The 57671-nt window shown below is 40.8% G+C and carries 55 protein-coding genes, 1 pseudogene and 1 other annotated feature (1 of these 57 running past the window's edge); of the genes and pseudogenes, 50 read left to right on the top strand and 6 right to left on the bottom strand.

Annotation, left to right across the window (positions count from 1 at the left end; translation table 11 throughout):
- The 5 genes and pseudogenes from HMPREF1149_RS10055 to alaS all read left to right on the top strand — a co-directional run.
- A protein-coding gene (locus tag HMPREF1149_RS10055; RefSeq protein ID WP_000737954.1) for an ABC transporter substrate-binding protein crosses the window boundary here: on the top strand, nt 1-850 show its 3' portion. 221 nt of this gene lie to the left of the window's left edge; only the last 850 of its 1071 coding nucleotides appear in the window; the start codon falls outside the window, past its left edge; it ends in the stop codon at nt 848-850.
- Nucleotides 851-1008: 158 nt separating this feature from the next.
- On the top strand, nt 1009-1833 hold the full coding sequence (locus tag HMPREF1149_RS10050) for a GIY-YIG nuclease family protein (RefSeq protein ID WP_000351922.1): 825 nt from the start codon (nt 1009-1011) through the stop codon (nt 1831-1833).
- A 746-nt stretch (nt 1834-2579) separates the two neighbouring features.
- Nucleotides 2580-3044: pseudogene (locus HMPREF1149_RS11590) on the top strand (PASTA domain-containing protein); the annotation flags it as partial.
- Between the two features lie 272 nt (nt 3045-3316).
- A complete protein-coding gene (locus HMPREF1149_RS10040) occupies nt 3317-3802 on the top strand; it encodes an LURP-one-related/scramblase family protein (protein WP_000847084.1) in 486 nt (161 codons plus the stop codon).
- Nucleotides 3803-3823: 21 nt separating this feature from the next.
- Entirely contained in the window at nt 3824-6442 is a 2619-nt protein-coding gene (gene alaS / locus HMPREF1149_RS10035) for an alanine--tRNA ligase (protein ID WP_000811716.1), read from the top strand.
- 87 nt (nt 6443-6529) lie between these two features.
- Here the strand turns inward: alaS and HMPREF1149_RS10030 are convergent, their stop codons facing one another.
- Nucleotides 6530-7978 (bottom strand): alpha-amylase, encoded by a 1449-nt coding sequence (locus tag HMPREF1149_RS10030; protein ID WP_001181026.1) that lies wholly within the window; start codon nt 7976-7978, stop codon nt 6530-6532.
- Between the two features lie 272 nt (nt 7979-8250).
- Here HMPREF1149_RS10030 and HMPREF1149_RS10025 point away from each other — a divergent pair, with 272 nt between their 5' ends.
- The 16 genes from HMPREF1149_RS10025 to HMPREF1149_RS09950 all read left to right on the top strand — a co-directional run bounded on the left by HMPREF1149_RS10025 (nt 8251) and on the right by HMPREF1149_RS09950 (nt 26387).
- Nucleotides 8251-9414, top strand: a complete 1164-nt coding sequence (locus HMPREF1149_RS10025; RefSeq protein WP_001079977.1) for a class I SAM-dependent rRNA methyltransferase — start codon at nt 8251-8253, stop codon at nt 9412-9414.
- The gene (gene aroD, locus HMPREF1149_RS10020; protein WP_000780373.1) at nt 9411-10088 is read left to right on the top strand and encodes a type I 3-dehydroquinate dehydratase; all 678 of its coding nucleotides are present in this window, start codon (nt 9411-9413) and stop codon (nt 10086-10088) included. The genes HMPREF1149_RS10025 and aroD overlap by 4 nt, the downstream gene beginning before the upstream one ends.
- Nucleotides 10078-10932 carry a shikimate dehydrogenase gene (locus HMPREF1149_RS10015; RefSeq protein ID WP_000762467.1) on the top strand — a complete coding sequence of 285 codons (855 nt, stop codon included), beginning with the start codon at nt 10078-10080 and terminating at the stop codon, nt 10930-10932. The genes aroD and HMPREF1149_RS10015 overlap by 11 nt, the downstream gene beginning before the upstream one ends.
- 18 nt (nt 10933-10950) lie before the next feature.
- Nucleotides 10951-12018: a 3-dehydroquinate synthase gene (aroB, locus tag HMPREF1149_RS10010; RefSeq protein WP_000702144.1), complete on the top strand. Its 1068-nt coding sequence runs from the start codon at nt 10951-10953 to the stop codon at nt 12016-12018.
- A 9-nt stretch (nt 12019-12027) separates the two neighbouring features.
- Nucleotides 12028-13194, top strand: coding sequence for a chorismate synthase (gene aroC / locus HMPREF1149_RS10005; protein WP_001269884.1), 1167 nt, complete (start codon nt 12028-12030; stop codon nt 13192-13194).
- A 9-nt stretch (nt 13195-13203) separates the two neighbouring features.
- Complete coding sequence (locus HMPREF1149_RS10000; protein ID WP_001140473.1) at nt 13204-14307, top strand: prephenate dehydrogenase; 1104 nt, start codon at nt 13204-13206, stop codon at nt 14305-14307.
- A 10-nt stretch (nt 14308-14317) separates the two neighbouring features.
- Nucleotides 14318-14656, top strand: a complete 339-nt coding sequence (locus HMPREF1149_RS09995) for a YlbF/YmcA family competence regulator (protein WP_000065996.1) — start codon at nt 14318-14320, stop codon at nt 14654-14656.
- Nucleotides 14657-14746: 90 nt separating this feature from the next.
- Nucleotides 14747-16030, top strand: coding sequence for a 3-phosphoshikimate 1-carboxyvinyltransferase (gene aroA / locus HMPREF1149_RS09990; RefSeq protein WP_000769905.1), 1284 nt, complete (start codon nt 14747-14749; stop codon nt 16028-16030).
- Complete coding sequence (locus HMPREF1149_RS09985; protein ID WP_001151392.1) at nt 16023-16499, top strand: shikimate kinase; 477 nt, start codon at nt 16023-16025, stop codon at nt 16497-16499. Before aroA ends, HMPREF1149_RS09985 begins: the two co-directional genes overlap by 8 nt.
- Nucleotides 16496-17344, top strand: a complete 849-nt coding sequence (pheA, locus tag HMPREF1149_RS09980) for a prephenate dehydratase (RefSeq protein WP_000686434.1) — start codon at nt 16496-16498, stop codon at nt 17342-17344. Before HMPREF1149_RS09985 ends, pheA begins: the two co-directional genes overlap by 4 nt.
- Nucleotides 17341-18636, top strand: a complete 1296-nt coding sequence (locus tag HMPREF1149_RS09975) for an LCP family protein (protein ID WP_000032328.1) — start codon at nt 17341-17343, stop codon at nt 18634-18636. Before pheA ends, HMPREF1149_RS09975 begins: the two co-directional genes overlap by 4 nt.
- Before the next feature lie 145 nt (nt 18637-18781).
- Entirely contained in the window at nt 18782-19618 is an 837-nt protein-coding gene (locus HMPREF1149_RS09970) for a LicD family protein (RefSeq protein ID WP_001281441.1), read from the top strand.
- Nucleotides 19615-20583: a glycosyltransferase family 2 protein gene (locus HMPREF1149_RS09965; RefSeq protein ID WP_000971795.1), complete on the top strand. Its 969-nt coding sequence runs from the start codon at nt 19615-19617 to the stop codon at nt 20581-20583. The genes HMPREF1149_RS09970 and HMPREF1149_RS09965 overlap by 4 nt, the downstream gene beginning before the upstream one ends.
- 21 nt (nt 20584-20604) lie before the next feature.
- Complete coding sequence (locus tag HMPREF1149_RS09960; protein WP_001011683.1) at nt 20605-22764, top strand: LicD family protein; 2160 nt, start codon at nt 20605-20607, stop codon at nt 22762-22764.
- A 57-nt stretch (nt 22765-22821) separates the two neighbouring features.
- Nucleotides 22822-23634: a LicD family protein gene (locus HMPREF1149_RS09955; protein WP_009067901.1), complete on the top strand. Its 813-nt coding sequence runs from the start codon at nt 22822-22824 to the stop codon at nt 23632-23634.
- A 44-nt stretch (nt 23635-23678) separates the two neighbouring features.
- Nucleotides 23679-26387, top strand: coding sequence for an MBL fold metallo-hydrolase (locus HMPREF1149_RS09950; RefSeq protein ID WP_000792504.1), 2709 nt, complete (start codon nt 23679-23681; stop codon nt 26385-26387).
- A gap of 45 nt (nt 26388-26432) precedes the next feature.
- Here HMPREF1149_RS09950 and HMPREF1149_RS09945 read toward each other — a convergent pair whose 3' ends face one another.
- On the bottom strand, nt 26433-27911 hold the full coding sequence (locus HMPREF1149_RS09945) for an oligosaccharide flippase family protein (protein WP_000789706.1): 1479 nt from the start codon (nt 27909-27911) through the stop codon (nt 26433-26435).
- Nucleotides 27912-28033: 122 nt separating this feature from the next.
- Here HMPREF1149_RS09945 and mecA point away from each other — a divergent pair, with 122 nt between their 5' ends.
- From mecA to HMPREF1149_RS09875, 14 genes are all read left to right on the top strand, one after another.
- Nucleotides 28034-28774: an adaptor protein MecA gene (gene mecA / locus HMPREF1149_RS09940; protein ID WP_000782700.1), complete on the top strand. Its 741-nt coding sequence runs from the start codon at nt 28034-28036 to the stop codon at nt 28772-28774.
- A 148-nt stretch (nt 28775-28922) separates the two neighbouring features.
- Complete coding sequence (locus tag HMPREF1149_RS09935) at nt 28923-30209, top strand: homoserine dehydrogenase (RefSeq protein ID WP_000216364.1); 1287 nt, start codon at nt 28923-28925, stop codon at nt 30207-30209.
- 1 nt (nt 30210) lies between these two features.
- Nucleotides 30211-31080 (top strand): homoserine kinase, encoded by an 870-nt coding sequence (gene thrB, locus HMPREF1149_RS09930; protein WP_000692403.1) that lies wholly within the window; start codon nt 30211-30213, stop codon nt 31078-31080.
- 258 nt (nt 31081-31338) lie between these two features.
- A complete protein-coding gene (gene msrB, locus HMPREF1149_RS09920; RefSeq protein ID WP_000818184.1) occupies nt 31339-32277 on the top strand; it encodes a peptide-methionine (R)-S-oxide reductase MsrB in 939 nt (312 codons plus the stop codon).
- A 57-nt stretch (nt 32278-32334) separates the two neighbouring features.
- A complete protein-coding gene (locus HMPREF1149_RS09915) occupies nt 32335-34059 on the top strand; it encodes an ABC transporter ATP-binding protein (protein WP_000681724.1) in 1725 nt (574 codons plus the stop codon).
- Nucleotide 34060: 1 nt separating this feature from the next.
- Nucleotides 34061-35809 (top strand): ABC transporter ATP-binding protein, encoded by a 1749-nt coding sequence (locus HMPREF1149_RS09910; protein WP_000828810.1) that lies wholly within the window; start codon nt 34061-34063, stop codon nt 35807-35809.
- Between the two features lie 114 nt (nt 35810-35923).
- Nucleotides 35924-37183 (top strand): TRZ/ATZ family protein, encoded by a 1260-nt coding sequence (locus HMPREF1149_RS09905; protein ID WP_000870418.1) that lies wholly within the window; start codon nt 35924-35926, stop codon nt 37181-37183.
- A gap of 74 nt (nt 37184-37257) precedes the next feature.
- Nucleotides 37258-37393, top strand: a sequence feature (ribosomal protein L10 leader region).
- A gap of 37 nt (nt 37394-37430) precedes the next feature.
- Nucleotides 37431-37931 carry a 50S ribosomal protein L10 gene (gene rplJ, locus HMPREF1149_RS09900; RefSeq protein ID WP_001287266.1) on the top strand — a complete coding sequence of 167 codons (501 nt, stop codon included), beginning with the start codon at nt 37431-37433 and terminating at the stop codon, nt 37929-37931.
- Nucleotides 37932-38005: 74 nt separating this feature from the next.
- Nucleotides 38006-38374 carry a 50S ribosomal protein L7/L12 gene (rplL, locus tag HMPREF1149_RS09895; RefSeq protein ID WP_001196962.1) on the top strand — a complete coding sequence of 123 codons (369 nt, stop codon included), beginning with the start codon at nt 38006-38008 and terminating at the stop codon, nt 38372-38374.
- Nucleotides 38375-38403: 29 nt separating this feature from the next.
- Nucleotides 38404-38574, top strand: coding sequence for a hypothetical protein (locus HMPREF1149_RS11585; protein WP_231288433.1), 171 nt, complete (start codon nt 38404-38406; stop codon nt 38572-38574).
- Nucleotides 38575-38785: 211 nt separating this feature from the next.
- A complete protein-coding gene (locus HMPREF1149_RS09890) occupies nt 38786-39688 on the top strand; it encodes a DUF2268 domain-containing protein (RefSeq protein ID WP_001166698.1) in 903 nt (300 codons plus the stop codon).
- Between the two features lie 62 nt (nt 39689-39750).
- Nucleotides 39751-40119 carry an EXLDI protein gene (locus HMPREF1149_RS09885; RefSeq protein WP_002879214.1) on the top strand — a complete coding sequence of 123 codons (369 nt, stop codon included), beginning with the start codon at nt 39751-39753 and terminating at the stop codon, nt 40117-40119.
- 213 nt (nt 40120-40332) lie between these two features.
- Entirely contained in the window at nt 40333-41337 is a 1005-nt protein-coding gene (locus HMPREF1149_RS09880; protein WP_000261422.1) for an NADP-dependent oxidoreductase, read from the top strand.
- A gap of 16 nt (nt 41338-41353) precedes the next feature.
- Nucleotides 41354-41998: a TetR/AcrR family transcriptional regulator gene (locus HMPREF1149_RS09875; RefSeq protein ID WP_000444591.1), complete on the top strand. Its 645-nt coding sequence runs from the start codon at nt 41354-41356 to the stop codon at nt 41996-41998.
- Nucleotides 41999-42094: 96 nt separating this feature from the next.
- On the opposite strand, the gene gdhA is transcribed toward HMPREF1149_RS09875, so the two are convergent.
- Nucleotides 42095-43441 (bottom strand): NADP-specific glutamate dehydrogenase, encoded by a 1347-nt coding sequence (gdhA, locus tag HMPREF1149_RS09870; RefSeq protein WP_000199573.1) that lies wholly within the window; start codon nt 43439-43441, stop codon nt 42095-42097.
- Between the two features lie 231 nt (nt 43442-43672).
- Between gdhA and HMPREF1149_RS09865 the strand changes: the two genes are divergently transcribed.
- From HMPREF1149_RS09865 to HMPREF1149_RS09835, 7 genes are all read left to right on the top strand, one after another.
- Nucleotides 43673-44608 (top strand): dihydroorotate oxidase, encoded by a 936-nt coding sequence (locus HMPREF1149_RS09865; protein WP_000255150.1) that lies wholly within the window; start codon nt 43673-43675, stop codon nt 44606-44608.
- A 32-nt stretch (nt 44609-44640) separates the two neighbouring features.
- Nucleotides 44641-45675 (top strand): DNA polymerase III subunit delta, encoded by a 1035-nt coding sequence (holA, locus tag HMPREF1149_RS09860; protein WP_000879617.1) that lies wholly within the window; start codon nt 44641-44643, stop codon nt 45673-45675.
- 72 nt (nt 45676-45747) lie between these two features.
- Entirely contained in the window at nt 45748-46353 is a 606-nt protein-coding gene (gene sodA / locus HMPREF1149_RS09855; protein WP_000974731.1) for a superoxide dismutase SodA, read from the top strand.
- A 153-nt stretch (nt 46354-46506) separates the two neighbouring features.
- On the top strand, nt 46507-47037 hold the full coding sequence (locus HMPREF1149_RS09850; RefSeq protein WP_001224339.1) for a YutD family protein: 531 nt from the start codon (nt 46507-46509) through the stop codon (nt 47035-47037).
- Nucleotides 47038-47057: 20 nt separating this feature from the next.
- Nucleotides 47058-48143, top strand: a complete 1086-nt coding sequence (gene rlmN, locus HMPREF1149_RS09845) for a 23S rRNA (adenine(2503)-C(2))-methyltransferase RlmN (RefSeq protein WP_000804764.1) — start codon at nt 47058-47060, stop codon at nt 48141-48143.
- Nucleotide 48144: 1 nt separating this feature from the next.
- Nucleotides 48145-48624: a VanZ family protein gene (locus HMPREF1149_RS09840; RefSeq protein WP_009067916.1), complete on the top strand. Its 480-nt coding sequence runs from the start codon at nt 48145-48147 to the stop codon at nt 48622-48624.
- Between the two features lies 1 nt (nt 48625).
- Entirely contained in the window at nt 48626-50167 is a 1542-nt protein-coding gene (locus HMPREF1149_RS09835; protein WP_000025357.1) for an ABC-F family ATP-binding cassette domain-containing protein, read from the top strand.
- A 55-nt stretch (nt 50168-50222) separates the two neighbouring features.
- Here HMPREF1149_RS09835 and HMPREF1149_RS09830 read toward each other — a convergent pair whose 3' ends face one another.
- Nucleotides 50223-51026 (bottom strand): peptidylprolyl isomerase, encoded by an 804-nt coding sequence (locus HMPREF1149_RS09830; RefSeq protein WP_000731908.1) that lies wholly within the window; start codon nt 51024-51026, stop codon nt 50223-50225.
- A 216-nt stretch (nt 51027-51242) separates the two neighbouring features.
- Here HMPREF1149_RS09830 and rpsP point away from each other — a divergent pair, with 216 nt between their 5' ends.
- The 6 genes from rpsP to HMPREF1149_RS09800 all read left to right on the top strand — a co-directional run bounded on the left by rpsP (nt 51243) and on the right by HMPREF1149_RS09800 (nt 53802).
- Nucleotides 51243-51515, top strand: a complete 273-nt coding sequence (rpsP, locus tag HMPREF1149_RS09825; RefSeq protein WP_000268760.1) for a 30S ribosomal protein S16 — start codon at nt 51243-51245, stop codon at nt 51513-51515.
- Between the two features lie 19 nt (nt 51516-51534).
- Nucleotides 51535-51774: an RNA-binding protein KphA gene (gene kphA, locus HMPREF1149_RS09820; protein ID WP_000379617.1), complete on the top strand. Its 240-nt coding sequence runs from the start codon at nt 51535-51537 to the stop codon at nt 51772-51774.
- 42 nt (nt 51775-51816) lie between these two features.
- Nucleotides 51817-52149 (top strand): MazG nucleotide pyrophosphohydrolase domain-containing protein, encoded by a 333-nt coding sequence (locus HMPREF1149_RS09815; protein WP_000654123.1) that lies wholly within the window; start codon nt 51817-51819, stop codon nt 52147-52149.
- Nucleotides 52150-52224: 75 nt separating this feature from the next.
- Nucleotides 52225-52743, top strand: coding sequence for a ribosome maturation factor RimM (gene rimM, locus HMPREF1149_RS09810; protein WP_001105877.1), 519 nt, complete (start codon nt 52225-52227; stop codon nt 52741-52743).
- On the top strand, nt 52733-53452 hold the full coding sequence (gene trmD, locus HMPREF1149_RS09805) for a tRNA (guanosine(37)-N1)-methyltransferase TrmD (RefSeq protein ID WP_000686937.1): 720 nt from the start codon (nt 52733-52735) through the stop codon (nt 53450-53452). The genes rimM and trmD overlap by 11 nt, the downstream gene beginning before the upstream one ends.
- Before the next feature lie 11 nt (nt 53453-53463).
- Complete coding sequence (locus tag HMPREF1149_RS09800) at nt 53464-53802, top strand: ATP cone domain-containing protein (RefSeq protein WP_001196045.1); 339 nt, start codon at nt 53464-53466, stop codon at nt 53800-53802.
- 27 nt (nt 53803-53829) lie between these two features.
- Here HMPREF1149_RS09800 and HMPREF1149_RS09795 read toward each other — a convergent pair whose 3' ends face one another.
- On the bottom strand, nt 53830-54150 hold the full coding sequence (locus HMPREF1149_RS09795; RefSeq protein WP_001248071.1) for a hypothetical protein: 321 nt from the start codon (nt 54148-54150) through the stop codon (nt 53830-53832).
- Between the two features lie 97 nt (nt 54151-54247).
- Here HMPREF1149_RS09795 and HMPREF1149_RS09790 point away from each other — a divergent pair, with 97 nt between their 5' ends.
- Entirely contained in the window at nt 54248-54466 is a 219-nt protein-coding gene (locus HMPREF1149_RS09790) for a YdbC family protein (RefSeq protein WP_000807432.1), read from the top strand.
- A gap of 33 nt (nt 54467-54499) precedes the next feature.
- On the opposite strand, the gene HMPREF1149_RS09785 is transcribed toward HMPREF1149_RS09790, so the two are convergent.
- The gene (locus HMPREF1149_RS09785) at nt 54500-55057 is read right to left on the bottom strand and encodes a TetR/AcrR family transcriptional regulator (RefSeq protein WP_001284749.1); all 558 of its coding nucleotides are present in this window, start codon (nt 55055-55057) and stop codon (nt 54500-54502) included.
- Nucleotides 55058-55617: 560 nt separating this feature from the next.
- Here HMPREF1149_RS09785 and HMPREF1149_RS09780 point away from each other — a divergent pair.
- On the top strand, nt 55618-57671 hold a 2054-nt coding region (locus HMPREF1149_RS09780; RefSeq protein WP_000669490.1), incomplete at its 3' end, for a Spy0128 family protein.

Here is a 57671-nt window from a genome sequence, read left to right as displayed (position 1 = left end):
TACCAAAATCAAGCAGGGTGGAACAACCTACGACATTGCTATCCCGAGTGAGTACATGATCAACAAGATGAAGGACGAAGACCTCTTGGTACCACTCGATTATTCAAAAATTGAAGGGATTGAAAATATCGGACCTGAGTTCCTCAACCAGTCTTTTGATCCGGGCAATAAATTCTCCATTCCTTATTTTTGGGGAACCTTGGGAATTGTCTACAATGAAACCATGGTAGATGAGGCGCCTGTGCATTGGGATGACCTCTGGAAGCCAGAATACAAGGATTCCATCATGCTCTTTGATGGAGCGCGTGAGGTGCTGGGACTCGGGCTTAACTCACTTGGTTACAGTCTCAACTCCAAGGATCCTCAGCAGTTGGAAGAGACAGTAGATAAACTCTACAAACTGACTCCAAATATCAAGGCCATTGTGGCAGACGAGATGAAAGGTTACATGATCCAGAACAATGCTGCTATCGGCGTGACCTTCTCTGGGGAAGCCAGCCAGATGTTGGAGAAAAATCCTAATCTCAAGTATGTCGTTCCGACAGAGGCCAGCAATCTTTGGTTTGACAATATGGTCATTCCCAAAACCGTGAAAAACCAAGATGCAGCCTATGCCTTTATCAACTTTATGTTAAAACCCGAAAATGCTCTTAAAAATGCAGAATATGTCGGCTATGCAACACCAAATAACACGGCTAAGGAACTGCTCCCAGAGGAGACCAAAGAAGACAAGTCCTTCTATCCAGACGCTGATACTATGAAACACCTGGAAGTTTATGAGAAATTTGACCATAAATGGACAGGAAAATACAGCGACCTCTTCCTCCAGTTTAAAATGTATCGGAAGTAGGAGATAAACGTAAGAAACGAATCAGTTAGAGCTGGTTCGTTTTTTATGATGAAATTAATAAATCAAACTTATAAAAGTTTGACCATAACTACACCTTTTTGTATAATAATATATGAGAAATGTAAAGTTAAGCAAATATTATGGGAGGAGAGTTTGTCATGGATATAAAGTTAAACGATATTTTGAATATAAGTGAGCAAAATCAGAGAAAATTCAAGGTGAAATTTAATAATTGGACGGGTGAAAATCCAATTCAGACCTATTTGAGAGACGAAGAAATAATTAATAACTACAACTTATTTTGGAGAACAAATAAGCGATATTTCAATGTTGGAGATATTGTCATAAATTTCATTAAGATTGATAATAACAAATGGTTATTAACTACTATAAAAGAAGTGAGTAAGGAACTTTTTGTTACTGGAGGACAAAATTATGAAGGAATTGAACTAAAGGAATATTCAGCCCTTTTTGGTCGTCTAATTATTAGGTACAGAAAAGAATCTAGAGGTTCAGTTCTAAAGTATACAACTTGTAAGGAAAAACTTGTGATAGAGCAATTGTTATCAGATTCATTTGGAGGAGAAGAATTTCCGGGATATGATAATATTTCTTTGTCTTACAAAGAATTAGAATTGATTTTACGTTTGAGAAAGAAAGATTGGATAACTGCTTTAGAAAATCAAAAAGCTGTTTATCTTATTACGGATAAGCAGAATGGTAAATTATATGTAGGCTCAGCAACTTCAAACTACGGCATGCTTTTACAACGTTGGCAATCCTATGTGGATAATGGACATGGTGGCAATAAAGAACTTAGGATTTTAGTTGAAAAACAAGGGTTGAATTACGTTAAAGAAAATTTTCAATACTCTGTATTGGAAAACTATAACGGAAAAATAGATGATAAGTTTGTGTTAAAACGTGAATCCTGGTGGAAAGAAGTTTTAAAATCTAGGGAACATGGTTATAATGCAAATTAGGAGGGAATATGAATAATCTGAATGATTGGGAAAAAGCTCGTCGAGAAGAAGAATTGAATCAAGAGCTAAAAAGACAGAATAACTTGTTGGAACAGCAGAGATGGGAACAGCAATTTTCTAACCAAAAACAACAGGCAGCACTAGATGAACAAAATCGTCTTGCTCGAGAACAACAAGAAACATTAAAAGAGAGAAATGAGTTAGAACGTCAGAGACAATGGGATGAGGAATCTCGACATCAAAGAGAGTTAGAATTACGTATAGAGCAACAATATAAAGATAATATATTTGATTTAAAAAAACTTTGGGCCAAAGCTGAAACTGAAGATGAGAGAGGGAGAATTCAGATACTCTTAGCAGAAGCAGAAGCTGACTGGAATGAGTATTTGTTGGAGAAAGAGAGAGAAGCAGAAAGAAAACGATTAGCTACAGAGCGATTTCAATTAGAACAACAGGAAGAAAGAGAACAGAATGAATTATTAGAGCGTCGTAGAAAGAAAATAAGTAGAATAAAGTGGTTTTTCGGAATAGCTATAAGCTTACTTTTTTTATTGATAATTGGAACTTTTTTCATAGGAATGACCAAGTCTAAATCATCTCATAACAGTACTAAGCAATCAACTCAATCATCTAATTCAGAAACCTCCACAAGTTCTACAAAGCAAGCTTCTCTTGGTGGTAATAAATCTACAGATAAGCAAACATCAACAACAACATCTCCCACTTCTAGGCCACAAGCTACAAAAGTATATATTGGAAACTACATTGGTCAAAAATTCTCGGATGTTATAGCTGAATTGAAGAGTAAAAATATTCCTGAGAATCATATAAAAGTTGAGGAAGAAGAAAGTGATGAGTATTCTCCCGGTACAATTTTACGTCAGAGTTTGTCAGAGGGAACTTTATATGATTTGAATGATTCATCAGGTATTATTTTGACTGTTGCAAAAAAACGAACTAGTGTTGCCATGCCAAATTATGTAGGTTAGAGTTTAGAATTTACCAAAAATAATTTAACCAACATTGTTGGTATAAAAGAAGCTAATATTGAAATAGTGGAAGTAGCCAGTGCTCCTGAGGGTACTGCTGAAGGAACAGTAGTTGATCAAAGACCTAAGGCAGGGGAAAAGGTTCATTTGGAAAATACAAGAATTAAAATTTCAATATATAAACCCAAAAATACTCAAACATCACAAAGTAGATCTAGATAAATTAAGAGGTTAATGCAGAAGTTTATGATTCGTTGTCAACAACCTTGACGAACTCCTCCAAAAACGATATAATAAGAAAGTTGAGAATTGATTTTCTGTCGTCTTAGTCCAGAGAAATGGCGGTGCTGCGAGCCATCTAAGCTAGGAAGTCATGCTACTCAATCAGACAATTGCATAAGAATAAGAGAATGACAAGTTCATTGAATGAAGGTGGTACCGCGGTTTTTCGCCCTTCGTGATATGAGCTTGTCTTTTGATTTTTGGAGGTGTTTATGAAGACATTTCTCGTGAAACAAAAGTTTCGTCTTGGGGGCGAACGCTTTGATATCAAGGATGACAGAGGAGTAGTGAACTATCAGGTGGAAGGCTCTTTCTTCCAAATTCCTAAGACCTTTACCATCTATGACGCCTATGGTGAGCAAGTCAGTGAAATCAGTAAAGAATTTTTCACCTTGCTTCCTCGCTTTACTATCCAGTTACGAAACGGTTCCAATTTCGTCATTCGTAAGAAGTTGACCTTCTTTCGAGATAAGTATGAGTTTGACAATCTGGGGCTTCGTATCGAGGGCAATATCTGGGATTTGAATTTCAAATTGTTGGATGACCGCGACCAAGTGATTGCCGAGATTCGGAAAGAGATTTTCCATTTAACCTCGACTTACACCGTAACCGTCTATGAAGACTCTTATGCAGACCTGGTCATTTCCCTCTGTGTCGCGATTGACTATGTGGAGATGCTGGAAAGCCAATCAAATTAAACAAGTAAATAAGGAGATATTATGAAACAACTATCTAGTGCTCAAGTTCGCCAAATGTGGCTAGATTTCTGGGCAAGTAAAGGACACTCTGTAGAACCATCAGTCAGCTTGGTTCCAGTAAATGACCCAACACTTTTGTGGATCAACTCAGGGGTTGCTACCCTTAAGAAATACTTTGACGGAACCATTATCCCTGAAAACCCACGTATTACCAATGCGCAGAAAGCTATCCGTACTAACGATATTGAAAACGTAGGGAAGACTGCGCGTCACCATACTATGTTTGAAATGTTGGGGAACTTCTCTATTGGAGATTACTTCCGTGACGAAGCTATCACTTGGGCTTATGAGCTTTTGACAAGTCCTGAATGGTTTGATTTCCCAGCTGAAAAACTCTACATGACCTACTATCCAGAAGATAAAGATTCTTACAACCGCTGGATTGAAGTAGGAGTGGACCCAAGCCACTTGATCCCAATCGAAGACAACTTCTGGGAAATCGGTGCTGGACCTTCTGGGCCAGATACTGAAATCTTCTTTGACCGTGGAGAAGCCTTTGACCCAGAAAACATCGGTATTCGTCTGCTTGCAGAGGATATCGAAAATGACCGTTATATCGAAATCTGGAACATCGTTTTGTCACAATTTAACGCTGATCCAACTGTTCCTCGTAGTGAGTACAAGGAATTGCCGCACAAGAACATTGATACGGGCGCTGGTTTGGAGCGTTTGGTGGCAGTTATCCAAGGGGCTAAGACAAACTTTGAAACGGACCTCTTCATGCCGATTATCCGTGAAGTTGAGAAATTGTCAGGTAAGGTCTACGACCAAGATGGCGATAACATGAGCTTTAAGGTCATTGCTGACCATATTCGTTCTCTTTCATTTGCCATCGGTGATGGTGCCCTTCCAGGAAATGAAGGTCGTGGTTATGTTCTTCGTCGTTTGCTCCGTCGTGCTTCTATGCACGGTCAAAAATTGGGTATCAACGAGCCTTTCCTTTACAAACTCGTTCCAACTGTTGGAAAAATCATGGAAAGCTACTACCCAGAAGTGCTTGAAAAACGTGACTTTATCGAGAAAATCGTGAAGAGCGAAGAAGAGTCATTTGCCCGTACCCTTCATTCAGGTCAACACTTTGCAGAAACCATTGTAGCTGACTTGAAAGCTAAAGGACAAAGCGTTATCGCTGGGCAAGATGTCTTCAAACTCTATGATACATATGGATTCCCAGTTGAATTGACAGAAGAAATCGCTGAAGAAGCTGGTATGACAGTCGACCGTGAAGGTTTTGAAGCAGCTATGAAAGAGCAGCAAGAACGTGCGCGTGCGTCAGCTGTCAAAGGCGGCTCAATGGGAATGCAAAATGAAACCCTTCAAAACATTACAGTGGAAAGTGTCTTCAACTACAATGCCAGTCAATTGCCTTCTAAGTTGGTGGCTATCGTGGCTGACAATGCAGAAGTAGAAGCTGTTTCAGAAGGAACTGCCTCTCTTATCTTTGCAGAAACTCCATTCTACGCTGAAATGGGTGGACAAGTAGCTGATCACGGTCAAATATTGGACGAGTCAGGTAAGGTTGTGGCTACTGTAACAGATGTTCAAAAAGCACCAAACGGACAAGCTCTTCATACTGTTGAAGTTCTTGCACCACTTACTTTGAACCAAGAATACACATTGGCTATCGATACCAATCGTCGTCACCGTGTCATGAAAAACCATACAGCAACTCACTTGCTCCATGCAGCCCTTCACAATATCCTTGGAAACCATGCGACACAAGCAGGATCCCTTAACGAAGTCGAATTTCTTCGCTTTGACTTCACACACTTCCAAGCAGTAACTCCTGAAGAATTGCGCGCCATTGAACAACAGGTCAATGAGAAAATCTGGGAAGCAATTGCAGTAGAAACTGTTGAGACAGATATTGACACTGCTAAAGAAATGGGAGCTATGGCTCTCTTTGGTGAGAAATACGGTAAAGAAGTCCGTGTTGTAACTATCGGTGATTACTCTGTTGAGCTTTGTGGTGGTACCCACGTTGGCAACACTTCTGAGATTGGTCTCTTCAAGATTGTCAAAGAAGAAGGAATCGGATCAGGAACTCGCCGTATCTTGGCAGTGACTGGTAAGGAAGCCTTTGAAGCCTATCGTGAACAAGAAGACGCTCTGAAAGCTGTCGCAGCAACCTTGAAAGCTCCTCAACTCAAGGAAGTACCTCACAAGGTGGAAGGGCTTCAAGAGCAACTCCGTCAACTCCAAAAAGAAAATGCAGAATTGAAGGAAAAAGCTGCAGCTGCAGCTGCAGGTGATGTCTTCAAGGATGTGAAGGAAGTCAACGATCACCGTTACATTGCTAGCCAAGTATCTGTATCAGATGCAGGTGCCCTTCGTACCTTTGCGGATAACTGGAAACAAAAAGACTACTCTGATGTGCTTGTCCTAGTCGCCGCTATCGGTGACAAAGTCAATGTTCTTGTAGCTAGCAAGACAAAAGATGTGCATGCAGGAAACCTGATCAAAGAATTGGCTCCAATTGTCGATGGACGTGGTGGTGGTAAACCAGACATGGCCATGGCAGGAGGAAGCAACCAAGCGAAAATCCAAGAACTCTTGGATGCAGTAGCTGGTAAATTATAAGACAATAAAGATCTATCCATTTGGGTAGGTCTTTTTGTGCATACAAAAAAGCCAAATCCGGTTGGATTTGACTTGTAACTGATAGGTTTATTTTGCTGCCCAGACACTGACTGAACCCGCTGCTACTAGAAATTCTCCATAACCGTCAGCATTGATTGTAACTTGATCGTGGTGGTTTCCAAGTAAATCTACGAAAGTTTGGTCAGCCCATTCTTGCCCGACAAACATAGACTTGCTATTTTCTTGGTCATTGGAGATAAGGACAGCAATTGGAGATTGATGTTCAGCACCTGAACGAACCCAACCGATACAGTTGGCATCGTCAAAGTAGTCTGTTTGCTTTCCATAGGCTCTGTCTTTTCGGATGGCTAGGAGACGATCAAGAACTTCTCTGAAATCTTGTTGAGCAAATTGCCCTGAGATACCGTAATAGTCTCCGTAAAAGACACATGGAAGCCCATCTTGGCGTAATAGAATAAGGGCATAGGCTGCTGGTTTGAACCATTCTTCAACAGTAGACTCAAGGGCTTGACCTCGTTGGGTATCGTGGTTGTCGACAAAGGTCACAGCCTTATCGGGTTTTAGTTCAACCAAGCTATCTGTGAAAATGCCACGAAGGTCGTAGCTTGCTCCAGCCTGACTAGCTTCAAAGAGATTCTGGTGGAGACGAACATCGACAAGGTCAAAACGTTCTTCTGTTTTTTCAAGGTAGTCTAGATTGGCTTCTTTATCTGGGTTCCAAAATTCCCCAAAAACATAGAAATCTTGACCGTATTTTTCCTTCATATCACGGATGAAATTGCGCATAAAGAAAGAGTCAATGTGTTTGACGGCATCCAAGCGGAAACCAGCAATACCAGTCGTTTCCATGAACCAGTCAGCCCAGTCATAGATATTTTTGATCACTTCAGGATGCTTAAAGTCTAGGTCGGCATACATGAGGTAGTCGTAGTTGCCGTTTTCATTATCGACCAATTCCTCGTTTGCCCAGCCCTTGTTGTCCCCCTGGATCAGGTAAATGCCAGATTTACGGCGTTTGGCATCATAGTCTGTACCTGTGAAGTGGTACCAGTGCCAGTGGAAGTCATTGTAGGTATTTTGACGACCATCGAAAGTAAAGTGAGTCCAACCATTGATGGTGAAGGGCTCGCTTAGTTGAACGGTACGGTCCTCAGGGTCCACTTCAATAACCTGAAAGGATTCCATGTGATCGGCTGCAGCCTTGTGATTGAGCACCACATCAGCCATAGGTCGAATTCCCTGAGCCTTTAGAGCTTGAATGGCTTGAAGATAGTCTTCTTTAAACCCATACTTGGTACGGACAGTCCCTTTTTGATGAAATTCACCTAGGTCAAAAAGATCGTAAACACCATAGCCGACATCTTTTTCGTTGGTTGCCTTGAAGGCAGGTGGCATCCAGACATGGCTGATACCAAGGTTTGCTAGGTGCTCTGCGTCTTTTGTCAGTCGAGCCCAGTGTTGGCCGTCGTGGGGCAGATACCACTCAAAGTATTGCATAAGTGTCTGATTTTGCATTGTTTTTCCTCTTGCTTATCAATGATGAGTTATATTCTACCATAAAGTTTAGAACTAGGCAAACGTTTGCGCAATTTTCTATACTCATTTATGTTTTTGTCTATTTTTAGCGAATAGAATCTCTCCTTCCATTATAAGGGAAAAGATGTTTTGGTGAAAAAGTAAATGGAATAAACTTATTTTAACAAAAATGGCATTTAGTAAACTAAAGTAAAAATGGATAAGCGGTTTCTTTTTTGAGAATTGTCATAAAATTTGCTATAATAGTAGTTATGAATAGAATTAGGGTCAGCAGACATGTTGAAAAAAAGCTAGCTAAGGGTCTAGTTCTTTTGGAAGCAAGTGATTTAAGAGATATTGGTCTAACGGATCAGGCAGTAGAAGTTCTTAGTCAAGACGGGAAATTTTTAGGGAGCGCCTATCTTTCCCAGCAAAACAAAGGCATTGGTTGGATGGTCAGTAAGGAAAAGGTTAGCTTTAACCAAATCTTTTTTGAAGCTCTGTTTCGTAAGGCCAAGGAAGTTAGAAAGCCTTATTATCAGGATGACTTGACTACTGCCTTTCGCCTTTTTAACCAAGAGGGGGATGGCTTTGGCGGTCTGACTGTTGATCTCTACGGAGATTATGCTGTCTTTTCGTGCTACAACTCCTTTGTTTACCAGATTCGAAAGTTGATAGTAAAGGCTTTTAAGGAAGTTTTTCCTGAGGTCTTGGGTGCTTATGAGAAGATTCGTTTTAAAGGTCTAGACTACGAGTCTGCCCATGTTTATGGTGAGGAAGCGCCAGACTATTTTACTGTTCTTGAGAATGGCGTGCTCTATCAAGTCTTTATGAATGATGGCTTGATGACAGGGATTTTTCTAGACCAGCATGAAGTTCGTGGGAGTCTGGTTGACGGTCTAGCCATGGGCAAATCCTTGCTCAATATGTTTTCCTATACGGCTGCCTTTTCAGTTGCTGCAGCTATGGGAGGCGCGAGTGAGACAACTTCTGTCGACTTGGCCAAACGGTCGAGAGAGCTATCAGAAGCTCATTTTCAAGCAAATGGATTCAGCACGGACAATCACCGTTTTATCGTTATGGATGTCTTTGAATATTTCAAGTATGCCAAGCGAAAGGGTTTGACCTATGATGTGATTGTTCTTGATCCGCCGAGCTTTGCCCGCAATAAAAAACAAACATTTTCTGTGGCGAAGGACTATCACAAGTTGATTTCCCAGAGTCTAGAGATTTTAAATCCGGGAGGCGTTATCATTGCCAGTACTAATGCTGCCAATGTTTCCCGCCAGAAATTTACAGAACAAATTGATAAAGGTTTTGCAGGAAAAAGGTATCAGGTCTTGAACCAATATGGTCTTCCAGCAGACTTTGCCTATAATAAAAAAGATGAAAGCAGTAATTACCTCAAGGTGATTAGTATGAAGGTTAGTAAATGAAATTAGTCGTCTCAGTAATGCCAAGAAGTTTAGAAGAAGCGCAAGAACTGGATGCCACTAGGTATGAAGATGCCGATATCATTGAGTGGCGTGCGGACTTTCTTGCAAAGGACGCTATTTTACAGGTAGCACCTGCTATCTTTGAAAAATTTGCAGGACGCGAACTGGTCTTTACCCTTCGGACTCGCGCTGAGGGAGGAGAAATTGAACTTTCCTCAGAAGAGTATGTTCAAATTATAAAGGAAGTGGCGCAACTCTATCAACCAGACTATATTGATTTTGAGTATTTCAGCTACAAGGACGTTTTTGAGGAAATGTTGGATTTTCCAAATCTCGTATTGAGCTATCATAATTTCCGTGAAACACCTGAAAACATGATGGAAATCCTGTCTGAGTTGACCAGTCTCTCTCCGAAAGTGGTCAAGGTATCAGTTATGGCCCATACGGAGCAGGATGTTTTAGACCTGATGAACTACACACGAGGATTTAAGACACTCAATCCTGAGCAAGAGTACGTGACCATTTCCATGGGGAAAATGGGCAAGGTATCACGCATTACTTCAGATGTGACGGGTTCAAGTTGGTCATTTGCTAGTCTGGATGAAGCGAGTGCCCCAGGTCAGATTTCATTGGCTAACATGAAAAAAATCAGGGAGATTTTGGATGAAGCTTGATGGCTATACACGTTTAGCTGCAGTTGTTGCCAATCCCATCAAACACTCTATTTCACCCTTTATCCATAATAGGGCCTTTGAGGCGACAGCTACCAATTGTGTCTATGTGGCTTGGGAGATTGAAGCGAGTGATCTGGCAGAAACAGTCGCCAATATTCGCCGTTACCAGATGTTTGGGATCAACCTGTCTATGCCTTACAAGGAGCAAGTGATTCCTTATCTGGATGAGTTGAGTGATGAGGCTTGTTTGATTGGGGCGGTCAATACAGTTGTTAATCAAGACGGAACGTTAATTGGATATAATACAGATGGCAAGGGATTTTTTAAGAGCTTGCCTTCTTTTACAATCTCGGATAAGAAAATGACCATTCTGGGCGCAGGTGGTGCGGCCAAATCCATTTTGGTTCAAGCTATTTTGGATGGCGTCAGTCAGATTTCAGTCTTTGTTCGTTCAGTTTCCATGGCAAAAACAAGACCTTATCTAAACAAGTTGCAGGAGCAAACAGGATTTAAAGTGGACTTGTATGCTTTAGAAGATCTTTCTGAACTGCAAGAAAGAATTGCCAACTCGGATCTGCTAGTCAATGCGACTAGTGTTGGGATGGATGGCCAGTCGTCGCCAGTTCCAGAAAGCATCAATTTGCCAGAAACTCTCTTGGTGGCAGATATCATTTACCAACCTTTTGAGACGCCATTTTTGAAATGGGCTAGAAGTCAGGGCAATCCAGCCGTCAATGGTCTAGGAATGTTGCTCTATCAAGCTGCTGAAGCTTTTCAACTATGGACAGGTAAGGCAATGCCGACAGATGAGATTTGGCAGTCCTTAACAGAAAAATATAAATAGTGAAAAGGAGACCCTACTATGAAAATCAGAATCGATATTCCGCATCATCCTTATGATATTCAAATTGAAAAAGGTTGTCTAGCTCAGGCTGGTCAGTGGTTGCGAGAACTCTGGCAACCTCAAAAAGTGGTTATCGTAACCGACAACCATGTAGCTTCTCTCTATGCAGAGAAGGTTAAACTCAGCCTAGAAGATGCTGGTTTTCAGGTAGCAGTATTTGACTTTTTAGAAGGCGAAGAACGAAAAAATTTAACAACTGTTCAGAAGGTCTATGAATTTTTAGTCAAGCAAGGTCTGACTCGTAGCGATGGAATCGTGGCTCTAGGTGGTGGTGTCGTTGGGGACCTGGCTGGTTTCGTAGCCTCTACCTATATGCGGGGGATTCACTTTGTTCAGATTCCGACTAGTTTGACTGCTCAGGTTGATTCTTCTATCGGCGGAAAGACGGGTGTCAATACTCCTTTTGCTAAGAATATGGTGGGGACCTTTGCCCAACCGGATGGGGTTCTGATTGACCCGCTTGTCCTTGAAACTCTTGGGAGAAGAGAGCTGATTGAAGGAATGGGGGAGGTCATCAAGTATGGCTTGATTGAGGATCCAGAACTGTGGGCTCTTTTGACGGAGCTAGATGGTTCTGTAGAGAGTATTCTGGAACATGCAGAGACTTTGATTGAACATTCTTGTCAGGTTAAGCGCAAGATGGTGGTTGAGGATGAGTTGGACAATGGTGTTCGCCTTTACCTCAATTTTGGGCACACTATTGGCCATGCTATTGAAGCGACTGCCGGTTATGGCAAAGTCATGCATGGTGAGGCTGTGGCCATGGGAATGGTGCAGATTGCCAAGATTGCTGAGGGAAAAGGCCTCATGTCAGAAGGAATAACCCAGTCCATTACAGAGATGTGTCAGAAATTTGGACTACCTGTTGACTATGAAAACTGGGATGTTGACAAGCTTTATCAAGCTTTGACTCATGACAAGAAAGCGCGTGGCAATACCTTGAAATTGGTCTTGGTACCAGAGCTTGGTTCAGCGACCATTCACCCAGTTTCTCTGGAAGAGATGAAAGACTACTTGGTAAAATAAGGAGAACGTATGAGATATTTAACTGCAGGAGAATCACACGGTCCTCGTTTGACGGCTATCATTGAAGGAATTCCCGCTGGACTTCCTTTGACAGCTGAGGATATTAATGGAGACCTTAAACGCCGTCAGGGTGGCTACGGTCGTGGTGGCCGTATGAAGATTGAGAGTGACCAGGTTGTCTTTACTTCGGGCGTTCGTCACGGGAAGACGACAGGGGCTCCGATTACCATGGATGTCATCAATAAGGACCACCAAAAATGGCTGGATATCATGTCTGCAGAAGACATCGAAGACCGCCTCAAAAGCAAGCGGAAAATCACTCATCCTCGTCCAGGTCATGCCGACTTGGTAGGGGGCATCAAGTACCGTTTTGATGATTTGCGAAATTCCTTGGAGAGGTCATCTGCCCGTGAAACCACCATGCGAGTAGCTGTTGGGGCAGTAGCCAAACGACTTTTGGCTGAGCTAAATATGGAGATTGCCAACCATGTCGTGGTCTTTGGTGGCAAGGAAATCGATGTGCCTGAAAATCTGACCGTGGCTGAGATTAAGCAACGAGCTGCCCAGTCTGAAGTTTCTATTGTCAACCAAGAAAGAGAACAGGAAATCAAGGATTACATTGACCAAATCAAGCGTGACGGTGATACTATCGGTGGAGTTGTGGAGACAGTTGTCGGAGGCGTACCAGTCGGCCTTGGTTCCTATGTTCAATGGGACAGAAAATTGGATGCGCGATTGGCCCAAGCAGTTGTTTCTATCAATGCCTTTAAAGGAGTAGAATTTGGTCTTGGTTTTGAAGCTGGTTACCGTAAAGGCAGCCAGGTTATGGATGAAATTCTCTGGTCTAAAGAAGACGGCTATACTCGTCGTACCAATAATCTGGGTGGTTTCGAAGGTGGTATGACCAATGGGCAACCGATTGTTGTTCGTGGTGTTATGAAACCCATTCCTACTCTTTACAAACCATTGATAAGTGTGGATATCGAAACCCACGAACCTTACAAGGCAACTGTTGAGAGAAGTGATCCGACTGCTCTTCCAGCAGCAGGTGTGGTTATGGAAGCCGTTGTGGCTACGGTTCTGGCTCAAGAAATCCTTGAAAAATTCTCATCAGATAATCTTGAGGAACTAAAAGAAGCGGTAGCCAAACACCGAGACTATACAAAGAACTATTAAGGAGTCCTTATGGCAAAAACCATTTATATCGCAGGTCTCGGTTTGATTGGTGCTTCGATGGCACTCGGTATCAAGCGTGATCATCCTGATTATGAAATTCTAGGTTATAATCGCAGTCAAGCTTCGAGAGATATTGCCTTGAAAGAAGGTATGATTGACCGTGCGACGGATGATTTTGCCAGTTTTGCTCCTTTGGCAGATATCATTATCCTCAGTTTGCCAATCAAACAAACCATTGCTTTCATCAAGGAGTTGGCCGACTTGGACTTGAAAGAAGGAGTGATTATCTCGGATGCCGGCTCAACCAAGTCAGCCATCGTGGATGCGGCGGAGCAGTATTTAGCTGGCAAGCCTGTCCGCTTTGTCGGGGCCCATCCCATGGCTGGTAGCCACAAGACAGGGGCTGCCTCTGCGGATGTTAATCTCTTCGAAAATGCCTACTATATCTTCACACCTTCAAGCCTGACAAGTCCTGACACACTTGAGGAAATGAAGAATCTGCTTTCAGGCCTTCATGCTCGTTTTATCGAGATTGATGCCCTGGAGCATGATAGAGTCACTTCTCAGATTAGCCATTTTCCTCATATTCTGGCTTCCAGCCTTATGGAGCAGACGGCAGTTTATGCTCAAGAACATGAGATGGCAAGACGCTTTGCAGCGGGTGGTTTTCGAGATATGACTCGCATTGCGGAAAGCGAGCCAGGTATGTGGACTTCCATTCTCTTGTCCAATCGTGAGACTATTCTAGAGCGAATTGCGGATTTCAAGGAGCGTTTGGAAGCGATTGGTCAGTCTATCAGCAAGGGAGATGAAGAGCAAATCTGGAACTTTTTCAATCAGGCGCGTGAGCAACGTCAGGCTATGGAAATCCATAAGCGTGGTGGTGTGGATAGCTCTTACGACCTCTATGTCGACGTTCCTGATGAAGAAGATGTCATCTTGCGGATTTTGGAATTGCTACGAGGAACTTCCTTGGTCAACATTCACATCAACGAAGAAAACCGTGAGGATATTCACGGGATTCTACAAATTTCATTTAAAAATGCTCAGGATATGGAACGAGCTGAGCGCTTAATTACAGAAAATACGGACTACACAGTCGTCATCAAATAAGGAGAAAACCATGTCAAATATTTACGATACTGCAAATGAACTCAGTCGCGGGTTACGCGAATTACCAGAATACAAGGCTGTTAAAGCAGCAAAAGATGCCATCCAAGCTGATGAACAAGCTAGCAAGATTTTTGCAGACTATATCGCCTTCCAGCAAGAAATCCAAGTCATGGCGCAAACGGGACAAATGCCAGACGCCTCTTTCCAAGAAAAGATGCAGTCTTTCAGCAAGCAAATCCAAGAGAATGCTCTTTTGTCAGATTTCTTTGCCAAACAGCAACAATTGTCTATTTACCTTTCAGACATTGAAAAAATTGTCTTTGAACCCGTTTCAGAATTATTGAAATAGTATTTTATCTGTATAAAAGCCAGAAATTTCAGGAATTTCTGGCTTTTTTGTGATAAAATAAGAAAAAGTATTGCAAGTATGAGGTCAACTATGAAACTAAAAACAAACATTCGCCACTTACAGGGTAGTATCCGGGTTCCAGGTGACAAGTCTATCAGCCACCGTTCGATTATTTTTGGAAGTTTGGCTGAGGGCGAGACTAAGGTTTATGATATTCTGCGTGGAGAGGATGTGCTCTCAACCATGCAGGTTTTTCGTGACCTTGGTGTTGAAATTGAGGACAGAGATGGGGTTATTACGATTCAAGGTGTTGGAATGGATGGCTTAAAAGCTCCGCAAAACGCCTTGGATATGGGGAATTCTGGCACCTCGATTCGCCTGATCTCAGGTGTTCTTGCTGGTGCAGACTTCGAAGTAGAAATGTTTGGAGATGATAGTCTTTCTAAACGCCCTATGGATCGCGTGACGATTCCATTGAAAAAAATGGGCGTTAGCATTTCAGGGCAAACTGAGCGAGATCTGCCTCCCCTTCATTTAAAAGGGACGAAAAACCTAAGACCTATTCAGTATGAATTGCCAATCGCCTCTGCCCAAGTTAAGTCAGCTTTGATGTTTGCAGCCTTGCAGGCTCAGGGGGAGTCCGTTATTCTCGAGAAAGAATGTACTCGTAACCACACCGAAGATATGCTACAGCAATTTGGTGGCCATTTAAGTGTGGATGGCAAGAAAATCACAGTTCAAGGACCACAAAAACTGACCGGACAAAAGGTAGTTGTTCCAGGAGATATTTCCAGTGCAGCCTTTTGGTTGGTCGCAGGTTTGATTGTTCCAAACTCTCGTGTGGTGCTGCAGGATGTGGGCATCAATGAAACGCGTACAGGTATTATTGATGTCATTCGTGCCATGGGTGGAAGATTGGAAATAACTGATATTGACCCAGTTGCTAAATCAGCAACCCTGATTGTCGAGTCTTCAGACCTGAAGGGAACAGAGATTGGTGGATCCTTGATTCCACGCTTGATTGATGAATTACCCATTATTGCTCTTCTCGCGACACAAGCGCAAGGTGTAACAGTCATTAAGGATGCTGAGGAACTCAAGGTCAAGGAAACAGACCGCATTCAGGTGGTGGCAGATGCCTTAAATAGCATGGGGGCGGCTATCACTCCTACAGCAGACGGGATGATTATCAAAGGGAAATCAAGACTTCATGGCGCTAGAGTCAATACGTTTGGTGACCATCGAATTGGAATGATGACAGCCATCGCAGCCCTCTTAGTTGCTGATGGAGAAGTGGAACTTGACCGTGCTGAAGCCATCAATACCAGCTATCCTAGCTTCTTTGATGATTTGGAGAGCTTGATTCATGGCTAAGGTATTACTCGGATTTATGGGGGCAGGCAAGTCGACAATCGCTAGAGGCTTGGACTCAGACTACATCGATATGGATACCTTAATTGAGGAACGTTTGGGCATGTCCATTGCGGATTTCTTCGCTGAAAAGGGAGAAGTGGCCTTTCGTCAAGTAGAGTCAGAAGTGCTAGCTGACTTACTAAAAACTGATCGTGTTGTATCAACTGGCGGAGGAGTTGTCATTTCTCAGAGAAATCGTGACTTGCTTAAGATTAATCCTGATAACATCTATCTAAAAGCCGATTTTGAAACCCTCTACCAACGTATCGCAGCTGACAAGGACAATCAGCGCCCGCTTTTTCTTAACAAAAGCAAGGAAGAACTGGCAGCTATTTTCCAAAAAAGACAGGCCTGGTATGAGGAAGTAGCCAGTCGGGTTTTGGATGTGACCAAGTTAAGCCCAGAGGAAATTATAGAGGAACTGAGATGAAAATTGCCTATCTAGGTCCCAAGGGATCTTTTTCGCATCATGTTGTGCAGACAGCATTTCCCAAAGAGGAATTGCAGGCTTTTGTCAATATCACAGATGTCATCAAGGCCTATGAACAGGGTTTTGTGGACTATTCTGTGGTACCGGTTGAAAACTCCATTGAAGGTAGTGTCCATGAAAGCTTGGATTACCTTTTTCACCAGGCTCGCATCCAAGCAGTTGCAGAAATCGTTCAACCCATTCACCAGCAGTTGATGGTGGTTCCAGGTCAGTCAAAAATTGAGAAAATCTTTTCCCATCCTCAGGCTCTGGCTCAAGGAAAGAAATTCATCGATGTGCACTATCCAGAGGCCAAAATTGAGGTAACAGCCAGTACCGCCTATGCGGCCCGCTTTATCTCGGAACATCCAGATCAGCCATACGCAGCTATTGCTCCTAGAAGTTCAGCTGAAGAATATGGATTGGAATTGATTGCAGAGGATATTCAGGAAATGGAAGCCAATTTCACACGTTTTTGGGTGTTAGGGACAGAGATACCGAAGATTCCTTTGAACTCACAAGCTGAAAAAATGAGTTTGGCCTTGACCTTACCAGACAACCTACCTGGTGCTCTTTACAAGGCACTTTCGACTTTTGCTTGGAGAGGGATTGACTTAACAAAGATTGAAAGTCGCCCCCTTAAAACAGCCTTAGGAGAATACTTTTTCATTATTGATGTGGACTATAGTGACAAAGAACTGGTTCATTTTGCCAGACAAGAACTAGAGGCCATTGGGATCCAGCACAAGATTTTGGGAACCTACCCAATTTTTACCATAACTGATTTAGAAAAGGAGAGTCAATGAGCAAAGAAAATCCTTTAAGTCATCACGAGCAGTTACGTTATGACTATCTCTTCAAAAATATTCATTACCTCAACGACCGTGAACGGAGGGAGTTTGATTATCTGCAACAAAAAATGACAGGTCCCAAGTCTGAAGTTCACCATTTCTACCAAGAGGAAAAAGAAGAAACTTGGGGTAGAGATATTGATCTTCCGACTTATGGCAGTAGAAGTCGATCTAAGAGACGTGAAAAGGTAGCTCCTTTGCCTAAAGTCAAAAAGAAAAAAAGAAGAATTCGCTTCAAACGAATACTGACTTGGTTCTTGCTGTTGATTACATGTGTGGCTGCAGGGATGATTTTCATGTTTCTTCGAGGGTTCCAGTCAGCGGCCAATCCAACAAATAAGCCAGCTGACGCCAAGGCGGCTCAAGTAGAGGTCTTTAACGGTCAGGATACCAAAGACGGTGTGAATATCCTAGTCATGGGGACAGATGGCCGTATCGGTCAAAATAGTGCAGAAACCCGTACCGATACGATCATGGTGTTAAATGTCAGCGGATCGGATAAGAAGATCAAGCTAGTCAGCTTTATGCGTGACAACTTAGTTTATATCGACGGGTACAGTAAGATTGTAAATGGCCAGAAACAGACGGATAACAAACTAAATGTTGCCTATGAACTTGGGGAACAAGAAGGGCAAAAAGGGGCTGAAATGGTCCGCAAGGTTCTAAAAGACAACTTTGATTTGGATATTAAGTACTATGCTCTAGTTGACTTCCAGGCCTTTGCAACAGCTATTGATACCCTCTTCCCTGACGGAGTAACGATTGATGCCCAATTCTCAACATTGAATGGTCAACCTTTGACAGAAGCTACAGTTGGAGATGACCTTCATGCAACAGAGACAGAGTCGCCAACTCAAACTATCAAAGTTGGAAAACAGCAGATGAATGGATCCACCTTGCTGAACTATGCTCGCTTCCGTGATGATGATGAGGGAGACTATGGCCGTACCAAGAGACAACAACAAGTCATGTCAGCTGTTCTTGAGCAGATTAAAAATCCAACCAAGCTTTTTACAGGATCAGAGGCACTTGGAAAAGTCTTTGGAATGACTTCAACAAATCTACCGTATAGCTTTTTGTTGACCAATGGATTATCTGTCCTAGAAGGTGCTCAAAATGGCATTGAAAGACTCACCGTTCCAGAACTTGGTGACTGGGTAGATGCTTATGATGTCTATGGAGGGCAAGGACTTCTTGTCGATCAAAATAAATACCGGACCAAACTCGCTCAAATGGGGATGAGATAAAAGTCGATAAATGAAAATCAAAGTTTGATTCACTAGTGAAATGGTGGTCGGAGCTTTGGTTTTTCTTACTATCTGATAGATTTTTAAGGCTTTTTTATGGTATAATAAAATGATATAACTCGTTATTGGACAGAAGAGGAGAGATATGAGTGATTTGAAAGCGATTCAGGCTCGTAGTCTGGAAATGGCTGAATATTTTGTCGCGTTTTGTAAAGAACATGATTTATTATGCTACCTCTGTGGAGGAGGAGCTATTGGCGCCCTTCGTAATAAGGGCTTCATTCCTTGGGATGATGACTTAGACTTTTTCATGCCCCGCAAGGACTATGAAAAATTAGCAGAGCTGTGGCCACGTTATGCAGACGAGCGTTATTTCTTGTCAAAGAGTAAGAAGGATTTTGTAGACCGTAACCTTTTTATTACCATTCGTGACAAGGAAACCACCTGTATCAAGCCTTATCAGAAAGATTTGGATTTGCCCCACGGTTTGGCTTTGGATGTTTTACCTTTGGATTATTATCCTAAAAATCCGGCTGAGCGTAAGAAACAGGTTCGTTGGGCCTTGATTTATTCACTCTTTTGCGCCCAAACCATCCCAGAAAAGCATGGTGCAGTCATGAAATGGGGAAGTCGCATCTTACTCGGCCTAACTCCAAAATCTCTACGTTATCGCATTTGGAAAAAAGCTGAAAAAGAAATGACCAAGTATGGTCTGGCTGAGAGCGATGGAATTACGGAATTATGCTCAGGTCCCGGCTACATGCGAAACAAGTACCCGATCGCATCTTTTGAAGACAATCTTTTCTTGCCATTTGAAGGAACTGAGATGCCCATTCCAGTCGGTTATGATGCCTATCTCAGCACTGCTTTTGGGGATTATATGACACCGCCACTAGCGGACAAGCAAGTACCGCATCATGATGCTATTATAGCAGACATGGACAAGAGCTACACAGAGTACAAGGGAGAATATGGAGCATGATGGGAGAAAAAATAAGCGTTATTGTTCCGGTCTACAATGTAGAGGCCTATCTGGAGCGATGTGTGGAGTCGATTCTTCAACAGACTTATGCCCATTTTGAGTTAATCTTAATCAACGATGGTTCTACTGATTCCAGTGGACAGATCTGTGATCACTTAGCATCTCAGTATGAGAATATCAAGGTTTATCATATCGAAAATGCTGGAGTTTCAAATGCTAGAAATATGGGAATTCAGCTAGCGACGGGTTCTTGGGTTACCTTTATTGATAGCGATGATTTCGTTACCCAGGATTACCTAGCTACTTTAGCTAGTGCAGTTGAGGGGTTGAATGTAGGCTTTGTTATTGCTCCTCTGCACCATATTAAAAATGGCGTTGTAACAGACCTACCTCCACATTCTGGAAAAACAGAACTCTGGTCAACAGAAGAAACCATGAAGGAACTACTGATGACCACCAGAACGTCATTTTTTCCAGTTGCAAAACTGTTTAAGAGAGACCTGCTTGCGGATGATAAGTTTAATACCAATTATCACCTAGCTGAAGATGCTCTATTTTTAACTGAATTGCTACTAAAGACAAGATGCAGTTGCGTATTTATCGACAAACCTGTTTATTATTATGATCATCGTGAGGGAAGTGCAACAACATCTGTTAATCGACATGTATTTGACACGATAGAAGTTTATAAGCAAATAATTGCTCAAGTTTCACAAGCCTTCCCTAATTTAAAATACGAATTAATAAATAGAGAATGTTGGTCGTACATCACAGTTTACGATAAAATTATCTTTACTTCACGTGAAGAGTATCAAAAGGAGAAAGCTGAGCTGAGGACTTGGATTGTTCAGCATCGACGCGAAATATGGAAGGATGCTTATTTCACTACTTTTCGCAAGGTAGCGATCCTATCACTTGTCATTTCTCCATGGCTTTATAAGAAAATTGTTGGATTAAAAAACTAATATCATGAGAAGGAGTTGAAAATGAATTTTTCAAAAATGGATGAATACTTTGAAAAATCAAAACTATGGATTGCATATCTATTTGTTTTCATTTCGATTTTAAGTATGAGTTCACTGGTTTATAAGATAGCAAATCCCCTCTACAAGGGATTATCAGCGATTGTAGTGCTTTATATTTGCTATACCTTATTGTTTAAGTGGAAAGAAATCACAGCAGATCGCAAATTTCTATCCTTATTTGGACTCTTAGCTGGAAGTCATCTGCTATCAGCTATTTTCAATCGCTCTGGACATCTGATTGGAAATGTGATTGAAATTCTCTTCATGGTAACCTATGTTTTATTATTTACCATGTTACAATCAGGGCAACTTAAAAAATTATTTGACTGGATTGCCTATACGGTTCAAATTGTATCTTTTTCTTCAGCAATTTTTGCGTTTGGTTTATTGGTAAGTAGAGTCCTTATCCTATTTAAGATTGGCGAACAATCTTATTACTATGGTGTCATGAATGGACGTCTGTGGGGAATTGTCAATCCAAATGCTAGTGCGATATTTTCATACATTAGCATTATTTTGGCCATGTATTTGATCCATAAAGGAAGTAAATATTCTGTTTATCTTAAACTGAACAATGTGATTCAATTCGTTTACTTCGCTACGATGCAAAGTCGAGGAGCCTTACTTTCTTTACTTCTCATGATTGGACTCTATAGTTTCTTTGCTACTAGAGGAAGTATCGTTAAACGATTCCTCACTTTTATTGTTGCTGGTTTGCTGATTACTGCAACTAATATTGGATTAAGCTATGCAACTTCAATTTATATCTCATCTGAAACTGCGACTGTTTTAGATTTAAACAAAGGACAATCCTATGCTGAAACAGATTCGTCTGTCACTAAGAAGAACGGTGAACTCCATCTGATCGAAACAACACCAAGTGGTAGAACCTATATTTGGAAAAATGCCATCAAGATGGGAAGTACGAAACCAATTTTTGGTTATGGTGTACGAAATGTTCCAGATTACTACACAGAATATTTCAGTAAATTTGAGATTCAAAACTCCCTTATCGGTGGGAATTTCCATAACATTTTTGTGACCATATTTGTCAGTTCGGGAGTTCTAGGCTTAGCATTCTTCCTTCTTATACTGGTTTATGTCATCAAGCGCTTTTTAACTTATTTGATTGTTTCCAAGAAAAATACTGATAAATTGGTCATGATCCTTTTCTTCGGTATCTTGTTTGGTCAATTATTTGAAAGTCAGATTATGTATTCAACCAACTTTATTAATATCATCTTCTGGTTAGCGATTGGCTATGGACTTGTAGTCTGCAAACAGGATGAAGGAATTCGGTATCAAGAAGTAACAGATGTCAGTGAAATTCAACAGATGGAACTTGGAATCATGGAGTATATTCATGAAGTTTGTCAGAAAATTGGGGTTAAATATTTCTTAGCATATGGAAGTCTAATTGGTGCTGTTCGCCATCAAGGATTTATCCCTTGGGATGATGACATGGATATCTGCATGCTACGAGAGGATTATGAAAAATTGCAAGACTACCTTATCGCTAACCCTGATGAACGTTACGAGGTCATGTCTTATAAAAATAATCTCAACTATGTCTATCCCTTCATGAAAGTGCAGGATAACCATACTTACTTGCTAGAAGAAGATGTTCGCATCGATTCCAATATGGGAATCTATGTAGATATTTTCCCTGTAGATGGCTACGAGGATGACGTAGAATTTAAAAACAAGATGACGAAACTGATAAAGAAACGTCAATTGAGTTGCTACACCTTTAAAGGCATTACCAATACGAAAAGTGTACTGAATTCACTGCTACGCTATGTGTCAGTTATTATTTTCTATTTCACCAATACGAACAAATACGTTGCCCAGATTGAAGAACTTGCAAAATCCCGTAAAGTCTCAGATTATGAGCAAGTGGATTATCTTATCTACAAGGATATGAACAAACCAGTGTGGAGACGTGAATGGCTGGAACAAGTTACTACTGGAACATTTGAAGGTAAGGAATTTACCATTCCGAAAAATTATCATGAAATTTTGACCTCAGACTACGGAGACTATATGCAATTGCCACCGGTTGAACAAAGAGTATCTCATCATGATTTTAAATTATGGAAGATTGTTAAAAGGTCTAAATGACGGGATTGGGATTAAGAAACGTTTAAAAATATAGTCAAATTTAGGAGAATAAAACCTATGTCTGAAAGAACTTTAACTCTTGAAGAAATCAAGCAAGTAGAATTGGATATTTTAAAGTATCTGCATGAGCTTTGTGAACAACATCAAATCAAATACTTTATTGATTTTGGAACCTTACTAGGAGCTGTACGCCATAAAGGATTCATCCCTTGGGATGATGATACAGATATTTCCTTAGCGCGTGATGAATTTGAAAAACTGTATAAGGTTTTACAAAATGAAAATCATCCCTACTATAAATTGATTTCATTCAGAGAAACAAAGGGATATCCATACAGTTATATGAGAGTCTATGATGTAAGGACACGTCGAGATGCTAACCTCGTAGACCCAACGGTCGTATTGGGAACTTGCGTTGACATTTTTCCATATGATGGTGTCGTAACACAGGAAAGTGACCGTAAGAAAATGAAACTCTACAAATATTTCGTTCGCCTTTCTTCTTTGAATTTTAAAGGGATCAAGTCTGAGAATGGGGGACTTAAAAACCTCCCTCGTTATATGGGATCAGCTATTTTCCGCTTAACTTCCCCACAGCTATGGAATCAAAAATTAGAGAGCCTTGCTTTGAAGTATAGTGTAGATCAAGCAACAGATCTTACTTGTACTATCTATGACCCTTATTATCCAAATGGTATAAAAAAAGAATGGCTCTATGATTTGATTGATATGCCTTATGAAAACATTGTGGTCAAGGTTCCGAGAAAGTACCATGAAGTACTTGTCTACGAATTTGGAGAAAACTATATGACTCCACCCCCTATTGAGCAGCAAGTCCCAGGAGGGGATAAAAATTATTGGATTGATTAGATTAGTAAAAGTTGCTTGTCGTTTAAGATAAAGGAGTTTTCAAGGTGAAAAATAAATGGTTATTAAAATCAATTAGATATAGTGTTCTCGCATTCTTTCTATTACTGATTCAGTTCTCGCAAGGAGTAGATGCAGATACTGTCTCTGCAGGTTCGGGCAATCGTATCCATTTCATAAATACTAAAGCAAAATCTGGAAGTGATGCCATCCTTCTGGAAAGTAATGGTCATTATGCTTTGATTGATATGGGAGAAGACTATGATTTCCCTGATGGGAGTGACCCACGGTATCCAAGTCGCTGGGGAATTTCCATGAGAAATAATCAAGTATTGGAAGATCGCTTGATTCGCCACCTGGATCAAATAGGTGTAAAAAAATTAGATTTTATTATAGGAACTCATGTCCATAGTGACCATATTGGTGGAGCGGATGAAATACTCAATCGATATCAAGTCGGTAAGTTTTATTTGAAAAAATATTCAGATGATCGGATTACATCAAACTGGGGACTATGGGATAATCTTTTCAATTATGATAATGCTTTGAGAGCAGCTCAAAAACGAGGAGTTACTCTTATCCAGAATATTTCAGATGAGGATAGCCATCTAAAATTAGGTGATATGGATATCCAACTCTACAACTATAAGAATGAATATGATGCTGAAGGGAATCTAAAAAAGATTCGAGATGATAACTCCAACTCCATTGTTTCAGTAGTGACTGTGGCAGGAAAGAGAATCTATCTTGGTGGAGATTTGGATAATGCCGAAGGAGCAGAAGATAAGTTAGGTCCAGTTATCGGCAAGGTTGATATGATGAAATGGAACCACCATTATGATGCGACAATTTCAAATACGATTAATTTCCTTGAAAACTTATCACCAAAAATGATTATTCAGACAACTGGTGGAGATATTAATGTTGCTTCAACCAGAGAATACCTTCAGAAGAAAAATATTCAGGTTCTTCATGCTGCTAGCCAAACTCAAGACGCTACCGTTTTTGATATTAGCGATAAAGGATTTGCAAATGTTTCAAATACCTTCCCTGATATCCCTGTAGTTGACGAAAAATGGTATCAAGAAGATGGTTATTGGAAATATCGTTTGACTGACGGAGAAATGGCTATCGGCTGGAAAGAGATTGGCGGAGCCACTTACTTCTTTAATGGAAAAGGACAAATGCAAGCAGGCCGCTGGCTTCACCTTAACGACGACTGGGGAGAAAATGCCAAAGGGAATGATTACTATCTGAACCAAAATGGTAAAATGCAAACTGGTGGTTGGTTCAAACTAGATGACTCTTGGTATTATATCCAATCAAATGGTGCTAGACGATTTAGCGAGCTCTCTGAAATTGGAGGGAAAAAGTATCTCTTTGCGGCAGATGGGAAGATGCTAACAGGACATCAAGTCTATAATGGCAAGAAGATGTTCTTTAGCGAAAGTGGTGCACTCCAAGCAGCAGGTAAGCCTTCAACTTGGCAAAAGATTGATTCAGATTGGTATTTCTATGATGAGGATGGGCTAAAGACTGTCGGTAAAAAGAATATTAATGAAAGCACGTACTACTTTAATCAAGAAGGTGTCATGCAAACTGGCTGGACCTTTGTTGATGGTTACTGGAACTATTTTGCAAGTTCTGGAGCTATGAAAACCGGCTGGGTCAAGGATCGGGAAACATGGTATTATCTGGATAAAGATGGCATCATGTTAACTGGCAGCCAAGATATCAATGGTGTTCGTTACTATTTGAATGCTAGTGGTGCCATGCAAACAGGCTGGGCCTTTGTTGATGGTCACTGGAACTATTTTGCAAGTTCTGGAGCTATGAAAACTGGTTGGATCAAGGATCAGGAAACATGGTATTATTTGGATAAAGATGGCATCATGTTAACTGGAAGCCAAGATATCAATGGTGTCCGTTACTATTTGAATGCCAGTGGTGCCATGCAAACAGGCTGGGCCTTTATTGATGGTCACTGGAACTATTTTGCAAGTTCTGGAGTTATGAAAACTGGTTGGTTGAAAGATAATGAATCATGGTATTATTTGGATCCAGAAACAGGTATCATGGCTGTAGGCTCTAAAGAAATTGACGGTAAGAACTATTTCTTCAGCTCTGCAGGTACTATGCAAGTTGGATGGCAGTGGTCAAATGATTCTTGGCATTATTACGCTACGTCGGGCGCACTTCAAACTGGTTGGTTGAAAGATGGTGATGCCTGGTATTATCTTGAAGGTAAGGAAGGCGTTATGTTAGTTGGCCTCCATCAAGTAGATGGTAAGCAATACTACTTTAGCAAATCTGGAGCCATGCAAACTGGATGGAAATGGTTTGATAATCATTACCGTTACTTTGAATCAAATGGAGCCATGAAAACTGGTTGGATAAAAGACAAAGGCGTCTGGTATTATCTAAATCCTGAAGATGGCATCATGTTGGTTGGCCTTCATAAAGTAAATGGTGATCATTATTACTTTGATGAATCAGGAGCTATGCAAACTGGTTGGAAACAGCTTGATGGTAATTGGTACTATTTCCAAGCTGATGGTTCTTTGTTGAAGAACGCAACAACACCTGATGGTTACAAAGTAAACGAAGAAGGTATCTGGAAACAGGCTGTTGCTGCTGTAAATAGCGAGGCAGTCAAGCCAGAACAGAAACAAGAAGCTAATTCCTCTATTGTTGAACAACCTAAACAAGATTCAAATCTAGAAGCCAACGCTTCTGATAAGAAAGAAAAAGAATAAAGAAAAAATCCCCTACTGGCAATTAATTTATCAGTAGGGGATTTTTTAATTTCGTTTTACTTTAGCAAGTACTAAGTTCAGAGCATAGTGGAGTGTTTTATCTTTAGCGATAAAGAGGGTCAAGAGGTAATAGATGCCACAAGTTGCTATGGTAGAAAGAACCATGAGAATCATATTGAAGTTTACTGTGTAGGAATTGATTTGGAAAATCATCTTGAAAATATAAAAGATTGGTATAAAACCAAGGGATATGAGGCTGTAACGTGTTAAGGTTATAAAAATTTCTTTTAAATTAATCAGTTGATGTTTTTTGATAAAATGAATTTCAAGTAAAACGACGATAGTTTCTGCGATAATGGTCGTAGCGATGTAATACTCAGGTGCAAAAATATTATTGAAATACAAGATACTATTTAATAGAATATTAGCGCCACCACCGAGGAAGTAGAAGGCAGTTAAACGATTTTCATGGTCATTGATAAAGATAATCTGTTTACCAAGAATCAATTCAATAGCCCAAATGATGGTACGAAAAGCGAAGACGCTAGTTACGATACCCGCTTCAAGATATTTTTCAGAAGAATAAATAACAGTTGCGTACCGTCCCAATATCATAATCCCAATACTAGTTGGAACCATAAGGAAATAGAATAAGGATGCCGCTTGATTAACGAGATAATTGTAGGACTTGTAATCCTTTTTACCGAGATAGTAGCCAAGGCGCGGAATACTTACGTTGATAGCTCCACTCAAGACACTGGCAATCAGCATGACGATACTATAGGCAATTGTATAATAGGAAATATAGTTTTCATCCGGTCCCTTGGTGATAAACATTCTATCTAGCAAGGTATAAAGCATATTAGCGTTTGCTAAGAGAAGCATAGTGAAGAGCGGTTTAGAAGCTTTAGCTAATTCGACGAATCCAATTTTAACAAAAGAAACTTCTCTCTTAATCCAAAGAAAACTAAGCAGGTAGTTGAGGATAGTGGTCGCTGTCATAACGATAGCATAAGGAACGATATCATCTGCCGTTTTAACAAAGGCGAAGATAGCGACCAGCATGGTAATTCGAATAATTAATGTTTTGTAGAGGATGAAGGCATAGTTTTCATAAGCCTCGTTCATCCATTCGATATTGAGAAATTGGAAGAGTGCTTGAGCCCCTAAGATGTAGTAGAGAACTTTCAGATTCTCAATGCTGGTGTCAAAGAAGATAATGAGGAAGTAGATACCTGTCGTCAGGAGAGAGGTGAAAACCGAGATATAAAACAACTTAGAAAAGACGTAGTTGATTTTATTCTTGTCATCCTTGACCTTACTAATAGCTCGAATCCCGTAGTTGTATATTCCAAAGGCAGCTAGTGGAATAACGAAACTTGCCCAGGTATTGGCTGTATTGAAATAACCGTAATTGGATTTGCTGAGAATCCGCGTCAGATAAGGATTGGTTATCAGTGGAAAAACGATATTGAGAATATTGACCAGCAAGCTGGCCAAGGCATTTACTTTTATATTTTTCATTGAACTTTCTTTCTTAAATCTAAAATCATATCTAGTATTATATCACATTCTCGCTTCATTCTTTTGATAAAATCGTAAAAATCTAGTATAATAGATAGACTGAAAGTATGAGGTTACTAGATATGAAGATGAAACAAATTAGTGATACAACACTGAAAATCACGATGACTTTAGATGATTTGATGGATCGGGGAATGGAGATTGCAGACTTTCTCGTTCCTCAGGAAAAAACCGAAGAGTTTTTCTATGCTATTTTAGATGAGTTAGAGATGCCAGACAATTTCTTGGATAGTGGCATGCTGAGTTTCCGCGTGACGCCAAAACCTGATAAGGTCGACGTCTTTGTGACCAAGTCCAAGATTGACCAAAATCTGGATTTTGAAGATTTGGCGGATCTACCAGACATGGAAGAATTAGCCCAAATGTCGCCAGATGAATTTCTCAAAACCTTGGAAAAGAGCATTGCAGATAAGACCAAGGACGATATTGAGGCCATCCAATCTCTAGAGCAGGTCGAAGCAAAGGAAGAAGAGCAAGAGCAGGCAGACAAGGAGACGGAGAATAAGAAAGAACCTTATATCTACTATATCTTGCGTTTTACAAGTCTTGCTGACTTAGTTGCTTTTGCAAAGACGGTTAACTACCAGATGGAAACATCTGAACTCTATAAGATGAATGGACACTACTATTTGACAATCTTAGTCGATGTGGAAAATCATCCAAGTCCATATCCAGCCTGGCTCTTGGCTCGTATGCGTGAGTTTGCAGATGACAGTGACATCAGTCGTTCCGTTTTGCAAGAGTATGGGCAAATATTGATTAACCATGACGCAGTTCTCGGTCTGCAAAAGATTTGTTCATAATTTTTAAAATCAATTTTCATTTATCAAGAAAGACGAATCATGGGATTCGTTTTTTTCTTTACCAGACTGAAATAGTGATTTACTATAATAGGAATTTTCATAAAATTCTGTTATAATGGCTATATCAGAAAATTTCTAGGAGACAAACATGACAGTTAAAATTGCTTTACTTGGATTTGGTACCGTTGCAAGTGGCGTGCCTTTCCTCCTAAAGGAAAATGGAGAAAAAATCGTTCAGTCGGCTCATTCAGAGATTGAAGTAGCCAAGGTATTGGTCAAGGATGAAGATGAAAAGAACCGCTTGCTTGCAGCAGGAAATGACTTTAACTTTGTAACCAATGTAGATGATATTTTATCAGACAAGGACATTACTATTGTAGTGGAATTGATGGGGCGTATCGAACCAGCTAAGACCTTTATCACTCGTGCCTTAGAAGCTGGGAAACACGTTGTTACTGCTAACAAGGACCTTTTGGCTGTCCATGGTGCAGAATTGCTAGAAATCGCTAAAGAGCATAAGGTAGCACTTTACTACGAAGCAGCAGTTGCTGGTGGGATTCCAATTCTTCGTACTTTGGCAAATTCATTAGCTTCTGACAAAATTACGCGCGTTCTTGGTGTCGTTAACGGAACTTCCAACTTCATGATGACCAAGATGGTCGAAGAAGGCTGGTCTTACGATGATGCTCTGGCTGAAGCACAAAGATTAGGTTTTGCAGAAAGCGATCCTACAAATGACGTGGATGGGATTGACGCAGCCTACAAGATGGTGATTTTGAGCCAGTTTGCTTTTGGTATGAAGGTTGCCTTTGACGATGTAGCACACAAGGGAATCCGCAACATCACACCAGAAGATGTAGCTGTAGCCCAAGACCTTGGCTATGTAGTGAAATTGGTTGGTTCTATCGAGGAAACTCCTTCAGGTATTGCTGCAGAAGTGACTCCAACCTTCCTACCTAAAGCACATCCACTTGCCAGTGTGAATGGGGTAATGAACGCAGTCTTTGTAGAATCTATCGGTATCGGTGAGTCTATGTATTACGGACCAGGTGCGGGTCAAAAACCAACTGCAACAAGTGTTGTAGCGGACATTGTCCGTATCGTTCGTCGCTTGAATGATGGTACCATTGGTAAAGACTTCAACGAATATAGCCGTGACTTGGTCTTGGCTAATCCAGAAGATGTCAAAGCTAATTACTACTTCTCAATCTTGGCTCCAGACTCAAAAGGTCAGGTCTTGAAATTGGCTGAGATTTTCAACGCTCAAGATATTTCCTTCAAGCAAATCCTCCAAGATGGCAAAGAGGGTGACAAGGCGCGTGTAGTGATTATCACTCATAAGATTAATAAAGCGCAGCTTGAGAATGTTTCAGCAGAGTTGGCCAAAGCTTCAGAATTTGACCTCTTGAATACCTTCAAGGTGTTAGGAGAATAAGATGAAGATTATTGTACCTGCAACCAGTGCAAATATCGGGCCAGGTTTTGATTCGGTCGGTGTAGCTGTAACCAAGTATCTTCAAATTGAGGTCTGTGAAGAACGAGATGAGTGGTTGATTGAACATCAGATTGGCAAATGGATTCCACATGACGAGCGTAATCTCTTGCTCAAGATTGCCTTGCAAATTGCGCCTGACTTGAAACCAAGACGCTTGAAAATGACCAGCGATGTTCCCTTGGCGCGTGGTTTGGGTTCTTCTAGCTCGGTTATCGTTGCTGGGATTGAACTAGCCAACCAACTGGGCAAGCTCAACCTATCTGACCATAACAAATTGCAGTTGGCGACCAAGATTGAAGGACATCCTGACAATGTGGCTCCAGCAATTTACGGCAATCTCGTTATTGCAAGTTCTGTTGAAGGAAATGTTTCAGCGATTGTGGTTGACTTCCCAGAGTGTGATTTTCTAGCTTATATTCCCAACTATGAATTGCGCACTCGAGACAGCCGCGGTGTCTTGCCTAAAAAATTGTCCTACAAGGAAGCTGTTGCAGCTAGTTCTATCGCCAATGTGGCGGTTGCAGCCTTGTTGGCAGGAGACATGGTGACAGCTGGCCAAGCGATTGAGGGAGACCTCTTCCACGAGCGCTATCGTCAAAGTCTGGTCCGTGAATTTGCGACGATTAAGCAAGTAGCCAAAGAGAATGGTGCCTATGCAACCTACCTTTCCGGTGCTGGACCGACAGTGATGGTCTTGGCTTCTCACGACAAGATGCCGAAGATTAAGGCGGAATTGCAAAAGCAGTCTTTCAAAGGCAAACTGCATGATTTGAAAGTTGATACCCAAGGTGTCCGTGTAGAAGCAAAATAAAGAATAGAAGATAGGATGGGGAAACTCTTGACCAGAGGGCTTCCTATCCTTTTTTTGAAAAGAAGTTTATACTCAATGAAAATCAAAGAGCAAACTAGGAAGCTAGCCGCAGGTTGCTCAAAACATGGTTTTGAGGTTGTAGATAAGACTGACGAAGTTAGCTCAAAATACTGTTTTGAGGTTGCAGATGTAAGCTGACGTGGTTTGAAGAGATTTTCGAAGAGTATTAGTTAAAAACTTGATAAAGGAGAAATAAAGATGGCAGAAATTTATCTAGCAGGTGGTTGTTTTTGGGGCCTAGAGGAGTATTTTTCACGAATTTCAGGCGTATTAGCAACCAGTGTAGGCTACGCTAATGGCCAAGTCGAAACGACCAATTACCAGTTGCTCAAGGAAACAGACCATGCAGAGACTGTTCAAGTGATTTATGATGAGAAAGCAGTGTCACTTAGAGAGATTTTGCTTTATTATTTCCGTGTCATTGATCCCTTGTCTATTAACCAACAAGGGAATGACCGTGGTCGCCAATATCGAACGGGAATCTATTATCAGGATGAAGCAGACTTGCCAGCTATCTACACAGTAGTGCAGGAGCAGGAGCGTATGCTGGGTCGAAAGATTGCAGTAGAAGTGGAGAAACTTCGCTACTATATTGTGGCGGAAGACTACCACCAAGACTATCTTAAGAAGAATCCTTCAGGTTACTGTCATATCGATGTGACCGATGCTGAGAAGCCATTGATTGATGCAGCAAACTATGAAAAACCTAGTCAAGAGGTGTTAAGGGAAAGTTTGTCAGCAGAGTCTTACCGTGTCACCCAAGAAGCTGCAACAGAGGCTCCATTTAGCAATGCTTATGACCAGACTTTTGAAGAAGGGATTTATGTAGACATCACGACGGGTGAGCCACTCTTTTTTGCCAAGGATAAGTTTGCCTCAGGTTGTGGGTGGCCAAGTTTTAGCCGTCCGATTTCCAAGGAATTAATTCACTACTACAAGGACTTGAGCCATGGGATGGAGCGAATCGAGGTTCGTTCTCGGTCAGGCAATGCTCATTTGGGTCATGTTTTCACAGATGGACCTCGTGAGTTAGGTGGCCTCCGTTACTGTATCAATTCGGCTTCCTTGCGTTTTATAGCCAAGGATGAGATGGAAAAAGCAGGATATGGCTATCTATTACCTTACTTAAACAAATAAAACTGAGGGTGGGGCTTCCCACTTTCTTCATTTCCAGAATAAGAATAGAAGGGATCTATGAAACACTTACTATCTTACTTCAAACCCTACATCAAAGAATCCATTTTGGCACCCTTGTTCAAGTTATTAGAAGCTGTTTTTGAACTCTTGGTTCCCATGGTGATTGCAGGTATTGTTGACCAGTCCTTGCCCCAGAGAGATCAAGGGCATCTATGGATGCAGATTGGCCTGCTCCTTATCTTTGCAGTGATTGGCGTTTTAGTGGCCTTGGTAGCCCAGTTTTACTCAGCTAAGGCTGCGGTGGGTTTTGCCAAAGAATTGACAGACGACCTTTATCGTCATATTCTTTCCTTACCCAAGGACAGCAGAGATCGTTTGACAACTTCTAGCTTGGTGACTCGCTTGACTTCGGATACTTACCAGATTCAGACTGGTATCAATCAATTCCTGCGTCTCTTTTTGCGAGCGCCTATTATCGTTTTTGGTGCCATTTTTATGGCCTATCGCATCTCAGCTAAGCTAACTTTCTGGTTTTTAGTTATGGTTGTCATTTTGACGATTGTCATTGTCGGTCTCTCTCGACTTGTCAATCCTCTTTACAGTAGTCTCAGAAAGAAAACGGACCAGCTGGTTCAGGAAACACGCCAGCAGTTGCAAGGGATGCGAGTTATTCGTGCTTTTGGTCAAGAAAAACGAGAGTTACAGATTTTTCAAACCCTTAACCAAGTTTATGCCAGATTGCAAGAAAAGACGGGTTTCTGGTCTAGTTTGTTAACACCTCTGACCTATCTGATTGTTAATGGAACTCTTCTCGTCATCATCTGGCAGGGCTATATTTCAATTCAAGGAGGTTTACTCAGTCAAGGTGCCCTGATTGCTCTAATCAACTACCTCTTGCAAATCTTGGTAGAATTGGTTAAGCTCGCCATGCTGATTAATTCCCTCAACCAGTCCTATATCTCAGCCAAGAGAATCGAGGAAGTCTTTGCAGAGTCTCCCGAAGATATTTTTTCAGAATTAGAACAAAAACAAGCTACCGGTGATCGGGTTTTGCAAGTCAAAGAATTGACCTTTACCTATCCTGATGCGGCCCAGCCTTCTCTAAGAAACATTTCCTTTGATATGAATCAAGGGCAGATCCTTGGTATCATCGGGGGAACTGGTTCAGGTAAATCAAGCTTGGTTCAAGTCTTACTTGGTCTTTATCCAGCAGACAAGGGGAGCATTGACCTTTATCGAGATGGATGTAGTCCTCGTAATCTTGAGCAGTGGCGGTCTTGGATTGCCTACGTGCCCCAAAAGGTCGAACTCTTTAAAGGAACTATTCGTTCCAATTTGACTTTGGGTTTCAATCGAGAAGTGTCTGACCAGCAACTCTGGCAGGCCTTGGAGATTGCGCAAGCTAAGGATTTTGTCAGTGAAAAGGAAGGACTCTTGGATGCCCTGGTTGAGGCAGGAGGTCGAAATTTCTCAGGTGGACAAAAACAAAGGCTATCTATTGCCCGAGCAGTCTTGCGCCAAGCTCCATTTCTCATCTTAGATGATGCGACCTCTGCCCTCGACACCATTACCGAGTCCAAGCTCTTGAAAGCTATTAGAGAAAATCTGCCAAATACGAGCTTAATCTTGATTTCTCAACGGACTTCGACACTTCAGATGGCTGACCAGATTCTCCTCTTGGAAAAAGGTGAATTACTAGCTGTTGGCAAGCACGATGACTTGATGAAAACTAGCCAGGTCTATCGCGAAATCAATGCATCCCAACATGGAAAGGAGGACTAGCATGAAACGACAAACCGCAAACCAGACGCTCAAACGTTTGGCCATAGATTTAGCAAGCCATCCCTTCCTCCTTTTCCTAGCCTTTCTAGGAACTATTGCCCAAGTTGCTTTATCGATCTACCTACCTATATTGATTGGACAGGTCATTGACCAGGTCCTAGTAGCTGATTCTTCACCAGTTTTTTGGCATATTTTCATTCAGATGATCTTGGTGGTCATAGGAAATACACTGGTACAATGGGCCAATCCTCTCCTCTATAATCGCCTAATCTTCTCTTATACTAAAGATTTGCGAGAGCGAATCATTTATAAGCTCCATCGTTTACCGATTGCTTTTGTGGATCGGCAGGGCAGTGGAGAGATGGTTAGTCGTGTGACCACAGACATAGAACAGTTGGCAGCTGGCTTGACCATGATTTTTAACCAATTTTTCATTGGTGTCTTGATGATTTTGGTTAGTATTCTAGCAATGCTCCAAATTCATCTCCTCATGACCCTCTTGGTCTTGCTGTTGACGCCTCTGTCCATGGTAATTTCACGATTTATTGCTAAACGCTCTTATCATCTCTTTCAGAAGCAAACAGAGACCAGGGGGATTCAGACTCAGTTGATTGAAGAATCGCTTAGCCAGCAGACTATTATCCAGTCCTTTAATGCTCAGACAGAGTTTATTCGAAGACTGCACGAGGCTAATGCCAACTACGCAGGCTATTCTCAGTCAGCCATCTTTTATTCTTCAACGGTCAATCCTTCGACTCGATTTGTCAATGCGCTCATTTATGCCCTTCTTGCTGGAGTGGGAGCCTATCGTATCATGATGGGGTCCACCTTAACCATTGGACGTTTAGTGACTTTTTTGAATTACGTCCAACAGTACACCAAACCCTTTAATGATATTTCTTCAGTTCTAGCCGAATTGCAAAGTGCTCTCGCTTGTGCAGAGCGTGTCTATGCTGTCTTAGAAAGTCCTGAGGTGGCTGAAACAGGTAAGGAAGTCTTGACCAGCGACCAAGTGAAGGGGGCTATTTCCTTTAAGCATGTTTCTTTTGGCTACAATCCTGAAAGGATTTTGATTAAGGATTTGTCTATCGATATCCCAGCTGGTAGCAAGGTAGCCATCGTTGGTCCAACAGGTGCTGGTAAGTCAACCCTCATCAATCTCCTCATGCGTTTTTATCCTATTAACTCGGGAGATATCTTGTTAGATGGTCGTTCCATTTATGATTATACCCGAGCATCATTGAGACAGCAGTTTGGCATGGTGCTCCAAGAAACCTGGCTCAAGCAAGGAACCATTCATGACAATATTGCCTTTGGAAATCCTGACGCCAGTCGGGAGCAAGTGATTGCCGCTGCCAAAGCAGCCAACGCAGACTTTTTCATCCAACAGTTGCCACAGGGGTACGATACCAAGTTGGAAAATGCAGGAGAATCCCTCTCTGTTGGGCAAGCCCAGCTCTTGACCATCGCCCGAGTCTTTCTAGCTATCCCTAAGATTCTTATCTTAGACGAGGCGACTTCCTCCATCGATACACGGACAGAGGTGCTAGTACAGGATGCCTTTGCTAAACTCATGAAGGAACGTACAAGCTTTATCATTGCTCACCGTTTGTCAACTATTCAGGATGCGGATTTGATTCTTGTCTTGGTAGATGGTGATATTGTTGAGCATGGTAACCATCAGGATCTCATGGCTAGAAAGGGCAAGTATTACCAAATGCAAAAAGCAGCAGCTTTTAGCTCTGAATAACCCATTCTCTTTTGAAATTTTATAGACGAAAAAAGTTGCCTTCGGGTGACTTTTTTGTTACAATAGCTAGAAAAATTATTCACTGTAAATTGTCTTATAGAAAAGGAGCCTATAATGAAAGTCTATCAGCATGTAAATATCGTGACTTGTGACAAAGATTTCCATGTTTATTTGGATGGTGTCTTAGCCGTTAAGGACTCCCAAATTGTCTATGTCGGTCAAGAGGAGCCAGAGATTTTAGAGCAAGCTGAGCAGATTATAGACTATCATGGAGCCTGGATCATGCCTGGTTTGGTCAATTGCCATACCCATTCTGCTATGACAGGTTTGCGAGGGATCCGGGATGATAGTAATCTCCACGAATGGCTCAATGACTATATCTGGCCAGCAGAAGCAGGATTTACTCCCGATATGACTACTAAGGCAGTCAAAGAAGCTCTGACGGAGATGCTCCAGTCAGGGACAACAACCTTCAACGATATGTATAATCCCAATGGTGTGGATATTGAGAGAATTTATCAGGCAGTTAAGGCTTCCAAGATGCGTTGTTATTTCTCACCGACCCTCTTTTCTTCAGAGGCAGAAACAACTGCTGAGACCATAAGCAGAACACGTGCCATCATAGAGGAAATCTTAGGATATGAAAATCCAAATTTCAAGGTTATGGTAGCTCCACATTCTCCCTATAGCTGTAGTAGAGACTTACTTCAAGCGAGCATAGATATGGCCAAAGAGCTGAATATTCCTCTCCATATCCATGTAGCGGAGACCAAGGAAGAGTCAGGAATTATCCTCAAACGCTATGGCAAACGCCCCCTCGCCTTTCTAGAAGAACTAGGTTACTTAGATCATCCGTCTGTCTTTGCTCATGGGGTCGAATTAAACGAGCGGGAAATTGAACGTTTGGCAACCTCTCAAGTGGCTATCGCACACAATCCTATTAGTAACCTCAAACTGGCCTCAGGAATTGCTCCAATTATTCAACTCCAAAAAGCAGGGGTAGCAGTCGGAATTGCGACTGACTCGGTAGCTTCCAATAACAATCTAGACATGTTTGAGGAAGGACGGACAGCAGCCCTTCTTCAGAAAATGAAGAGTGGAGATGCCAGCCAATTTCCTATCGAAACAGCCCTTAAGGCACTGACAATCGAAGGAGCTAAGGTTCTTGGAATGGAAAACTTGATAGGAAGTCTGGAAGTTGGCAAGCAAGCAGATTTTCTGGTCATCCAACCACAAGGAAAAATCCATCTCCAACCTCAGGAAAATATGCTCTCTCACCTCGTATACGCAGTCAAATCCAGTGATGTTGATGATGTCTATATTGCTGGAGAACAGGTTGTCAAGCAAGGACAAGTTTTGACAGTAGAGATTTAAAAAAATATTTCTAAAAAAATCAAAAAAAGTTTGCAAAAATCTTGCATTCTTTTTTTGTCTATGCTATACTTATATACGGTTTGAAGAAACTGCCTAAGACAGTAGGGGAGCTCGACTCGTAAATATCCTACCGAGGACAAAACGTATCATGTAAAAAGAAGCGTATTGTACTTTCGTGTCTAGGTTTGGGCGCGTTTTTCTTTTGAAAAATTCCCCAAGCAAAATAATTACGGAGGTGAACACACTAATGAGTGAAGCAATTATTGCTAAAAAAGCGGAACTAGTTGACGTAGTAGCTGAAAAAATGAAAGCTGCTGCATCTATCGTCGTTGTAGACGCTCGTGGTTTGACAGTTGATCAAGATACAGTTCTTCGTCGTGAGCTTCGTGGAAGCGAAGTTGAGTATAAAGTTATTAAAAACTCAATCTTGCGTCGTGCAGCTGAAAAAGCTGGTCTTGAAGATCTTGCATCAGTATTTGTTGGACCATCTGCCGTAGCATTTTCTAATGAAGATGTTATCGCACCAGCGAAAATCTTGAACGACTTTGCTAAAAACGCTGAAGCACTTGAAATCAAAGGTGGTGCAATTGAAGGCGCTGTCGCATCTAAAGAAGAAATCGTTGCTCTTGCAACTCTTCCAAACCGCGAAGGACTTCTTTCTATGCTCCTTTCTGTACTTCAAGCGCCAGTGCGCAACGTTGCTCTTGCAGTCAAAGCGGTTGCAGACAACAAAGAAGACGCAGCTTAATATTAAGCTACGCAGCGTAGCCTAGCTACGGAAAAACGATTATAAAATTAAAAACTTATTTGGAGGAAATAACAATGGCATTGAACATTGAAAACATTATTGCTGAAATTAAAGAAGCTTCAATCCTTGAATTGAACGACCTTGTAAAAGCTATCGAAGAAGAATTTGGTGTAACTGCAGCTGCTCCTGTAGCTGTAGCTGCAGCTGGTGCTGCTGACGCTGGTGCTGCTAAAGATTCATTTGACGTTGAATTGACAGCTGCTGGTGACAAAAAAGTTGGCGTTATCAAAGCTGTACGTGAAATCACTGGTCTTGGACTTAAAGAAGCTAAAGAACTTGTTGATGGTGCACCAGGTGTCATCAAAGAAGGCGTTCCAACTGCAGAAGCTGAAGAAATCAAAGCTAAATTGGAAGAAGCTGGAGCTTCAGTTACTCTTAAATAATAGAGCAACTACATTAGTAGCTTAAAAATATGATTAAACCGCTATTCTTAGGAGTAGCGGTTTTTCTTTTTGTTCTAAAAGGGGCAAAAAAGGGGAGAACTAATTATATAGTTTATCTAGGAGACAAACAAGTTTTGAATAATAGGCTTTCCATAAAAAATGATACAAGTTTTTACCCTTCAGGATTTATTTTTTTCTAGTATCATCATTCCTATGAACAGTAGAAAAGTAAGTTTTTAATTTATTGATACTCCGGATATTATAATCTCAGTATTAAAGAACTTTATTGAAGGTAATTTTCGAACGGTTTGAGGTAATTTCAATGAAATTTTAATAGATATTTCAATTTTCTTCTTGACCCTGACCTTAGGGGAGGGAGTATACTAATAATAGATAAGAAAGGAGATTACCATGCAAATCAATATGATTCGTTCAGATAAAGTTTATCAAGAGATGCTCGAGCTTCCTTTAGAAAAGAGAGAAGATCTCTTTCGAGCTAAGATTTTAGCACCTTTTGCAACTAAATACCAAACTCAACACATCCCTTTAAAAGCAAAGTACCCTGGAGGATTTGATGCTCTATTCCTACTTGGCTTTATGAATCTGTTGCCCGGAACTCTATCAGAAAAGGATAGACCGGCTATCGACGCTCTGAGCTCTGATCAACTCTGGCAAGACTGCCAGGATACCATCAAAAGGAGTATCGGTCTTTTCGAGCAAGCTGGCTATGACTTAGAGGTTGAGGATTACCATTTTACTATTTTATTAGGCAATCCAGAAAAGCCCATGCTCCAGCTCAATAAGGGTTACAGTGGAGATGGAGGTATTCCAGGCTACCTCATGCTTAGTCTGCTACCAAATGACTATACTTTACCACGTGTGCAGGCTGCGTTGGCTCACGAGTGCAATCACAATGTCCGCTTTCAATTTGTCAAATGGAATCAGCAGACGACACTAGCAGACTGGGTAGTCAGTGAAGGATTGGCAGAGTCTTTTGCTGCTGAGCTCTATGGCAAAGATCTCATTGGGCCTTGGGTCACTTCAACCAGTCCAGAGCAGTTAGAAGAGATTAAGCCCATCATCTCAAGTCAGCTTCAGCTAACAGGGATGGCGGAAATGGCTCCTTATCTATACGGTGATGAAATCGCGAAGATACAGGGTCAAATTCCGGTTGGTATGCCCTATGCTGCAGGCTATGCTTATGGCTATCATCTGATACAAGCCTATCTGAAAATGACTGGCAAGACTATTATTGAAGCAACTGTGACACCAACGGAACAGATTTTAGAGGCGACTAAAGACTTTTGGAAATGATATTTTTGCTTGCAAATCTGCCAGAGTTTGATATAATGAAAGTAATTTTTGGAGGTTACTATATGCACTATAAAAGAGTTGAATTAAAGGTCACAAATAAAGGTATACATGAACGCAAGATCTTTCAAGGTGTTAAGATTTTCAGTCGTAGCAAGTTATCCAAAGATCAGAAAAGCATTCTAACACAGAAGCTTTACCTGACTCCGAAGCAAAATATCGTTTTCTATCAGCGGACAGATGTCAATTATGACCAGAACTGGCATCATCATAAGGACTATTATGAACTAGCTTATGGCCAGTTGGACAGAGAGACGGTTTTTAAGGTTTGCCAAGATTTTGACGAACTAAGTCCTTTCCTGGAGAATGAGCTGTTAGAGAAGCTAAAAGAAAAGCTGGTAGCAGGAAAATTTTTTGAAAAATTAGATATATAAAAGTCCGACTGCTTATAAAAGCAGTCGGATTTCTTTGAGTTATAGTTTGATAATCTTTCATAAGGGAAAATAGATCTATTTTTATCATGAACAGCTAACTTAGTTAGAAATTGTGGAAACAGTATAGTTGAAATCTATGAAGAATAAGTGTATAATCAAGAAAAATGATTGAGTGCTCACTCAATTTTGTAGATGTGTAAAGGAGTTCATACAATGGTTGTTCAAGCAATACAATATAGTCGTTTCGGTGATGAAGAAGTGTTAGATTTAGTGAACATTAAATCTGATTCTTTGAAAGTGAATCAAGTTAGGGTAGAAGTTCATGCAGTTGGTTTAAATCCTATTGATTATAAGACTTTTGAAGGTGCAAAGCCACTCCGATTTCTATCTTTTATAACAAAACTAAGGAAGCCAAGTCGTTGGTTTGAGTCAAAATCATCTCTTTTTCCAAGAGGTGTTGGTCGGGATTTTGCTGGAGTTATCACAGAAATCGGTGAAGGAGTAAGTCGGTTTGCAGTAGGGGATAAGGTTTTTGGAACAATGATCAGTGACCCTGGATTGGGAACCAAGAGGGGAGCTTTGGCAACAGAAATTTGTGTTAATGAATCAGAAATTGTGTTAAAGCCAGAGATGATTGATATGAACCATGCAGCTACTATGGGTGTAGCCTCTCTAACAGTAGGAGGTGCTTTTAGAAAGATTGAGCTAAACTCTAAAGATGTTGTAGTGATTTCAGCGGCGGCAGGTGGTATTGGAAGTATTGCAGTACAGTATGCAGTTGCTAAGGGTGCAACAGTTATCGGAATTGCAAGTAAGAAGAATTCAGATTATCTGAAGTCTTTAGGTGCTATACCGGTAGCCTACGAAGAGAACATTCAGAATGCACTTCTATCAACAAGTGCAAAGCCAATTACAAAATTCTTGGATTGCTATGGAAGTGATTATGTTAAATTGGCTTTCAGTTTGGGGTTGAAGGGCACGGCTATTGGAACGCTAGTACCTTCACCATATGTTATGATAAAAGGAGCTCAGTTCACAGGTCCAAGACATTCCACATATGATGATTTTAACACTCTAGCGGAAATGGTCTCAGAAGGGAAGGTTCAGCTGAATATTGACCAGGTTTATGATTTTTCTCTAAAGTCAGTTAGAGAGGCATATCGTAGTCTGAAGTCGGGACACACTCGAGGTAAGAAAGTTGTAAAAGTAAGAGGGTAGGAGAGAGGTGCCAGCAATGGAAAGTTTAGAACAAAAGTATGCTCAGACATTAGAAAATAGCAACTTGAGTTTAAAACAACGTCAAGTATTATTATCAAGTCTAAAGCTATTTTCAGAAATTGGCTTTGAAAATACAACAGCCAGCCTTATTGCTAAGGAGGCTGGAGTTTCAGAGGGGACAGTTTTTAGTTACTTTAAAACTAAGGAAGGAATATTAGAAGCTATTCTGTCAACTTTTCTCGAACAAGTTATTCCAGATGTGATTGCTGATTTTTCTGAGAAGAAATTTACAGCAAACCAAGAGAGTTTTCCAGTGTTTTTGAGAAGTATAGTTTGGGATAGACTAGTTTTCATTCAGGAGAATCAAATGCAAGTTAAAATTCTCTTAAGTCGTTCTTTTATTGATAAAACTATTTCTGACCAGTTAGGGAATGTTATTATTCACTCTATCATTAAGCCAATTAGTCCAGTTCTGAATCAGTTTAAAGAAAATGGTGTTATCCGAGATTGGTCAAATGAAAGAATTGTTCGCTATATTTTAGCTTTGAGTCTTTCTTATGCTCTTCCAATGATGTTGAATAATAATGAGGACCTAGACATAGATGAAGCAGTAAATGAAATAGTTGAATGCCTGTCTTTTGCCTTAGTAGAGGTAAAATAAATCTTGATTTTAAGCTTACTATTTTAAATAGTGAGCTTTTTTGAAGCCAACATAAAAATCCCCAATCATAATGATTGAGGATTAAGCAAATGAATCTTAAACAATACCTTGTGCAATCATAGCGTTGGCTACGTTTTCGAAGGCAGCGATATTTGCTCCTGCAAGGTAATCAGTACCAAGACCGTATGTTTCAGCGGTTGTTTTAGCTGTGCTGAAGATATTGGTCATGATGTCTTTGAGACGGCCGTCAACTTCTTCACGTGTCCATGAAAGGCGAAGGCTGTTTTGGCTCATTTCAAGCGCTGATACAGCTACACCACCAGCGTTGGCAGCTTTGGCAGGTCCGTAAAGGATTCCGTTTTCTTTGTAGACTTTAATCGCATCAAGGTCACTAGGCATGTTAGCACCTTCTGATACGCAGATAACTCCTTGAGCAACCAAACGTTTAGCTGCGTCACCATTGATTTCGTTTTGAGTTGCACATGGAAGAGCGATATCGTAGTTTCCAGCGTAAGTCCATACAGAACCTTCATGGTAAGTAGCAGTGGCTTTTTCAGCAGCGTATTCAGTCAAACGTGCACGACGGTTATTCTTCACATCTGCTAGAAGGTCGAAGTCGATACCATTTTCGTCAATGACATAACCATTTGAGTCAGATACAGAGATGACAGTAGCACCAAGTTCAGTTGCTTTTTGAAGAGCGTATTGGGCCACGTTACCAGAACCTGAAATCACAACCTTCTTACCAGCAAAGCTGTTACCGTTAGCTTTGAGCATCTCTTCAGTATAGTAAACCAAACCGTAACCAGTTGCTTCTGGACGAATCAAGCTACCACCGAATCCAAGAGGTTTACCAGTCAAGACACCAGCATCAAATTGGTTAAGGCGTTTGTATTGTCCGTAAAGGTAACCAATTTCACGTCCACCAACACCGATATCACCAGCAGGTACGTCAAGAGATGGTCCGATGTATTTTTGCAATTCAGTCATGAAGCTTTGGCAGAAGCGCATCACTTCAGCATCAGTCTTCCCTTTAGGATCGAAGTCTGATCCACCTTTACCTCCACCGATTGGAAGTCCAGTTAAGACGTTTTTAAAGATTTGTTCGAAGCCGAGGAATTTCAAGATCCCTTGGTTTACAGTAGGGTGGAAACGAAGTCCGCCTTTATATGGTCCAACAGCTGAGTTGAATTGAACACGGTAACCACGGTTGACTTGTACTTTACCTTCACGGTCAACCCAAGGAACACGGAAAGAAATCACGCGCTCAGGCTCGGTGATACGTGCCAAGATGTTTTCTTCAATATACTCAGGGTGTTTTTCAAATACGGGTTCCAAAGTGCTGAAGAATTCTTCAACCGCCTGGAGAAATTCAGCCTCATGCCCGTTACGAGCTTTTACAGTTTCAAACACGCTTTGGATATATTCTTTAGCAGATGTCATATCGTTCTCCTTTTGTTGTTATATTTTATTACATGAGCCATTATAGCAGAATTTTTTTTGAGTGTAAAGAAAAAAACGAAAATTTTCTAAAAATTCTTTCAATTTACATTCAGTCAATACTAAGAGCATTATCAAAAAACGAACGTTTTCTCTAGAAATAACTTTCTCAAAGAGAAAATCTTAAAGTATGGTATAATATTAGAAATAAAAGGAATCTGGAGGATCAGAATCATGGTATCAACGAAAACACAAATAGCTGGCTTTGCGTTTGACAATTGCTTGATGAATGCAGCGGGTGTGGCTTGTATGACGATAGAGGAACTAGAAGGGGTCAAAAACTCAGCAGCAGGAACATTTGTCACGAAGACAGCGACCTTGGACTTTCGTCAGGGCAATCCTGAGCCACGCTACCAGGATGTTCCACTTGGTTCTATCAACTCTATGGGCTTGCCAAATAATGGCTTAGACTATTATCTGGACTATCTTTTGGACTTGCAGGAAAAAGAGCCAAACCGTACTTTCTTTCTATCTTTAGTCGGCATGTCTCCAGAAGAAACGCATACCATCTTGAAAAAAGTGCAAGAGAGTGGATTCAAAGGACTGACAGAGCTTAATCTCTCTTGTCCAAATGTTCCAGGAAAACCTCAGATTGCTTATGATTTTGAGACAACAGACTGGATTTTGGCAGAAGTCTTTGCCTACTTTACCAAACCTCTTGGGATCAAATTGCCACCATATTTTGATATTGTCCACTTTGACCAAGCGGCAGCTATTTTCAATAAATATCCACTCAAGTTTGTTAACTGTGTTAACTCTATTGGAAACGGCCTTTATATAGAAGACGAGTCGGTCGTGATTCGTCCTAAAAATGGTTTTGGTGGCATTGGTGGAGAGTATATCAAACCGACTGCTCTTGCTAATGTGCACGCCTTTTACCAACGTCTCAATCCGCAAATCAAAATCATCGGAACGGGTGGTGTTCTAACGGGTCGTGATGCCTTTGAACATATCCTCTGCGGTGCTAGTATGGTGCAAGTAGGAACGACGCTCCACAAGGAAGGCGTTGGTGCTTTTGAACGCATTACCAATGAACTGAAAGCTATTATGGCGGAAAAAGGGTACGAGAGCCTAGAAGATTTCCGTGGGAAATTGCGCTATATTGATTAAGTTTAATAAAAAATAAGAAGAAAGGAGAGAAGATGCTAGCCATTGAAGACAGTCAGAAGTTGACTTTATCAAATCTATCTAGCTTGAACCTATTTACAGGGACAGATCAGGGTCAGTTTGAAGTTATGAAGAGTCAAGTGTTGAAGCAAATTGGTTATGATCCAGCTGATCTCAATTTTGCTTACTTTGATATGAAAGAAGTAGCTTATAAAGACTTAGAGTTGGAGTTGGTCAGTCTCCCTTTCTTTGCGGATGAGAAAATCGTGATATTAGACCATTTTGTCGATATCACAACAGCCAAGAAACGCTTTTTAGCAGATGATGAGCTCAAGTCGTTTGAAGAATACCTTGATAACCCTTCACCAACAACAAAGTTGTTGATTTTTGCAGAAGGAAAGTTAGATAGTAAAAGACGGCTGGTCAAATTGCTCAAACGAGATGCGACTGTATTTGATGCTATTGAGGCTAAGGAGCAAGAACTGCGTCAGTATTTCCGAAAATGGAGTCAGACACAAGGTTTGCAGTTTGAGGGGCAATCCTTTGAAAATCTACTCATCAAGTCCGGTTTTCAATTTAGTGAAATCCAGAAAAACCTCCTTTTTTTACAGTCTTATAAATCAGACGGCATGATTGAGGAGAAGGATATTGTCGAGGCTATTCCAAAGACTTTGCAGGACAATATTTTTGATTTGACTCAGTTTATTTTAGCTAAGAAGATTGACCAGGCGCGTGACTTGGTTAGAGATTTGACCTTACAAGGGGAGGACGAAATCAAGCTCATAGCGGTCATGTTAGGACAGTTTCGAACCTTTACCCAGGTGAAAATTTTATCAGAGACTGGTCAGACGGAATCACAGATTGCAAGCAGTCTGGGAACTTACTTGGGGCGCAATCCTAATCCTTATCAAATCAAATTTGCACTCAGAGATTCAAGAGGGATTTCCTTGAGCTTTCTCAAACAAGCTATCTGCTATTTAATTGAAGCAGACTACCAGATTAAAACAGGTGTCTATGAAAAAGGCTACCTTTTTGAGAGAGCGCTGTTACAGATATCTAGCCAAGCGTAATGAGCATAAAACTTGAAAAAAGAGGATGATTGCGTTATCATCTTCATATAGAAAGAAAAAGAGGTATTACAGATGGCTATTATCTTACCAGATCTTCCATACGCATATGACGCTTTGGAACCATACATCGATGCAGAAACAATGCACTTGCACCATGACAAACACCACCAAACTTATGTCAACAATGCCAACGCAGCTCTTGAAAAACACCCTGAAATCGGTGAAGACCTTGAAGCCTTGCTTGCTGATGTAGACTCTATCCCAGCTGATATCCGCCAAGCGCTTATCAATAACGGTGGGGGACACTTGAACCACGCTCTTTTCTGGGAATGGATGACTCCTGAAAAAACTGCTCCATCAGCAGAACTTGAAGCAGCAATCGATGCAACATTTGGTTCATTTGAAGAATTCCAAGCAGCCTTTACAGCAGCAGCTACAACTCGTTTCGGTTCTGGCTGGGCTTGGTTGGTTGTCAACAAAGAAGGGAAGCTTGAAGTAACTTCAACAGCAAACCAAGACACACCAATCTCAGAAGGCAAAAAACCAATCTTGGGCTTGGACGTTTGGGAACATGCTTACTACGTGAAATACCGCAACGTGCGTCCTGACTATATCAAAGCTTTCTTCTCAGTGATTAACTGGAACAAAGTAAATGAGCTTTATGCAGCAGCTAAATAAAAAATAGGAAGGGAAGAGCCGATCTTCTCTTTTTGGTTTATATGGCAGAAGTCTGACAAAATCGTCAGACTTTTTTCATTTTTATGAGAAATGTGCTAATTGCTAGAAATTATGGTAAAATAGAGTGTTAAGTAATCGTGGAAAAGGAAGACTATGCGTAAAGAAATTGCACCTGAATTATACAACTATAACAAGTTTCCTGGCCCAGAATTTCATATAAATGGGGATAAGGTTGAGACTGAAGGGATTGCTTTTACCTTGGTTGAAAATATCAAGGATGCTTTCGATGTGACAGTCTTTAATCAGCGCTTCTCAGAAGTGTTGACCAAGTTTGATTATGTCGTGGGTGACTGGAGCAATGAACAGCTCCGCCTACGTGGCTTTTACAAAGACGACCGAACAGAGGAAAAAAATGAAAAGATTAGTCGCTTACAGGATTATCTTTTAGAGTACTGTAGTTATGGTTGTGCCTATTTTGTTCTAGAAAATCAAGCACCGAAACGGGCTTCATTTGACAAGAAAATGCGTAAAAAAGAGGAGGAGAATCTTTCTAGAAGAGGCAAGAAACCTTCGCAAAACAAGAGAAAACCAAATGCGGATAAGCGAAATAGACGTCGTCATAAGGACCAAAAGTCTCAGAAAGAGGACAAGGGACAGCGCCATTTTGTCATTCGTCAGAAATAGATAGAGAATAAGGAGAAGAGATGAAACCGTCTATTTATAGTTTAACACGTCAAACCATGCAAGAATGGGTATTAGAACAAGGAGAAAAGAAATTCCGAGCAGATCAAATCTGGGAATGGCTCTATCGTAAACGTGTCCAGTCATTTGAAGAAATGACCAACCTTTCCAAGGATTTGATTGCTAAGCTCAATGACCAGTTTGTGGTCAATCCATTGAAACAACGGATTGTACAAGAGTCTGCTGATGGTACTGTTAAGTATCTTTTCGAGTTGCCAGATGGCATGTTGATTGAGACAGTACTCATGCGTCAACACTACGGTTTGTCAGTCTGTGTAACCACTCAGGTTGGCTGTAATATTGGTTGTACCTTCTGTGCATCAGGTTTGATTAAAAAGCAACGTGACCTCAATAACGGGGAAATCGTAGCGCAGATTATGCTAGTTCAGAAATACTTTGATGAGCGTGGTCAGGACGAGCGTGTCAGTCATATCGTTGTCATGGGAATTGGTGAACCATTTGATAACTACAACAATGTTTTGAATTTTGTTCGTACCATCAATGATGACAAGGGAATGGCTATCGGTGCTCGTCACATCACAGTTTCAACTTCAGGTTTGGCCCATAAAATTCGTGACTTTGCTAATGAAGGGGTTCAGGTTAATCTGGCTGTGTCTCTTCACGCACCAAACAATGAATTGCGCTCAAGCATCATGAAGATTAACCGTGCCTTTCCGATTGAAAAGCTCTTTGCAGCTATTGAGTACTATATCGAAACAACCAATCGCCGTGTGACCTTTGAATATATCATGCTCAATGAAGTCAACGATGGTGTAGAACAAGCCTTGGAATTGGCTGAATTGCTCAAAAACGTCAAGAAATTGTCATATGTCAACTTGATTCCCTATAACCCAGTTAGTGAACATGACCAATATAGCCGTAGTCCTAAAGAGCGCGTGATGGCCTTCTACGATACCCTCAAGAAAAAAGGGGTCAACTGTGTTGTCCGTCAAGAGCATGGTACAGATATTGATGCAGCTTGTGGACAATTACGCTCCAATACAATGAAACGTGACCGCCAGAAGGCAGTCGCAGCGGTAAATCCATAAAATGACTAAAAAAAGAGAATTAATCTTGAGATTGGGAGTGGCTGTTTACAGCCTATCCATTGTCTGTTTTTGCTTCACTCCCCAGCCTCAACTTCCTACAGGAGTGGAAACTCCAGGTATTCAAACTTTTGGACGCCTGGTTTTTCTTTTAACTCCCTTAAACTCCCTTTGGAATCTGGGTGAAGTGACCAGTTTGGGACAAGTCCTTTGGATCTTTTTGCAGAACATTTTAAATGTCTTCTTGCTTTTCCCACTAGTCTTTCAACTGATTTATCTCTGTCCAAATTTACGACAAACGAAAAAAATCATCCTTCTCAGTTTTCTACTGAGTCTAGGAATTGAGTGCACGCAACTAGTTTTAGATTTTTTATTCGACTTTAATCGGGTCTTTGAGATTGATGATTTGTGGACCAATACTCTGGGAGGCTATCTGGCTTGGGTCCTCTATAAAGGACTGCATAAAAATAAGATAAGGAATTAGAATGAGTATTTTAGAAGTTAAAAATTTAAGTCACGGTTTTGGTGACCGTGCAATTTTTGAAGATGTGTCCTTCCGTCTCCTAAAGGGAGAGCACATCGGTCTTGTCGGTGCCAATGGTGAAGGAAAATCAACCTTTATGAGTATCGTGACTGGTAAAATGCTGCCAGATGAAGGAAAGGTGGAGTGGTCTAAGTATGTGACTGCTGGCTATCTGGATCAGCACGCTGTGCTAAAGGAAGGTCAAACCGTGCGTGATGTCTTGCGGACAGCCTTTGATGAGCTATTTAAAGCAGAAGCTCGTATCAATGACCTCTATATGGAAATGGCAGAGGACGGAGCGGATATTGATGCACTCATGGAAGAAGTTGGCGAACTCCAAGACCGTTTGGAGAGTCGAGATTTCTATACTTTGGATGCTAAGATTGATGAAGTAGCGCGTGCCCTCGGTGTCATGGACTATGGCATGGATACAGATGTAACAGCCTTATCAGGTGGACAAAGAACCAAGGTTCTTTTGGCTAAACTCCTCCTTGAAAAACCAGATATTTTGTTGCTTGACGAGCCAACCAACTACTTGGATGCTGAACACATTGACTGGCTCAAGCGTTATCTCCAAAACTATGATAATGCCTTTGTCCTTATTTCGCATGATATTCCTTTCCTAAACGACGTAATCAATATCGTCTACCATGTGGAAAATCAACAGTTGACGCGTTACTCTGGTGACTACTACCAGTTCCAAGAAGTCTATGCCATGAAGAAATCTCAGTTGGAAGCCGCCTACGAACGTCAGCAGAAAGAGATAGCGGACCTCAAGGATTTCGTAGCCCGCAATAAAGCCCGTGTCGCAACTCGAAACATGGCCATGTCCCGCCAGAAGAAATTGGATAAGATGGATATTATTGAACTGCAAAGTGAGAAGCCAAAACCATCCTTTGATTTCAAACCAGCTCGTACGCCAGGGCGCTTTATATTCCAAGCCAAGGACTTGCAGATTGGTTATGACCGTCCTCTTACCAAGCCTTTAAACCTTACTTTTGAACGCAATCAAAAGGTTGCTATTATCGGGGCCAATGGTATTGGGAAAACAACTCTCTTGAAGTCTCTCTTGGGCATTATTCCGCCAATCGCTGGAGAAGTTGAACGAGGTGATTACCTAGAACTTGGTTACTTTGAACAGGAAGTAGAAGGTGGCAATAGTCAAACACCACTAGAGGCCGTCTGGAATACCTTTCCTGCCCTTAATCAAGCAGAAGTCCGTGCAGCCCTTGCTCGTTGTGGTTTGACAACCAAACATATCGAAAGTCAGATTCAGGTCTTGTCAGGCGGGGAACAGGCCAAGGTGCGTTTCTGTCTCTTGATGAACCGTGAAAACAACGTTTTGGTCCTAGACGAGCCGACCAACCACTTGGATGTAGATGCCAAGGATGAACTCAAACGCGCTCTCAAAGAATACAAGGGAAGCATTCTCATGGTTTGCCACGAACCAGAGTTTTATGAAGGCTGGATGGACCAAATCTGGGACTTTAACAAGCTAACTTAAAAATGAGAAAAAAGAAATACAGTATCGAATGCGGATACTGTATTTTTTAGGTTATTTAGGATTTAAAATCGTAATCTTTCACTACTTCGATGCTATCGATAGTGATAGCAGTAGTTGGTTTGTCTTTTTCATCTTTTTCAGCCTTGGCAATCTTATCGACAACATCCATGCCATCGATGACTTGACCAAAGACAGGATGTTTACCATCTAGGCTAGGATTTCCTCCCTCTTTATAGGCTTCGATGATTTTCTTAGGATACTTGCTGGTAGGGAGCTTAGCTGAAATATCTGTTGAGTTTTGGTTGATGAAGAACTGGCTACCGTTGGTGTTTGGCTGACCAGTGTTAGCCATAGCAAGAGCTCCGCGGATATTGTATAGGTAAGGAGAAATTTCATTTTTGAAACCAGTTCCCTTGTCCTTCGTTTTATCCTTATCATGCCAGATAGATTGACCACCTGTACCATCTCCCTTAGGATCTCCAGTTTGGACCATAAAGCCATCGATGACACGGTGGAAAGTGATGCCGTTATAGTAGCCTTCTTTAGCGTGAGTAAGGAAGTTTTCAACTGCTAGAGGTGCTAGTTTTGGAAAGAGTTTGATGCGTATATCACCCTGACTTGTGTGGAGAATGACTTCAGCTTCATCTTCAGCAACTTCTTTAGAAAGTTGAGGGAAGTTAGCATTTTCATTGGTCAAAGCGTCATTCAAATCTTTGGCAGCCTGAGCAGCTGCTTTAGAACTTTCTTCAGCTGAGATACTGGAGTCGACATAGTCATCGCCGCGCAGACTACGTTGGATACTGCTACATCCAGCTAGGGCAACAGTTGATAGTAAAAGAAGGGTTGCTAGTTTTTTCATTGTTAACCTCTCAAAAATTCATTTCTATCATTGTACCTTAAAAGGAAGTGGATTTCAAATGTAAAAGATTTTACTAAAAGTTTCTAGTAGCTGAAAAAATTAAAACTCTGTCAAGTTTTTTTCTTGACACCTGTCAGAAATCTGCTATAATAGAACATGTGCTAAATAGCTCAGCTATTTCACCGAAATAAAAAAATAAGAAAAGAGACTTTAAAAATGGCAGTTAAAATCCGTTTGACTCGTATGGGTTCTAAGAAAAAACCTTTCTACCGTATCAACGTAGCAGACTCACGTTCACCACGTGACGGACGTTTCATCGAAACAGTTGGTACTTACAACCCACTTGTTGCTGAAAACCAAGTAACTTTGAAAGAAGACCGCGTTCTTGCATGGTTGGCTGATGGAGCTCAACCTTCAGATACAGTTCGCAACATCCTTTCAAAAGAAGGCGTATTGAAAAAATTCCACGATTCTAAATTCTCAAAATAAGTTTAAAGTAGGTTGACAGATGGATACGATTGAAAATCTCATTATTGCGATTGTGAAACCTTTGATTTCACAACCTGATGCCTTAACTATCAAGATTGAAGACACACCAGAATTTTTGGAGTATCACTTGGATCTTGACCAAAGCGATGTCGGTCGTGTTATCGGTCGTAAGGGTCGCACTATCTCAGCGATAAGAACGATTGTCTACTCTGTCCCAACTGAAGACAAAAAAGTAAGAATCGTTATCGATGAAAAATAAAAAAGCGGGACAGATGTCTCGCTTTTTTGTGAGGAGGAGAAGATGAAGGATTTAACCTTTAGACAATTACAAGCTTACTTACTCGAACATTACCAGCAATCTCGAACTGAGGAAGGTCTCTTTATCAAGCTAGTGGAGGAAGTCGGAGAAGTAGCCGAGGTCTTGAATGGGCGCTCTGGTCGAAAAGAGGGCGTTCAGGACTCAAACGAGGAACTAGCCAAAGAATTGGCTGATATTATTCACTACACTGTCGCAATTGCGGCTATTAATGACATAGACCTAACCAAAACCATCTTTGACAAAGATAAGCAGGCTGCCATTAAGTATCAACATGAAAGAGATTTGGAAGGATTTTTGAATGGGAAGGAGAGTTGATGTCCTCTTTCTTCAACTTGTGAAAATCCCTGGAACGTGATAAAATAAAGGATAGAAATAGATACTGGAGACAAGATGAACTACTTTAATGTTGGGAAAATCGTTAATACGCAGGGTCTGCAGGGTGAGATGCGCGTCTTGTCTGTGACGGATTTTGCCGAGGAACGATTTAAAAAGGGAGCAGAGCTGGCTTTATTTGATGATAAAGATCAGTTTGTCCAAACAGTGACCATCGCAAGTCACCGCAAGCATAAGAACTTTGACGTTATCAAATTCAAAGACATGTACCATATCAATGCGATTGAAAAGTATAAGGGTTATAGTCTCAAGGTCGCTGAGGAAGATTTGAATGATTTAGATGATGGTGAATTCTACTATCACGAGATTATCGGTTTGGATGTTTACGAGGGAGATAACTTGATTGGAACCGTCAAGGAAATCCTACAACCAGGTGCCAATGATGTCTGGGTGGTCAAGCGAAAAGGTAAGCGAGATTTGCTTTTACCCTACATTCCGCCAGTAGTTCTCAATGTTGATATTCCAAACAAACGGGTCGAAGTAGAAATCTTAGAAGGGTTAGATGATGAAGATTGATATTTTAACCCTCTTTCCTGAGATGTTTTCTCCGCTGGAGCACTCGATTGTTGGAAAGGCTCGAGAAAAAGGGCTCTTGGATATCCAGTACCATAATTTCAGAGAATACGCTGAAAAAGCCCGTCATGTTGACGATGAGCCCTACGGAGGCGGTCAAGGAATGTTGCTCCGTGCCCAACCTATTTTCGATGCCTTTGATGCCATTGAAAAGAATAATCCCCGCGTCATTCTTCTCGATCCTGCTGGGAAACAGTTCGATCAAGCGTACGCTGAGGATTTGGCTCAAGAAGAGGAACTGATTTTTATCTGCGGTCACTACGAAGGGTATGACGAGCGCATCAAGACCTTGGTAACCGATGAAATTTCCCTAGGAGATTATGTACTGACTGGTGGTGAGTTGGCGGCCATGACCATGATCGATGCGACCGTTCGCCTGATACCAGAAGTGATTGGCAAGGAGTCTAGTCACCAAGATGATAGTTTTTCTTCGGGACTCCTCGAATATCCTCAATACACACGCCCTTATGACTATCGAGGCATGGTGGTACCAGATGTTCTCATGAGTGGACACCATGAAAAGATTCGTCAGTGGCGACTGTATGAGAGCCTAAAGAAAACCTACGAGCGCAGACCCGACCTGCTAGATAACTATCAACTAACAGCAGAAGAAGAAAAAATGCTGGCTGAAATCAAAGAAAACAAAGAATAAAGGAGAACCTTATGCAAGTAATCAAACGTAATGGAGAAATTGCTGAATTTGATCCAGATAAAATTTACCAAGCTGTCCTAAAAGCAGCTCAAACCGTTTATGTTTTGACAGATGATTTGCGTCAAAACCTTGCACAAGTTACTAAAAAAGTCGTTTTGGACTTGGAAGAAGCAAAAGTGGAACGTGCGACTATCAGCATGATCCAATCAATGGTTGAGCACCGCTTACTTGGAGCTGGCTACATTACTATTGCAGAACACTATATCTCTTATCGCTTGCAACGCGATTTGGAGAGAAGTGGTTATGGTGACCATATCGCCGTTCATCTTCATTTTGAACAAATCCGTTAAGAAAAAGAGTGGGATGCAATGAACATCTCACTCTTTCTTAAATAGACTTTTCTGCGCTTTTTGTACGGTTGAGGGAACAAAACGAAGCCGTTTAATATCACTGATACGAATGATTCGGGTCACGTTTTTTGAAAAATTCTTGACGATAATTTGTTGGCGATTGGCGTCGTGTTTGACAATATCACCCGTAAAACTTGTTTCTGCAAGTATGACATGAACAGCCGTCTTTTTCTGGATGGCTTGTTCAATCATAGCAGTAAGGGAGTTGTCCTCGATTTGAGGATGATCATCATTCCCATTGAGAAAACTATGTAGTTTATCTAGAACTAGTTGGAATGCCTGTCTCATAGAATCCTCCCTTCTTATATATCCACATTATATAAAATTTTCTTAAAAACTACAAGATTTTTCGAATAATCTAATGAAAACTAAAAAGGAGAACAAAATGGCAGAATTTACATTTGAAATCGAAGAACACTTACTGACCTTGTCCGAAAATGAAAAAGGATGGACAAAAGAACTAAATCGCGTTAGCTTTAATGGAGCACCAGCAAAGTTTGATATTCGTTCTTGGAGTCCTGACCATACCAAAATGGGCAAAGGAATCACACTTTCCAATGAAGAGTTTCAGGTAATGGTCGATGCCTTTAAAGGTGGACAATAAAAAGAATCTTGAGTTCTACTCAAGATTCTTTTTTTATGACACAATATAGTCACAGAGAGAAGTTTTAGCCAATTGAATAAAAGTCTCTCTGAATTCTTCAGGTGGTGTTGGATTATCCTTACGAATCCACACTTCAATGAATGAAATCGCCATGGTCGTAATGATATAGGCTATGTCCTCTTCACTAAAACTATATTTCAGCTGGTAGTTAACATTTTTTAGTACCCACTGAGAATATTTCTCGCGTAGAAACTCCCTCCAACAAGTGGTGGCTTGAGAATTGTACAAGGTACCGACGACTTCTCGCTTTTCATAGATGAGAGGGAGAATGTGGTCTGCTAAGAAAGTGATGGGATCGCCATCTCTTTTAGGACAGTAGTTGTTAAAATTATTAAAGATCTGTTGATCAGTTTCCTTGTGGATATAATCAATAATATCTTCAAAGTTATTAAAGTGCTTTTGATAAATCGCTTGGCGGGAAATACCAGCTTCTGCAGCAATCTCAGTCATGGTAAAAGAAGTCCGCTGAGGGTTTCTCCTTGCAAGAGTGATAAAAGCACCTAAGATTAACTCTCTAGTTTTATTTGCCATAGCTTTACCTTCCTATCTATAAATATTAAAAATACTAGATTTAGTATTACCCGAGCTTTCCCTTTAGCATAAATAAACTGAATAGATGATTATTCGAAAGCCTTTATAAGACTATTATATCATAGATTTATTATAAATAACAGATTATTACGGGGAGCCAGTACTATTTGCAAACTCCTATTATGTCAGTATTTTCAGATAATTTTTAGGAAAGTCATTTTTTTATATGGTGTTATGAAATAATATATCAAAACACTTGACAATGTGTAAATAAATAATTTGATAGATAAAAAGATTTCAATAAAAATATTCAACGATATGTAGTATAATAGTTATGGATAATATTTTGCTATATTTCCATCTGACCAAGAGTAATGATACTCCTGCTAAAGATTGAATTGAATAAATATTTCGAAATACTATAATAGTGTACTCATTTTTAAAAGCAAGTGTTACAAGGAAGTTATCGTGTAACAAATTATGCGATTGAAAGGGGTGTTGCCTACTGGGAGAAGAAGATGCACTATTCAATCAATTTCAATCATTTAGAAAGGAAAGTCATGAAATTTAAGAAATTGTGGCTCTATATTTTAACGCCACTACTCGTTTTATTGGGTTCTGCTGTTCTGACAAATACAGTTCAAGCAAAGGAATTGCAACATGTTATCACTAATGTCCAAATGTGGGATGTCGATAATGGTGGTGTAAAGAAACCAAATGCTGATGGGACCTATGAGTTGACCATGAACAACGATTACCCTAACTATAAGTACATGGTAGACTTTGATTTGAGTAATTATAATGGTAAGCTTGAGGAAGGCGATACTTTTACTTTTACTATCCCTGCGCCATTGACCGTAGAGAATAAGACGTTTGATATTACGGACAAGAGTACAGGCGTTGCAGTAGCCTCTGCTAATGTTGTATCTAGTGGGAAAAATGCTGGTGGTAAGGTTACCATGACCTTGCAAAACCTAAAAGCATATCTTGCTAAAAAAGGTGGAACACAGGTAAATGATGTTTCAGGTACATTTTATACTGGATTTAGTATTAGACAAGATACAAGTAAAACAACTATTACCTATCCAACGACTGAAACAAAAGACAAGATTACACATGTAATTAAGTCAAAAAAACCTAGTACTCCTGATTATGGTAACGAAGTTGGTGTAACAAACTTTGCAAAGGTTAATGGTATTATTACGAAAGAGCACTGGGAATCAAAACTTTTAAATAAGAGTGGAGAGTACCACCATCCATTTATTATTCGTGTGAATGATAGACAGGCAAGTTATAATACGTTAGAAATTCATGACTCTATTTTAGAGGATGGATATTCGCCAGCTCAATTTGTTCCTGAATCGTTAGAAATTAAATATGGCTATTACGACAAGCGCTATAGTTTCCATGATGAAAAGCCTATGAAAGAGGGCGTCGATTACACCGTGGAGTGGAACGATTCTTATACCGATTTTAAAATTAAGATTAGTAATGCCTCTTCAAAAAAGGCTTCAAATGGGAAACCTGCTTCATTCCGTATAACCTATAAGACAACGGCTCCGGGAGATGGAACAAAAATCGGAAATAGCGCGGAAGTAAAAGGTGACGATGTTCCGCTAAGTTCTCGTACTGATGAAACTAAAACAAAACTCATTGTTTCTCGCAATTCTCAGATTACTGATGGTGGTACTATCCAGTTGAAAACAGGATATCGAATCACTCTTTATAAAGTTGATGAAAAGACTCTTGATCGTTTGGTTGGAGCTAAATTCAAGATAACACCGCCATCAGGTGCAACTGCTACTGAAGAAACTGTAACAACGAATGCTGACGGAGTAGCACAATCTTCAGTGTATTCTGAAGACGATGTGAAAAAAGGTAATTTCACTGTTACAGAAATTGAAGCTCCTAAGGGATATGAATTGGATTCAACTCCATTTGAAGTAACCGTAGGAAAAGATGGGGTTATTAAGACAGTTAAGAACAAACGCACTTCAGCTAAAGCCCAACTATCTGCCATCAAGAAATTGACAGGTCGTGCGATGAAAGCTGGCGAGTTTGAATTTGACTTGTTTGATGATAAGACAAATAAAGTTGTTGAAACAGTAACAAACGATCAAGATGGAAACATTAAGTTTACTGAATTGTCATTTGACCAAGAAGGGGAATACACTTACCACATCGTAGAGAAGAAAGCCAACACAACAGAAAAAGGTGTTACTTATGATGCTAACCCTGTTGGCGTTACAGTCACTGTAACAGCAGACTCTGAAGGGAAATTGGCTGCAGCTGTGTCTTACGAAAGTGATGATAAGACTTTCGAAAACACCTACGCTGCTGAAAAGACTTCAGCTTCTCTTGAAGTGACTAAGAAGTTGACTGGCCGTGAGTTGAAAGCTGATGAATTTGAGTTTGTCTTGAAGAATGATGCAGATGGTTCAGAACTTCAAAAAGTGAAGAACACTGCTGACGGTAAAGTAACATTCGCTCCAATTGAATATACTAAAGCTGGTACATACAACTACACCATAGTTGAAACAAACGCTGGTAAGACTGTTGACGGTGTGACTTACGATAATCTTGAAGTTAAAGTCAAAGTAGAAGTTACAGATGA

It is taken from the genome of Streptococcus sp. BS35b, assembly GCF_000286475.1.
Lineage (GTDB): Bacteria > Bacillota > Bacilli > Lactobacillales > Streptococcaceae > Streptococcus > Streptococcus oralis_W.
This window is presented reverse-complemented; position numbering and strand designations above follow the sequence as displayed.

Excerpts from the sequence above, each read along its gene's own strand:
- HMPREF1149_RS10050 (WP_000351922.1), top strand. The coding sequence starts at position 1,009 with ATGGATATAAAGTTAAACGATATTTTGAATATAAGTGAGCAAAATCAG.
- HMPREF1149_RS10040 (WP_000847084.1), top strand. The coding sequence starts at position 3,317 with ATGAAGACATTTCTCGTGAAACAAAAGTTTCGTCTTGGGGGCGAACGC.
- alaS (WP_000811716.1), top strand. The coding sequence starts at position 3,824 with ATGAAACAACTATCTAGTGCTCAAGTTCGCCAAATGTGGCTAGATTTC.
- HMPREF1149_RS10030 (WP_001181026.1), bottom strand. The coding sequence starts at position 7,978 with ATGCAAAATCAGACACTTATGCAATACTTTGAGTGGTATCTGCCCCAC.
- HMPREF1149_RS10025 (WP_001079977.1), top strand. The coding sequence starts at position 8,251 with ATGAATAGAATTAGGGTCAGCAGACATGTTGAAAAAAAGCTAGCTAAG.
- aroD (WP_000780373.1), top strand. The coding sequence starts at position 9,411 with ATGAAATTAGTCGTCTCAGTAATGCCAAGAAGTTTAGAAGAAGCGCAA.
- HMPREF1149_RS10015 (WP_000762467.1), top strand. The coding sequence starts at position 10,078 with ATGAAGCTTGATGGCTATACACGTTTAGCTGCAGTTGTTGCCAATCCC.
- aroB (WP_000702144.1), top strand. The coding sequence starts at position 10,951 with ATGAAAATCAGAATCGATATTCCGCATCATCCTTATGATATTCAAATT.
- aroC (WP_001269884.1), top strand. The coding sequence starts at position 12,028 with ATGAGATATTTAACTGCAGGAGAATCACACGGTCCTCGTTTGACGGCT.
- HMPREF1149_RS10000 (WP_001140473.1), top strand. The coding sequence starts at position 13,204 with ATGGCAAAAACCATTTATATCGCAGGTCTCGGTTTGATTGGTGCTTCG.
- HMPREF1149_RS09995 (WP_000065996.1), top strand. The coding sequence starts at position 14,318 with ATGTCAAATATTTACGATACTGCAAATGAACTCAGTCGCGGGTTACGC.
- aroA (WP_000769905.1), top strand. The coding sequence starts at position 14,747 with ATGAAACTAAAAACAAACATTCGCCACTTACAGGGTAGTATCCGGGTT.
- HMPREF1149_RS09985 (WP_001151392.1), top strand. The coding sequence starts at position 16,023 with ATGGCTAAGGTATTACTCGGATTTATGGGGGCAGGCAAGTCGACAATC.
- pheA (WP_000686434.1), top strand. The coding sequence starts at position 16,496 with ATGAAAATTGCCTATCTAGGTCCCAAGGGATCTTTTTCGCATCATGTT.
- HMPREF1149_RS09975 (WP_000032328.1), top strand. The coding sequence starts at position 17,341 with ATGAGCAAAGAAAATCCTTTAAGTCATCACGAGCAGTTACGTTATGAC.
- HMPREF1149_RS09970 (WP_001281441.1), top strand. The coding sequence starts at position 18,782 with ATGAGTGATTTGAAAGCGATTCAGGCTCGTAGTCTGGAAATGGCTGAA.
- HMPREF1149_RS09965 (WP_000971795.1), top strand. The coding sequence starts at position 19,615 with ATGATGGGAGAAAAAATAAGCGTTATTGTTCCGGTCTACAATGTAGAG.
- HMPREF1149_RS09960 (WP_001011683.1), top strand. The coding sequence starts at position 20,605 with ATGAATTTTTCAAAAATGGATGAATACTTTGAAAAATCAAAACTATGG.
- HMPREF1149_RS09955 (WP_009067901.1), top strand. The coding sequence starts at position 22,822 with ATGTCTGAAAGAACTTTAACTCTTGAAGAAATCAAGCAAGTAGAATTG.
- HMPREF1149_RS09945 (WP_000789706.1), bottom strand. The coding sequence starts at position 27,911 with ATGAAAAATATAAAAGTAAATGCCTTGGCCAGCTTGCTGGTCAATATT.
- mecA (WP_000782700.1), top strand. The coding sequence starts at position 28,034 with ATGAAGATGAAACAAATTAGTGATACAACACTGAAAATCACGATGACT.
- HMPREF1149_RS09935 (WP_000216364.1), top strand. The coding sequence starts at position 28,923 with ATGACAGTTAAAATTGCTTTACTTGGATTTGGTACCGTTGCAAGTGGC.
- thrB (WP_000692403.1), top strand. The coding sequence starts at position 30,211 with ATGAAGATTATTGTACCTGCAACCAGTGCAAATATCGGGCCAGGTTTT.
- msrB (WP_000818184.1), top strand. The coding sequence starts at position 31,339 with ATGGCAGAAATTTATCTAGCAGGTGGTTGTTTTTGGGGCCTAGAGGAG.
- HMPREF1149_RS09915 (WP_000681724.1), top strand. The coding sequence starts at position 32,335 with ATGAAACACTTACTATCTTACTTCAAACCCTACATCAAAGAATCCATT.
- HMPREF1149_RS09910 (WP_000828810.1), top strand. The coding sequence starts at position 34,061 with ATGAAACGACAAACCGCAAACCAGACGCTCAAACGTTTGGCCATAGAT.
- HMPREF1149_RS09905 (WP_000870418.1), top strand. The coding sequence starts at position 35,924 with ATGAAAGTCTATCAGCATGTAAATATCGTGACTTGTGACAAAGATTTC.
- rplJ (WP_001287266.1), top strand. The coding sequence starts at position 37,431 with ATGAGTGAAGCAATTATTGCTAAAAAAGCGGAACTAGTTGACGTAGTA.
- rplL (WP_001196962.1), top strand. The coding sequence starts at position 38,006 with ATGGCATTGAACATTGAAAACATTATTGCTGAAATTAAAGAAGCTTCA.
- HMPREF1149_RS11585 (WP_231288433.1), top strand. The coding sequence starts at position 38,404 with ATGATTAAACCGCTATTCTTAGGAGTAGCGGTTTTTCTTTTTGTTCTA.
- HMPREF1149_RS09890 (WP_001166698.1), top strand. The coding sequence starts at position 38,786 with ATGCAAATCAATATGATTCGTTCAGATAAAGTTTATCAAGAGATGCTC.
- HMPREF1149_RS09885 (WP_002879214.1), top strand. The coding sequence starts at position 39,751 with ATGCACTATAAAAGAGTTGAATTAAAGGTCACAAATAAAGGTATACAT.
- HMPREF1149_RS09880 (WP_000261422.1), top strand. The coding sequence starts at position 40,333 with ATGGTTGTTCAAGCAATACAATATAGTCGTTTCGGTGATGAAGAAGTG.
- HMPREF1149_RS09875 (WP_000444591.1), top strand. The coding sequence starts at position 41,354 with ATGGAAAGTTTAGAACAAAAGTATGCTCAGACATTAGAAAATAGCAAC.
- gdhA (WP_000199573.1), bottom strand. The coding sequence starts at position 43,441 with ATGACATCTGCTAAAGAATATATCCAAAGCGTGTTTGAAACTGTAAAA.
- HMPREF1149_RS09865 (WP_000255150.1), top strand. The coding sequence starts at position 43,673 with ATGGTATCAACGAAAACACAAATAGCTGGCTTTGCGTTTGACAATTGC.
- holA (WP_000879617.1), top strand. The coding sequence starts at position 44,641 with ATGCTAGCCATTGAAGACAGTCAGAAGTTGACTTTATCAAATCTATCT.
- sodA (WP_000974731.1), top strand. The coding sequence starts at position 45,748 with ATGGCTATTATCTTACCAGATCTTCCATACGCATATGACGCTTTGGAA.
- HMPREF1149_RS09850 (WP_001224339.1), top strand. The coding sequence starts at position 46,507 with ATGCGTAAAGAAATTGCACCTGAATTATACAACTATAACAAGTTTCCT.
- rlmN (WP_000804764.1), top strand. The coding sequence starts at position 47,058 with ATGAAACCGTCTATTTATAGTTTAACACGTCAAACCATGCAAGAATGG.
- HMPREF1149_RS09840 (WP_009067916.1), top strand. The coding sequence starts at position 48,145 with ATGACTAAAAAAAGAGAATTAATCTTGAGATTGGGAGTGGCTGTTTAC.
- HMPREF1149_RS09835 (WP_000025357.1), top strand. The coding sequence starts at position 48,626 with ATGAGTATTTTAGAAGTTAAAAATTTAAGTCACGGTTTTGGTGACCGT.
- HMPREF1149_RS09830 (WP_000731908.1), bottom strand. The coding sequence starts at position 51,026 with ATGAAAAAACTAGCAACCCTTCTTTTACTATCAACTGTTGCCCTAGCT.
- rpsP (WP_000268760.1), top strand. The coding sequence starts at position 51,243 with ATGGCAGTTAAAATCCGTTTGACTCGTATGGGTTCTAAGAAAAAACCT.
- kphA (WP_000379617.1), top strand. The coding sequence starts at position 51,535 with ATGGATACGATTGAAAATCTCATTATTGCGATTGTGAAACCTTTGATT.
- HMPREF1149_RS09815 (WP_000654123.1), top strand. The coding sequence starts at position 51,817 with ATGAAGGATTTAACCTTTAGACAATTACAAGCTTACTTACTCGAACAT.
- rimM (WP_001105877.1), top strand. The coding sequence starts at position 52,225 with ATGAACTACTTTAATGTTGGGAAAATCGTTAATACGCAGGGTCTGCAG.
- trmD (WP_000686937.1), top strand. The coding sequence starts at position 52,733 with ATGAAGATTGATATTTTAACCCTCTTTCCTGAGATGTTTTCTCCGCTG.
- HMPREF1149_RS09800 (WP_001196045.1), top strand. The coding sequence starts at position 53,464 with ATGCAAGTAATCAAACGTAATGGAGAAATTGCTGAATTTGATCCAGAT.
- HMPREF1149_RS09795 (WP_001248071.1), bottom strand. The coding sequence starts at position 54,150 with ATGAGACAGGCATTCCAACTAGTTCTAGATAAACTACATAGTTTTCTC.
- HMPREF1149_RS09790 (WP_000807432.1), top strand. The coding sequence starts at position 54,248 with ATGGCAGAATTTACATTTGAAATCGAAGAACACTTACTGACCTTGTCC.
- HMPREF1149_RS09785 (WP_001284749.1), bottom strand. The coding sequence starts at position 55,057 with ATGGCAAATAAAACTAGAGAGTTAATCTTAGGTGCTTTTATCACTCTT.